The sequence below is a fragment of the Niallia sp. Sow4_A1 genome, from assembly GCF_052116745.1.
GTDB classification, from domain to species: domain Bacteria; phylum Bacillota; class Bacilli; order Bacillales; family Cytobacillaceae; genus Niallia; species Niallia hominis.
In genome coordinates this window covers 1-57,671 of record NZ_JBQKKM010000005.1, presented here as the reverse complement: position 1 = coordinate 57,671, position 57,671 = coordinate 1, and the positions used below count along the sequence as shown (strand labels likewise).

Sequence of the window (57,671 nt, the reverse complement as noted above, 5' to 3'; positions counted from 1 at the left end):
TAATCGAAGATATGAATGGAAAAGCTATTTTGGCAGATGAAGTTGGTCTTGGAAAAACGATTGAAGCAGGATTGATACTAAAAGAATATATGATTCGCGGATTAGTAAAAAAAGTGCTGATTTTAGTTCCTGCCTCTCTTGTCACACAGTGGGCTTATGAATTAAATAGTAAATTCTACATTCCCGCTATGGTTCAGCGCAAAAGCTATGTTTGGGAGCAATGTGACATTGTCGTATCTTCTATTGATACAGCAAAAAGACAGCCACATCGTGATATCATAAACAATCTGGACTATGATTTGGTGATAATTGACGAGGCCCATAAGCTGAAAAATAATAAAACAAAAAACTATGAGTTTGTTCAAAATTTAAAAAAGAAATTTTGTTTACTATTAACAGCTACTCCTATTCAAAATAGAATTAGTGAAATCTTTAATTTAGTATCTTTATTAAAGCCCGGACATCTTGGTAGCGAATCATCCTTCTATGAAAAATATAAAAAAGATGCCCGCTCCATTGATGATGATGAGAATCTAAAAGCTTTGGTCAATAAAGTAATGATCAGAAACAGACGCCATGATACAGGGATTGAATGGACAAAAAGAATTGTTGAAGCTGTCCCAATTGAATTTACAAGAGAAGAAAGAGCATTGTATGAAGGACTAGTAGATTTAAAAACAGAACCCAATCTTTCTAGCAATAGTGAAAATTCCCGCAGTCCTTTTTCGATGATTACATTACAAAGAGAGGCGTGTTCCAGCAGGGAAGCAGTGTATTATACTCTGCAAAACATGGCGAAGAAAGTGGAAAATCCAACACCACAATTCCAACAAAGAATACAAGAACTGGTAAAAAAAGTAGAAGCGATTCAGCAAAATTCAAAGGCAAACAAAGCACTTGAGCTTATTAAGAAGATTAATGATAAAGTAATCATTTTTACTGAATATAGAGCTACGCAACTTTATTTACAATGGTTTTTGAAACAGCACGGTATTACATCCGTTCCATTTCGCGGTGGATTTAAACGAGGCAAAAAGGATTGGATGCGAGATCTCTTCCAAAATCATGCGCAAGTATTAATAGCAACAGAGGCTGGCGGAGAAGGGATTAACCTTCAATTTTGCCACCATATTATTAACTTTGATTTACCATGGAATCCAATGAGACTAGAGCAAAGAATAGGACGAATTCATCGACTTGGTCAAAAAGAAGATGTAAAGATTTATAACTTTGCCGTTAAAGATACTGTGGAAGATCATATTTTAAAATTATTATATGAAAAAATCCATCTTTTCGAAAAAGTAATTGGGGAGCTAGATGATATTTTGACGAAATTGGACTTTGGCAATATGGATGATTATATGGTTGATATTTTCTCCCACTCAAAATCAGAAGGAGAAATGAAAATCAAAATGGATAATTTAACAAGCATGATTGAATTCGCACAAAGTATGAAGGAAGGTGAGCCATATGAAGCAGCAGGAAATTCATCAATTTCTTGAACGATTTTTTGTCGCAAATGATTGTGAGATAGTAGAGAATAAACCTGGTTACCTAACTGTCCAATTAACAATTGAAATGGACAAAGAGTTAATGAATCGACCTTTTTATTGGCATTATCTTGAAAAGACTGGTGGCGTCCCAAACCCCGCCAGTCTAACCCTCATTACTGATCCAAAGCTTGCACCAGAGGATTTGAAGGGCGAACAGATACACTTTGGGTCTCCACGTCTTCATCAACTTTTTGCTTCTGCAAAAAATTTATCAAAGTATATTCGTTTATATGAATATAAAATAGCACAAGGCCAGCAACAAACAGCATTAAAGCCATGGCTTGCTCTTAATGTAAAAATCTCCTATCAATGTGACAGAAAACGGGATGTGTTTCAATCGATTGGTCTGCAGCTAATCAATGGCCAAATAGCAACAGATTTCCAGGCAAAAGTAGAGAAAATGAACCTTTCTGCCAAAATTCCTGATTATGCGTTTACTCTTTCTCCCTTAATCATGCCGAAAAGCGGGATAACAAGAATTGAAAACATGATAAAACAATCTTTATTATTAGAAGATCATACATGGGCAGAAGAAGCGAAGGAAAGGTGGAAAAAGGATTTAGAATTGCTAGAGCATTTTTATGAAGATATGGAAGACATGGAGGAAGAACAAGAAACCTTGGAAACGGAAAAATTAGCTCTACAGGAACAGTACGAACCAAAGATTAATATTTCGATTATTAATGGCGGGCTATTCTATTTAGCTTCAGAAGCTGTCTCCTAAACCATAATCATGAAAAAAGGAGTAGATTTATGCTTTAATAAGCTAAGTCCACTCCTTTTCATAACCTATCTTCTTACATTTCTACGCTTAAAGCTAAACATAATTAAATAAGGTAAAACTCCAAACCACCTCAGCATAAATGGTTCTTTCAGCCCTTTTCTTTCCGCTCTTAACTTTTGCCTTTCTTCTTTAGGCTGATCCATGTACTGGACAAATGTTTGGGTTAAATACTTCACATAATCGTTGGTATTCATTTAATCACCTACTATAGCATTTGTACTAGGATAGCCCTATCGTTTGGTTTTTATTCATTCTATCCATTTCGTCATTTTATTTTGCTCCATATCAAAGTAGCTTACGGCATAAATCGGCTTTATCCCCGCTTGCATATTTAATTGATAATCGATTTTAAAAGTAGTACTCGAATTTTTTTCGATTGTATAAAAAACATTACCATGTAAAAAAGTTTTTGTACCAGCAAGTTCAGGATGTTCTTCTGTAGAAAGTTCATATTCAATTTCTTTTAGGGAAGACAGGAAATAATATTCTTGCATATTGCTATTTCTCACACTTATTTCTATCCCTTTTTTCTTTTCATAAAGACCATATAAAATAAATAAGAAGGAAATAAAAAGAATATACACACAGAGCGATAATGGATAAATAAACCCTTTGTTATTCATTTTCCATTCACATCACTTTCCATGCGGAGATAAGATATTATACTTGCATCTTTTTTCTTATCAAATCGGTTAATTACCTCTATTCTAAAACCATTCTTATTCCTTTTAAACTCTACATCTTTAACACCTTGTAATGCGACCTCATGCCCTGTCGAATCTACCCGCCTTCTTATACTGCTTTCATATTTTTCATAAATAACCACTCTGCTATCCACATAAAGCAGTAATTTGTTGTTGGAAACATCCATATTCTGTGCAATCTTCACTTCTTTTTTTAATTCTAGGATGAACACTTCCCATTCCATATCCTGTAACTCTATCTCGGAAATTTGACGGTTAACGATATGTTTCAAAGGAATGCTTAGTAAAGAAAGAATAATAGAAAAAATAAAAAAGCAAAGAAGCATTTCCAATAAAATATAACCTTTATTATTCAATATCAACCCTTTTTTCATTCGATGAACACATCGCATATTTCTTTCTTCTTCTGAAATATATTATTATATTGGATACAAACTGTATTATCTATTTTCCAAAGGATTGTGTAGACATTCCCCTCTTTTTCAATAGATGTATTTCCTTTTTCTCCTTCTCCTAATTTAACTTCCATTAAATAGTGATAAAATAGGTCATTTACCATCTTCCCTTCTTCCGAATCTTCCAATTGCTTTAACACATGCACATAAATCGGCATCCAAGTCAAAGCAATAAGAAGCCATATTGTATAAGCCAATAAATATTCCGGTAACATAAAACCTTTACAATTTAGTTGCATAAAATCGCCCTTTGCCAATTAAAATCGTTAATTTATATGGCTGCTCTCCAATTCGGAATTCATATGTCCCAAATTTAGAAACGTTCCCTCTCGTATTGATGGTAAAAGAGATCGTGTTTTCATTTACAAAAACAATATCTTCATTGTAATAACGATCCACAATACTACCCACATATTCATCTCCACGGATGCTGTAACGATTTAAATTCGGATATATTTTTACTTGAAGAAGCGATTGATTTGCGATAGCAAATGCCTGGGCATAATAAAGATCTGCCTCTAATTGAGTAATAAACTGGTTCTCATTAAGTGTAGTTTGCTGGGAGGTGACTATGAACACAGATAAGGAGGAGAGAATCACCAATAATGACATTGCAAAAACCATTTCTATTAGTGTAAATCCTCTTTGATTTTCTATCATGGATTTTCCGTACTAGCAGTAGTAACTACGCCATCTGTAATAATTAATTCCTTGCCATTCGTACATTGCTCTTGCTCTTCTGTGATATAATTATCCTCTTTCAGCGCAGAGATACTCGCAGGATATTCTTTATGCTCCATATAATAGGACTGAACCTCTGCTTGTACCATCTTTGTTAATGCTTCACAACCTGTGTCATTTATCTTTGAATTATGCTTTGTAATATTGGGAATTGTCACAATTAATAATATGGAAATAACCACCAAAACTATCATCATTTCTATTAGTGTAAAACCCTTTTCATTATTCATTTTGTTCTCCTTTCAAAATCCATCTAAAAGCTGAAACATTGGCATTAATACAGATAAGTAAATGGAAACAATTAAAATTCCCACAACGGAATACAGTGTAGGTTGAAGGACCTTCATTGTTTTTTGTATATTCTCTTCTATTTGCATAAGGCAATGATTGCCATAGTAATAGAATTCTTGATCCAGCTTTCCATTTTCTTGACCATGCTGAATAATTTGAAACAGTTCCTTATCTAAAAAAGTAAATAACATAAAGGCTTGATCAAGACGATCGCCTTTTTTCAACTGCGAAATAGCAAGTATACCTATTCGAGAATACAGCTTTTGCTCTTTGTTTTCTTCAAAAAATTGCAAACATTCATAAATCGAAAAGCCACTAGATAATAGATAACTTAATTGCAAAGATAAAAGGTAGGAAAAATAATGCCTGACAATTTTTCCTATGAATGGGATTCGCGCTAGTAAATTCATTTGAACTATAATATCCAGTTTGCGGAAATATACATAATAAGAGACGTAACAAGCAATAAGAAGAAGTAATAGAAAAGCGAAGAGAGAGGGAATAACCTTACCGATTATTTGGACAAAGAGTAGAAAGAAATTCTTATTTATATTCATCGTTAGAAAAATGGAATTAAACTTAGGAATGAGGATACTTTGAACAAAGAAAAACAGAATAAAAGTAAATAATAGAAGAAAAAGAGGATAAGATAGAATCTTCCTTAATTTTTTGATTGTATCTTGTTTATTCTGAATCATTTTACTTGCATCCTGAAACGCAGTTGCAAATCCTCCATGCTTTTCAGCAAAATACACAAAACTAATAACTTGGCGATCAAAATTTAACCTTACAAGGTTTTCAAAAAACGTATCTCCTCCTTTTAACGAACCATAACAAGCATTTATATCTTCCAATCGACATTCCGGCATGTAATAACGCGAAGATTGAACCGCTTCTGCCATGGAATAGCCCCTATCAAGCAACTCCCCAATACATTTTAAAAATCTAGCTTGCTCTAAATTAGTCCACGCCTTATTTTTTTTCATCATAAATCCATCGTTCATATTCCCCCTCCTTTATATATCCTAATGCTATCCCTTTACAAATGATGTCCCCTAATGTTTTATACTTATAACTCCAATCATCTGTCCTGTTATTAAGAATGTTAGCAATCATCCTTCCAGTTATCATTTCAAATACAGTAGATCTTTTTAATCGATCATCTAAACGGTAACAGAAAGGTGAACAGCCATCATCACAAAATGGACATACCATTTCTACTAGTCTTTGTGCGGTAACAGCAATTAAGGTTTGTTCAATTTCTGTCTCCTTTATGCCAAATTCGAGCAATCGATGAATCGCACCTTTCGCATCCCTAGTATGCATGGTAGTTAATACCAAATGCCCTGTTAAACTCGCTCTTATTGCAATATGAGCAGTTTCCCTGTCTCGGATTTCTCCAACCATGATAATATCGGGATCATGGCGAAGAATCGCTTTTAGTCCTGTTGAATACGTAATACCAGCCTTCTCATTAACCTGAATCTGCAGTACATTTTCTTGGGGCTTTTCAATCGGATCTTCTAAGCTAATAACATTTCTTTGGTAGAGGTGAGCATTTTCATTTAAGAGGGAATAGAGTGTTGTCGTTTTGCCAGATCCAGTCGGACCTGTGAGGATAATTAACCCATGAGCGTGCTTTAATAAAGAGATTAATTTTCGAGAAACATTTGGAAATAAGGAGATATGGTAGATTGGAAGCATATTTTTGTCGTAAAGAAGGCGAATAACTAAACTTTCGTGAGGGGAAGAAGGCAAGGTTGATAAACGTAAGCCAATATGTTGACCATTGATGTTTGTAGAAATAGAGCCATTTTGCGGTTTTCTTCGTTCTCCAATATCCATGGATGCCGTAAACTTAAAATGAGAGATTAACTTGTCACATTCCTCCGCAGTTATTACTAATCTAGTAAGCAAATGATTAGCAATCCGCAATTGAAGGACCGATTCCTTTTGTCTCGGGGTTATGTGAATATCAGTAGCATTTTGCTCCACTGCATCACGAATAATACGATTGGCTAAAGCTTCAATAGATAACACTTTTCATAAAACACCACCTTTTTATTTATTCGTCTTTATATTTCGACATAAAAAAAGAAATTCCTTCATTTTTTATTATTTTTTTTGCATTTATTCAATTAGTTATTTATTAAAAATGCAGATTATTTCTAGACTAATATTTCCGATTAATTTCCATTGTTCTTTTAAAAAAACTTCTGATTTTGAATAAAAAACACCGACCAAGCCATACTATATATATCAATTATATTGGGCTATAGCCAAGTGGTAAGGCAACGGACTTTGACTCCGTCACTCGTTGGTTCGAATCCAGCTAGCCCAGTAAAGACCCAATTTACATGGGTCTTTTTTTATACATATGAATTCGCTATTATTCATTGTTAATTTTTTTCCGAAAATGAGAGAAATCATAGAAAAAAATTCCCTTCTAAGCTTAAATAGCAGATATAAGTTGAGATATTAACTCCTTTTTAAAAAATTGTTCATTATATGAAATCTTGCCGTTTATTTTAAACACAGACGTATATACATTTAGTTAAACAAGAGTCAATAAAAACTACCCCAGTCTGTCTTGATTTATTTTACACATTCATATCATCATGTTGAATCTGTGACTTTTCGATTTGAATAGTTGCATGGTCTATTTTAAACTTATCTTTTATTCGAACAATCGCTTGCTGAAGAATAGCTTGACTGTCTTTTTTATCATCAATTAACATATGGCAGCTTAATGTATCAAGCCCAGAAGTAATGGTCCATATATGCAGATCATGAACATCGATTACTCCTTCTATTTCTTCTAACACCATTTTCACATCTTCTTGGTTTATTGTTTCCGGAGTTCCTTCCATTAATATATGAGTAGAATTTTTTATTACTCCCCAACCGCTTTTTAAAATTAATAAAGCAACTACTACAGATATTATAGGATCTGAAACATACCAATCAAAGAATAACATGAGTATTCCAGCAATAATTGCACCAACGGAACCTAATGCATCACCCAGTATATGTAAGTAAGCACTTCGTAAATTTACATTGTTATGCACATCCCCTTTCTGCATTAATCCCACCGCGCTAACGATATTTGCTAACAATCCAATTGCTGCAATGGTCATCATTGTTCCACTAGCAACCGTCGGAGGCTCGGCGAACCGTTTTATAGCTTCCCAAATGATAAAAAAAGCGATAACAAACAATGTGGCGCCATTAAATAGGGCCGCTAAAATTTCAAAACGATAGTATCCATACGTTTTACTAGGCGATGTTTTACGGGACGCAAACCGGATTGCAAGAAAACTTAAGAAAAGAGAACCAGCATCACTTAACATATGACCTGCATCCGATAATAAAGCAAGACTATTTGTAAGAAGTCCTCCAAAAAACTCTAATAGCATAATTCCACAGGTAATTAATAAAGCCAAAATTAACCCTTTTTTATTACCCTCTCTTGTTGATTCGAAGCCATGGTGATGATGGTGATGTCCATGCTGACTATGATTATGCTCATGAAAATTCCCCATATTTTTTCCTCCTTCTATTTTTTAAAGAAAATTACTTACCTTTCGGATTTATCAAACCAACAGAAAATACTCTTTTCCCTATATTTTGTGGTAAAAAACTAATTTTATGACCAACTGATAAAGGAACCTCTCGTCTATTAAAACGCCAGCTGAAGTTATATCCAAAAGTTCCAGCCTCCACTACTAAAACAGCTTTTGAATATTCTAGATGAAGAGAAGGCTGCATTACACAAGAAGATAAAGCAGTGCAAAATGAAGAATAGATGATGTTGATTAGCTTCTGTTTTAATTAGAGCAGCTTGCCCTCCATCAATAATGGAAACAGCTATTATCTCCTTTTATATGAATATATGCTCATATATTAATTTTATATCTCCTATTAATAAATGTCAATTTTACATTTGAATAATACAATATGTGAACGGAAAAAACATAAAAAAAACATTATAAAGATGGCCAAGCTTCAAATGGTGAATATGTACAATTTATGAACAAAACCTTGTGAAGTTGTGAACATTTTATAAACTTATCGTTTTAACCATGTTTATGGTAGATTGCTATATTATAATAAAGAAAATTAGTTCCCAGGAGGAAACAATTGTTATGGAAAATACACTAAAAGTTACAAATGTATTGTCTGACCCAACTCGTTTCTATATTTATCAATACATTACTAAACGTCATCAAGATGTAACCGTTCAAGAAATAGCAGACGAATTTTCTATCCATCCAAACGTAGCCCGCTTACATTTATCTAAATTAGAAGATGTAAGAATGCTCTATTCTGAAACAAAAAAAACAGGAAAGGGTGGCCGTCCAAGTAGACTATATCGTTTATCAGATGAGGTCATACAATTTAGCTTTCCATTTAGAAATTATCAATTATTAAGCAGTATTTTATTAAGATCCCTTGAAAGCCTCGGTGCAGAAGGAAGTAAAGCACTATATGAAACAGGAAAAACATTTGGCAAAGAGATGATGGAACAAGAAATTGCCCGTTATACAAATAATACCGCAGCATTATCCAATGGGGATAAACTACGGCTTTTACAAAATGCCAGCTTAATGACAGGGCAACTGCCAGCATTAGAATGGAATGATGATGAAACTTCCTTATATTTTGAAATATACAATTGTCCATTTAAAGAAGTTGCAATGGAGCATAAAGATAAAGTATGTACAATGCATCAATCTTTCTTTACTGGTATGTTTGAAGCATTATTTAAGGATGTTCAGTTAATCGAAAAACAGAATATTATTTCAGGCTGCGATCAATGTGCCTATAAAACACAAGTTCAATAGGAAAGAAAAGAGAGTTTCCTGTAATTATCTGCAGAAATACAACTTTTATTCAGGTTATCCATTTCTATATAATTGTTACTTATCCTTTTAACGAGTCTACTTATTTAAAAATGAACTATTTATTTTATCTTGCATTAGGATTCCATATTTAATATATGACAGCATGTGGAATACACAAATGTCAATCTATTTGCCACGTAAAGTGTAGATAAAAAAACTCCTTATTGTTCAAATTGCGAGCAATTAAGGAGTTTTTATATGTTTCTATTTAGCTTGGTTTACTTGTTTTTTTCTTCTAGCAATATAAAGGAACAATATGCTAGCAAAAATCAATATAAATCCGATTAACAGATAATTATAAGAATGTGTGCCTGTTTCAGGGAGTTGGTGGGTTCCGTTACTTTCTTTTCCACTTCCATTTCCTATATTAGATACATTCTGACTATTTTTGTTATTTTCTTGATTTACCGTGTTGGTATTATCATTATCTATTCCTTTTCCAGGATTTTCTGAGTCTTGTTCATCCTCTGTTCCGTCATCTGGATTTTCTGGGTCTTGTTCATCATCAATTACTTCACTTTGTCCGGAGATAGTAACATTCAGATCGACATACGTTCCAAATTGATCTGCCGCCGAAACTCTTACAACTATTTGACCGTTTCCTTTTGCAGTTATGACTCCCTTTTCGTTTACAGATGCAAATTCGTCACCACTTATTAAGTCATAATTTAAATTCTTGTTGGTTGCAAAGGTAGGATATACTTCTGCCTCAATTTGTGCTGTTCCTTTATCTTCTGTAATTGCGATAGATTTTGTTATTTTAATGCTCGTTACCGGAATAAATACCTCTGGGTCAATATCTCCAATTTGGGCTTCTTCACTAATAATCAAAGTACCTTTACCAGTTATTTTGCCGTTTATTTTCAATGTACCATTAATAGTTAAGGAAGCATCTTTAGCAATCTCTAAAGTTCCATTAATGGTTAAATTACCGTCAATTGTACGATCACCAATTACTGATACTTTTTTACCTTCTGGGATAACAGAAGCATCTGTTGTTGGAATATCCACTTCTCCGTCCCAAATAAGTTCTGGTGTTTGCTTCAGATTATTAAACTTCACTATATCCTCTCTTTGAGAATTTAACGAAACAGTTACGTTCGCTTCTTCATTAAAGGAATTCCAACCATAAGCATTTACACCATTACCTAGACTAACATCCTTTATGCTTGATCCAACCATTGAATTAAACGCATAATCCCCAATATATTCTACACTATTTGGGATAGCCACTTTATCCATGCTATTTAAACCAGAAAATGCATTGCCCCCAATATATTTTAAATTATCTGGGAGATTTAGTTCTTTTAATGATTCTAAATCTGCAAATGCACTAGATTCTATCATTTCTACGGAATTAGGTATTTCTAGCTTCTCCGCTTTCTTATTTCCATAAAATGTGTATGCAGGTATTTTCTTTGTTCCGTTTGCTATATTAATTGATTCATATTTATTTCCAGAAAAAGAAACTGCCTTTAAATGAGTTAACCCATCTGGTATAGTAAGCTCTTTTTCTGTCCATTCACTTGCTAACAATGGATCCCATCCTAAATAGTTTAATCCATATTCTTCAACTAATTGTAGGTTTTCAGGAATATTCATTGTGTCTAATCCGTTAATTTGATCAAACGCTCTTTCACCAATTTTTGTAATTGTATCAGGCAACGTAATTTTCTTAAGATCCTGATTTCCTTGGAAAACATAATCATAAACACTTGTCACTGTATAAGTAATATTATCCCCTTCATTTGTAACTGTTTCAGGAATAACAAGTTCTTGTAGTTTCTTATTATTTTCAAATTGAGTTACTTCAACTGTTGTTGCACTAGTTGGTCTATAAATCAATGAACCTACCATAAATTGTCCACTGACATAGTCAGTAAAGCTTACCCCACCAGACTTTAATGGATTGGTGAATCCACTTCGTCTTAATTCGAAAGCAACTTGATCATTCGCAACATTTACTGCAGCTTCTCTTGAAATTCCTGTAAAGGCATCCTTACCAATTGTCTTGACGTTTTTACCAATTTTCACTTCATTCGCTTTCGTACTTTGAGCAAAAGCGTATGTTCCAATTTCTTTCACAGAGTTTGGAATGACAATTTTTTCAAGACTAGATATGTCAGCAAATGCAAATTTCTCCACTTTAGTTACAGTTTCAGGGATATCTATAGTAGTTAATCCACTTGATTGAAAAGATCCGTACCCAATTGATGTAACTGATGTAGGAAATTCAATTTCTTTAAGTGAAGATGCTTTAAAAAACATAAACTTAGGAACTGCTTTCATCTTCTCTGGTAATTTGACTGTTTCTAAACTTGCACTATCTGTAAATGCAGCTTCTCCGATATATTTTAGTGTGTCAGGTAAGATAAGTTTTTTCATTGAACTAACAAAACCAAAACTTTGTTCTCCAATACTTTCTAACCCTTCTGGTAAAGTCAATTCTTCAAATGCATCTATAAAGAGAAATGCAAAAGAACCTATTGATTTGATGTTCTTAGGTATATTAATTTTTGTAATACTTGCTCCATTAAAGGCATTGTCATCAATTCTCTCCACACTGTCTGGCATTTTTACATTAGATAGTGCAGATGCATAGAAAAATGCACTTTCCCCAATAACTTTTAATCCCTCGGAAAATTCTATCGAAGTTATGGAATTATTAAAATAAAATGCTTTAGCTCCAATAGAGGTTACTTTATATTTTTTTCCGTTATTTTCTACTTCAGATGGTATATAGACATTTCCTTTGATAGTATCATAGCTAGAGAATAGTTTATCTGGCTCACCTATTAATTGTACTTCGTCATTACTAGTCACTTTATAATAAAAGTTTTCATATTGGAAAGTGTCATTTAAATCTTTACTGATAATAGAATGGTCTGCATCTATTGACATATCGCTATATCCTATTGCATCATCTTCGTCTGGTTGTTCAGGATTTTCTTCATCAGGATCCTCTGTTTCACCTTCCCCTGGCACGTCCGTATCAACGTAAACCTTGATAGAGGAAGTTAGTCCTGTAACGGCAGTTGCAGTAATGGTTACTTCACCTTTAGCTATTCCAGTTACAACACCATCAGCATCAACAGTTGCTATTTTGTCATCAGAGCTTGTCCAAGTTAACGATTTATCAGCTAAATTTTCTGGTTTAACTGTTGCATTCACTTTTTTCGATTCGCCTATTGTCAAATCTAAGTACTTGTCTAATACAATTGCTTGTGGGCCGATATCCACATAATTTGTACTAATGTTATAAGCATAATCGAACCCAAAGATACTTAATCTACCTGGATTTAATGACTGGTTCGCAAGTTCTTCTCCAAGATTTGTTATATCTGCACGAACTGTGCTCGTTTCTCCTTTTTTCTCCACATAGTCTATTCCAAGTTCAAATAAAAGTACATGTCCAGCGACGTCCCCAACAAGTATCTGTTGAATATAGTTATCGTCTTTTACATCAAATGTTAGGTATACTTTGCTATCCTCTTTAACAATGTCGACATTTTCTACTGTTGGTGCTTCTGTATCTACAGTAAAAGGAAGATCGAGCGTTTTTTCTGTATCAGTTCCTGCAATTTTACCACTTACTTCATAAATCAACTCCGTACCACTTGGTACTTGCTGTCCTTTTTCATCCTTTCCATTCCAACCTTGCATATTCAGAATCGGTATATATGCACCTTGAGTGGAACTAAAGAAGGTTTTACGGGCATCACCATATACATAGGACCAAACATCCTTATCATTTGCATCTTTGATTTTAAAGGATAAATTTTCTGCATTTCTTAATAAGCTTGTTATAGAAGTAAATATTCTTGAGTTATCCCCATTTAATGAAGGAGAAAAAGCAATTTTTTCTTTATCATATTTACCTGTGATAGCATTTCTTCCTAAATAATATCCGCTTCCTGCAGCGTTCGAATTAATCATTATCGTTGATGTTTGTGTAGTAGGCTGGATTTTATCATATACTGTGTTATCAAAAATGGAAGGATCTGTCCAATTACCATAGTATCCTAAGAATGGAAGAGAAAGTGTTGCATGATCGCCTTTTTCATCATATAAGCTTGTGTAACCTTCGCGCTTTTTCTGTAAAAGTGATCGTCCCACGTTGAACTACCGCAATCTTATCTTTAACATCTAACTCACTATAATCCTTTTCTTCCCCAATTCCTGGTACCATTACATAAGCATATTCCTTGTTATCAAGTGTCTCCAATACATCATAGGTGTCTCCATCTGTGTTAGAAGCATTTTTATAAGGAATATTTTCATCCCCTACTTTAAAATACGGAGAATTATAAACTGTATTTTCCACACTTGCTACAGATAAACCTGCTGCAAAAGTTGATGGTGAAGACACAACCGCATTATCTGGATTTGACGCTAATGGCATGTTAGTTCCATATGTATTATTAACTACAGCATTATCATCATTACCAGCAGCCATCAATAAATTAACGCCTGATTCCGATACCCTTGTATACGCTTCTTTTACTGCTTCTTCCCCTATTTTTGTGAAGCCAGCACCTGATCCTAAGCTCATATTAATGGAATCTGCACCTAATGAAACAGAGTCATCTAATGCAGCCAAAATATCATCATCATAGGCTGATCCAGTCCCATCTGAAAACACCTTCATAATCATTAATTGAGCTTCTGGAGCAATACCTTTAATTTTATCACTATTTGCTGCAATAGTTCCTGCTACATGCGTTCCATGGTCTATATCACCAATGACATTCGGGTCTTTATCTGCATAATCATATCCAAAAGGAACCTTTTGACTTGCAAACACATCATCTGACGATAAATCTCCAGCATTTAAACTAACGGAAGATATAAGTGACGAAATATCACTTTTTGAATATTTTGAATTTTGTGGGTCTTTTTGAAATGCTTCATGATTTGTATCTAGTCCCGTATCAAGAATAGCTACAATCGTTTTCTCTCCTTCATATCCAAGCGCTTGCGCTTGATCTGCCCCAATCATTACACTACTATTTTTCATTTGTATATCATTATTTGCTTCAGCTGGAAGTTCATATTTCACAGCCTCAAAAATTCTTTTTACACCAGATATTTTCTCTATTTTTTCAATGTTTTCCCGTTTTGTCTCTAACGAAAAACCATTCATAACTACTGTGTATCGATAGTTATCTTTAAAACTAGCATCTACCTTTTCAGAGATCTTTTTCATTACGGAGTCTTGTTCCCCCATAATATTATTTGCAATTTCCTTTCCCTTATTAGAATTAATAAACTCAGATGGTTCTTGTTTACTTTTTGTACTGTAATAGTCTAATACTGGTCCTTCCTCTAATTCTACTATTACACGAACCTTTTCTTGTGGATCATAACCATATTCCTCACTAATATTTTCTTTTTGAGAAATATTTAATTCACCCTCGGCTTTTTCCATAGTTATATAACTAGTATTCTCTTTTGCACTTACATAGTTATTACTAAATGGTGTGATTGTACTAAATAATACAACCAATAGAGTTAGTAGAGTAGTAACTTTTTTGCCACTCTTTAATATACTCATTTCCCCTTCCCCCTAAACTATTTATTTAGAAAATTCAATTACTTTAATATAATATCATGTAGTTAGATATGTTTCAAACTATATTTTAGATAACAATCTAATTTAGTTTGTCTTTTATTATATCGCTGTGATACTATTACATTAAAGTAAGCGTAGTTGTAAGTACCCTTATAAAAAATTGCATAAATAGTAAAGGAGCTACCTAATGGATATATCAATAACATCTAAATATGATGTTTTTACAGAATGTATTTTCTTATTGGAGAGGAGAAATTTACCAGAAGGGGATGAGTTTCCTAAAACAATCTATGATGTTATACAAAAGATATGTGAAAAGTACAATATCCCTTTTGAAGAATTTTCGGATGAAATTTATATTTTAGCAGAAGTAGAAAATTTTATTATGGACAATCTAGAAATCGAAGAAAAAAAACTACTTTTCTATTTTGGCATTGAATCACAATCGGACTATTCACTTGCATGGGCATTATATTATACAATACGTAAACAAATTATTTTTAATGATAATGATTATGAGAATCCCCATGAATTTGATTTAAGAATACAACTTATTGGACTAGTTCTTAATTATAATCTTGAAGGAAAAGAAATTAAAACAGAAAAAGATTTAAATGATTTCTTAAGAGATTATCAGTGTACAATAGAGGATAAATGGTTATGTACTCAAGTATTCTATAATGCTGGTAAATTTCAGAAGGAATTGCTTGAAATATTGGAAGAAGTTTCTGATTTATTTAATCAAAAAGCGAACATTCTGCAATCTTATATTGACGCCTCTGCTATCTTTCTGAAGGAATATTTCTTGAAGAATCCTGAATCTAACATAATGAAACAATATAATTTACAGTTAAACTCAAGAGAATTAATTATCATTCCGAGTGCAATGGGGTTTAATACATTAAAATGGGACCATATGGATACAGATGGTCCGGAATATTTATATGCTGGAATTATGTACCATAAAATTGGCTCACTTATTCAAAAATACAATCACAATGAAGAAACCCTATTAAATCGCCTTAAGCTTTTAAGTGATAAAAGAAGACTAGAAATCTTGAAAGCACTAAAAAACGGTCCCTTGTGCGGACAAGATATTTCTCAATTACTCTCACTTACGCCTGCAACTGTTTCTCATCATATGAATTTCTTAGTAAATGAGGGATTTGTTCGGGTGCAAAAAACCGGTGTGCGAATTGACTATTACTATGTACCAAATGAAATGAATCTCTTCATGAAAAGCCTAAATAATGTTCTGCTATAAGTTTAATTTGGTTCTAATCAAAATTATTAGGCTTTTTTATTAAGATTGATACTATTAAATACTTTAAATTCATAGGAGGTTTTCCCTCCTAATTGTAACACTTTTAAGTTCTTCTATATTTGTAAGGTGAATCCAATAACAAAAAGCCCATCCTACCAATACTTGCTGTTTCAGAATTATTTTTCGCAAAAAAAAGCCACCAAATGGCAGCTGGAATTACTTTAAGAAAGCACCAATAGATTAATGAGAGGATTATTTGCTCTAAATCCCTATATTAACCCATTAAGACTTCTTTCCTCTCTCTTTTCTTCGGTATCACTTACATACTAACTTAAAAGCCGTTAATATACGGATTATGATCCATTTCATGTTCGATTGTTGTTTTTCTCCCATGACCAGACAGTACAATCGTCTCTTCAGGTAAATTTAAAAGCTTCTCGTGAATGCTATTTATTAATGTACGTTGGTTACCACCAATTAAATCAGTTCGTCCAATACTTTCATAGAAAAGAGCATCGCCAACAAATGCCCAATTCTCTTTTTTAAAATAAAATGTGACACTTCCTGGAGAATGCCCTGGTGTCTCCATCACTTGAAAGGTAAAATCTCCAATTGTCATCTTAGGATTCTCATCCAAGAAGTGCTCTGCTGGTCTGGTAACTACAGGATTGGGAAGTCTAAATGCCTCACTCCCATTTAATTTCGGATCAATCAACCACTCTTCTTCTTTGCTATGTACATAAACGGGAATGCTATAATCTGTTCTAACTTCCTCCACTGCACCAATATGATCAAAATGTGCATGGGTTAAAAGAATTGCAATAGGGGATAATTCTAACTCCTGAATCATCTTATTCAATTTTACTCCATTTGCACCTGGATCTATTACTAAACAATCCTTCTTTTCATTCCATACTAAATAACAATTGGTCTGGATTGGCCCTAAAGGAATTTGCTTATACTCCACAAAATCCCCTCCTATTTATTCTCTAATTGATTTACTACCCGTTCCACTTTATCTTCCATTTTTCTAGTGATGTCTCTTCTGTCATCAATTCTGATGTTTGTGCAAACACGCACAAGACCTTTTTCAAATGGAACTTCATGCATTGCCTGAATCACTTCAAATAATGTTGGAAGTTCTCCTTCAATAATCGTGTTCATTGGTGTTAATTGGAAGCGAATTTGGCCTTTTTCCTCATAGTTCATTAAAACTTTTTGAATGTCTGCTACATACGCACTTACACTTGGAGTTTGTGTGCCAACTGGTATAACTGTTACATCAACGATTGCCATAATTTATTATTCTCCTTTCTCTTCTATCAGCCAATGGATTTCATCTATTATTATTCGATTTGAGTTCATTCCTATGATGGCATATTTTTATACCAACTTCAACTATTGAGCAATATTGGACGTAAACAATGGTGTAATATCTCCAGTCTCCATATTCAGCATATTTTCAAAATAATAGCCATAAAGACAGTACTTTCCATCGCTTGAAATTTGAATTGGCTGATCTTCTAAATCTTTATCGGCAAATAACTTTTTACTCAGACCTGTTTCCATATCTACTTCAATAAGTTCAAAACCCTCCTGATACGTTTCTGCATTGCCATTTCTTTCAGGAGTAAAGGTAAGAAAGCTATTTTTATAAATGGTATAGTTCGGAACTAACCAATTTGCAAATTTTGATAATCGAGGAACAGAAATACTCCCTTGCTTCTTAATATTTGCGTCATAAAAAGTATAAACTGCCTCTTCTTCTTCTTCCCCCTTACTTGATATAGTAAGTAGAAATTCATTTTTCTGGTCAATAAAGTAAATATTAGCCAAATCTATTTCGTTTTCTTCTTCCGTTTCCAAATTAAATATTTTCAGCGGGGCATATAATGACGGATTGCTTTGATCCCAGTCAAGATACATTACCTTTTCCTTCGTTAACCATTGTGGAAAAGGAGTAGAGACAGGAAAATCACTTAATACATTTTCCTGAATATCCAATGTGAATACTTTACTTTCCCATTCCTTGGTTAAAGTTGTAATGAGCAATTCATTTTCATTATGAGAATTCCATGAAAAGTCTGTTTCATAGCTTTGTAGCTTTCTAGAAAGTATTTCATTTCCTTTATAATCAATTATATGAATTTCTCCTTCTTCCTCAGAAAGAGCCGTATAAATTAACAGTTGATTTTCATTTAAAAGAACATTAGATAATTCTTCTTCCGACTTATATAGAGGGATATGCTTTCCTGTATAAATATTATAAGCATAAATTTCATATACCCCTTCATAGATAGAAGAATAACAAATCGTATCTTTCTTTATCCAGCCATATACTTGCTCAAATTCTCCTTCAATTGGACTTATAGGAGGAAGCATCGCGTTGTTATCAACATCATTGTCCTTCGCTTCATTTTCACTGGCTGAATCATCATGTCTAGGAGCACAGCTAGACAGAATTAGTGTGAAAAAAGTGAAGAGAAGAACTATTCCTAGCGTGTTTCTCTTACCTAATGAAAACATTTTTCACACCCCTATAATACTATTCAAGTTTTGTTCACTCTATAGAATAGTAACACAAAAAAGCCGACTTTTTTCGGCTTTTTTCAAATCCACTTGTAGATTTTTTATTAAAAGTAATATTTCCAATCAAATATAGGTCATTTGTTACAACTATATAGTTATTTAATATCTCTTAAAAATGGAATACTTCTCTTTTTTCAATTTGCCTAAACTTTTCTATAGAATGATGTGTAGCCCTACATATATAAGGAAGCCAAGAAAAGTCCAGTTGTTTCATGATAAATTTCATTAAATTGAGAGAGAGGGAGTGGATTTATCCCTTTTCCTAACTCAATTGTGAATCCCGGCTTTCTTAATTCTTGAATAAACCAATCTTTATATCCTGCATGACTATCTACATTTTGGATCGCTTTATATCCACTCACTCTCGAAAATTCTTCTGCAATTGCTCTCGATTCTTCTGGTTCCATTCCTTCATATCCCCAATACAATTCTTTTCCCTGTGTATGTAAAGCTACTAATCGATCAAATTTTTCTTTTTCAACTAAATTTGCCATCACCTGAGACTCTGGTTCTGACAAAGGGCTATCTCCAGGATAGTCTCTTGGAGCAGGCGCTTTCGGTTCTTTTCGTTCCTTTTCTATTTCCCAATTAGATGGAAATTGATTATTTAAATCTACACCACGGATATTTGCTTTCCAGCCAGTAAAATCGCTGCTACCTGCATTTATGGAAATGATTTTTTCTTTTTCTTTCTCTAAAGGACCGTTTAAAACCAAATCAACTCCGTCAGGATTAACCATTGGTACAAGTGATAAATCAGTACCCTGATACAGTGGCATTGTTCGAACATTGCGCATAGTAGTTCCGTTTGTTAATGATAATAAAAAGTCATTTAAAAACGTCATTAAAATTCCTGTCGTAATCCATTCATTTGCATGGAAGGAAGCATTTATATGAACCTTTTTCTTTCCCTTTCCTATTCTGATTTCATCGAGATTTTTTCCTAATACACTTTTTCCTATTGTTTCCTTTTTAATGAATGGGAAGGCCTTTATTAAACGATTCATATCTGACTGTAGGGATGTATAGTCATACTTTTTCTTTCCCTGCACAAATCGTCCCACAATACGGTTTGGGATTAAAATCTCCTCTCCGACTTTAAGTTTATTAGGATTTAATTGTTGATTTAATAATAATATGCTATCAACCGAAATATTTCTTGCTCCTGCAATTTTCCACAGAGTATCCCCTTGCTTTATTTGATGGACTTGTGATTCAAATCCAGGAATTTGGATAGTTTCAGAAACTGCTAATTTATTTGGATTTACGCTAGGATTACTATCTAAAATAAGATTTAGGGGAACCATAAATAGTTGACTATAGTACCAAAGTGTATCTCCTGGTCTCAATTTAATCTCCATATGATCACTCCTCTCTCTATTTATATATATGAATCCCTGATAAAAAACATGCTTAGCAGCGATATAGCAATTGCATATTATAATTTTTTTATGAAGGTGCTGTTTTCTTACATAATTTGACCTATAAGCAGCACTAACGGATTTAATCATTTAAAATATATAAAAAAGCTTCATGACTAATATAGTCACAAAGCAGTTTATTGCTAATCTATTAACTAAACATCAATTAGTATCTTCCCTTACATCAAGCATTCCGTTTTCTTTATCATAAAAACGTAGTAGGTCTCCATAAATAATGCTATCAGAATACTGTAATTCTAAATTAGCCTGTTCTATATAGGGTTCACATGCATTACCGTCAGCTACTTCTCCTGTCGCGCGCTCATAACAAACCTCTTTAGTATATACATACTCTTCTGTAATAAAGCTACCATCTCTTAAAACAACAAATTGATTGTTTTTTTCTGAGAATAGATCTGAACCAAATTGGATATCATTTTTCGTTTCAATACCAAGCAAATGTAGAAGAGTAGGCTTGATATCCATTTGCCCCGAAACAGTTGAGAGTGTTTTCCCCTTCATCCCTGGAATATGGATAACAAAAGGAACTCTTTGTAATTGCGTACTGACAAAAGGAGTAACTTCTTCCCCTAATAATTCAGCCATTGCTTTATTATGATTTTCAGAAATTCCATTATGATCTCCATACAAGATGATAATACTATTTTCATAGAGACCTTCCTCTTTTAATCTCTCGATAAAAATTTTCAACGCTTCATCCTGATATCGAACAGTCGGTATAAAGTTATTTAACGTTCTACTTCCAGTTGTTAAAGGTTCAATTAATTTATCCTCTTCTTCCAGTTCAAAAGGAAAATGATTTGTCAACGTGATAAATTTACTGTAGAACGGCTCTGGCATTTCTTTTAAATGAGCAATCGATTGTTCAAAAAAGTCAATATCCTTCAATCCCCAACCAACAGAATTGTCCTCGTTTACCTCGTAATCATTAATTTCATAAAATCGGTCATATCCCAAGCTTTGGTACATAATATCCCGATTCCAGAAACTTTTATTATTTGCATGAAGGGAAGCTGTAAAATAACCATTTTCTTTCAAAATTTCTGGTGATGCTTGAAATTCATTTCCAGAATGGGTAAAGAAAACGGCCCCTCTGCTTAATGGATACAAGGAATTTTCGACAATAAACTCAGAATCTGATGTTTTACCTTGTCCAGTTTGGTGATAAAAATTATCAAAATAAAAGCTTTCTTTAATAAAATCATTTAAAAATGGGGTGATTTCTTCCCCATCCACTTCCCGGTTTACAGTAAAAGCCTGTGTGGATTCTAAGCTTACCATTATTACATTTTTCCCCTTAGCTATTCCAAACATATCCTTATTTGGTTCTGTATAATTCGCCTGATTGTAATTAACCATATCTGTTAACTCACTACCATCCGCAAAAGCTCTTTGCGCAGTAGTCTTTGTTTGAAGAAAAACATCATAAAGTTGGTAATTATACGTCCCAATATTTTTCACTAATAGCTCTCTGTCAAATGTCCTAGTTAGTAATTGCGTTCTCTGAGTTTCAGCTAAGCTTAAATTGAAAAAAGCTAAGCTTATCGTAAATAAATAGAAAATACTTTGCTGCATCCTAGTATATTTAGGAATTTTTAAGAATGCTGGCTTCTTTTTCATAATAAGCGCAAGTAGAATAATATCTACAAAGAAAAGAATATCTGTGAGATGAACCAGCTCTCTAACACTACTTCCTAAATCACTCATATTACTCGTCTGAAATAAGAGTGGCAGGGTTAAAAAATCGGTATATACACGGTAAAAGACAACATTTGCATATAATACAATCGAAAGTGTCAAACTGGAGATGAGCACATATCTTTTTTGATTTTTCTCCGAAAGAAACATGGAAATACCCAAAATAAATAACAGGGAGCTTAATGGATTAATAATTAATATAAATTGTTGAATCGAATTTTCAATTTTGATATCAAAGCTAGTCATATATGCAATATTCGTTTTAATCCACAATAAAACTGTTGCAACCGCTATAAGTGATAGCTTTGACCATTCAAATTTATTCTTAAACAATGATGTATCCTCCTTACTATTGATCAAACAAAATCTCGACATAATCACTTTACACATTTTACAATAATTTTATTATATAAAGACAATCTTTATGAAATTTTAATCTAATTTTCATCTTTGCGTATTAATATAGTATATTACACTTTTTTAGACGTGCAACTAAAAGAAAAGTTTCAAAAACTTTTGCTTTTTTTAAAGTGTCCTTTTTATGAATATTCCATCTATTAATCTAGTAAAAAATCTTCTCCCGATTCAGAAGAAGATTTTGTGAAATATTTGATTTAAAATATGTCTGATACTCTCATCATTTGATTAATTTTTTGCAAGCCACGCAGCACCAATTACTCCCGCTGTATTCCCCAATGTCGCAACATCAATTACAGTTGATTCTGCTACACTTTTAAAAGAGAACTTCAAGAAGTTTTCTTTTACTGGATTTAATAGCACATCACCAGCTTTTGAAACGCCACCACCGATGACAATTTTCTCTGGATTTAAAGTATTAGCAATATTAGCTAGTACCAATCCTAAATGGAAAGCTACGAATTGGACAATTTCATTAGCTAATTCGTCCCCTTTTTTCGCTGCATCAAATACATCCTTTGCCGTAATAGCGCCGTCTTGATCTAACACAGAATGAAGTACACTCAACGTATGTCTTTCAGCCAATCTTTCTTTTGTCAATCGAACTATTCCAGTTGCAGAAGCAATCGTTTCTAAACAGCCTGTTTTTCCACAATTACAAGGAGCTCCGTTTTCTACAATAGCCGTCAAATGACCTATTTCACCAGCAGCCCCCTTCACTCCTTGCACAATATCACCGTTTATAATAACTCCGCCACCAACACCTGTGCCAAGAGTAACACAAACTAAATCTTTGGATCCTTCTCCAGCACCTTTCCACATCTCACCTAGTGCTGCACAATTGGCATCATTGTCAATTGTTACCGGCAAACCTAAATCTGCTTCAAGGCGCGCTTTTAATGGGAAGTTATCTGGCCAACCTAAGTTCACTGTATTGAAAATAACACCTGTTTTATAATCAAATGGTCCAGGTGCGCCCATCCCAGCACCTAAAACATCTTCCTTCGAGTGTCCTAATTCTTGCAATTTAGCATCGATAGATTTAGCAATGTCGGATGTAATATTTTTTCCATCTTCCGAATTATCTGTTGGGATTTCCCAATGATCGATTAAATCTCCCTTTAATGATAAAAAAGCGATTTTTACCGTTGTTCCACCTAAGTCAATTCCTGCTACCCATTTTTCCTGCATCATTAATTCCCCCTATTTTTCTGTTCCGATAATAGCTGTATTTCTTGATTAAGTAATCGCATAGCAGAGTCAAAATCTTGCTCTTTAATTAATTGAGATTGATACAATTCTTTTATTTCAGATTTCATTAATTGTAAATCGCCTACACGATCGCCAACATAAATAATCGTTCCATATTTTTTTAAAAACTGTTGCACATCATAAATGGTTTCCATGGTACCCCTCGATTTCATACATATTCGACTCACTGCAAAGGTTTGCATAAAGTGATAAATTAATCGTTTTCAAATTAAGTATATCGGAAATGAATCGTTTCCTCAACAGCAGATTCATTTCTCCCATTAGAATAGTAATAAGCAAGATAATGACTTTTACGCGAAATATTTTCATACCAAATTAAAGCCTAAACTACTCCATTTATCATATTTCTCTTCTTTTCTCATATATTAAAAAAAGTACCTCTAAGACAGGCTTTTAAAGTAAAATGATTTCCCATTAGATGGAGCGGTGAAAAAAATGAAAAAAGATTTTATTCGATTAAGTCTCTCTCTTATTATCCTTGTTGCTATTTTTTATATTTTTCAGCAAAAGCAAATTGCAAAGGAAAGTATAACTTATTTTCCAATTGATCCTACTGTTACTTTCCCAAAAGCAAATACTACCCTTACATTTCATAAAAAAAGATTCGATGAGTATAGCATTCTCTGGAAAAGCAATTCTTCTATTAACAAGCGAGCGTATTTACGTCAAGATATGAGCTTACTTTATGGAAATGGGAAGCTGATAAGCACGATGGGAGAATGGCGACAAAATACATTAGAACTTTCAGAAGAAAAGACCGTTGTGGAAAGAGAAAGCAACTATTTACAAGCAATTACTTTTCATTATGCTGAAATACATGATGCCAATGAAAGAATTTTCAGTTCTCAAAAAATTTCAGCAGACAATTTATATATCATTAATTCGAAGTTTGAGAGTGCACCACTATCTTTTCATTCTCCAAATAACTTAGTCGAAAAAGATTGGGCAAGAACATTAGATAAACAAGCATTAGATTATATTGAATACTCTTATCGCCAAGTATTAAAGAAATTTCATATTTCAGCTGAACAATATGATACAAAACTTTTACTCACAGAATTAAGTAAATTTAACGATACACCACTCCCAGATTTTTCAAAGGAACAAAGTGCAAAAATTCTTGGACAATTGACTGAAGGTCTTTATAAAAACTATTTCCTGGGAATTATGAAAGAAGACGGAACCATTGCTGATCCCATCGGCAGTTCTATCCCGGTGATATTAATTAATGACAATCATCTTCTTATCTTATTTACAACAAAGGACGGTGAAGCGATTGTTTTAAGACAGCAAATTTCTACTCTTTAATTTTATCCCATAATAAAAGATATTTTGGATTGTTTTCATCCAATTCTAAAGCTTTTTGTAAATATTCTCTTGCTTCTTCTAGATTCTTATCATAAAGACTGACAACTGCTAAATTATAATACGCTTCATGAAACTGTGGATTTAAATGGATTGTTTTTTGCAGATTTTTTTCAGCTGCTGCAAATTCCTTTTTCTTAAGCTGGATATAAGAAAGTAAAAAATAATAGTTCTCATTATTTTTAGTTTCAATTGTTACTAAAACATCTTCTGCATCATCATATTTTTCATCATTTACATAATTGTTGACCATAATAAATGCAGATTTGTCCCGATTTTGTGAAACCCCTGAACTCGATGAATAGGCAATGCCAATACCTATTAGCAATAGAGTAATAAGTAGCGCCCCAAGCTGGACTTTCCAGCTTTTTTTCTTTGGAAAATGGACGATAGCTGTTGCTAGAAAACCACCTACTAATCCACCAATATGTCCCGCATTATCGATTCCTTGTATAGTAAAGCCAAATATAAGATTAATAATGATAATAATAATGACATTCCAACCCATCACTCGAAAAAACAGCTTTGGAAATTGCCAGGCAAAATAAAGAAGTGCACCGAAGCATCCAAAAATCGCGCCACTTGCGCCAGCTGATAAAGATGGACTTATTAAATAACTTGCAAACACCCCACTAAATCCAGCAAAAAGATAAATGATGAAAAATCTACCATTCCCAAAAATTCTTTCTATTAATGGACCAACATAATAGAGAGCAAATGAATTCATGGCTAAGTGCAAAAAACCAATATGTAAAAAAATAGGTGTTATTAAACGCCACCATTCCCCCATAGCGATTAAATAATTTACTTTCGCTCCCCATTGAACCAATGTTTCGCTATTGTTACTTCCTCCGCCCCCTTCCATTAGAAGAAATATTATTACTTGAACGACAATAAATAAATAGGAAATAAACGGTTTGCCAAAGTTAAGTAACTGCCTTTCTTCTTTTTCATTTTGTTTTATTAGCTCAAGGATATTTTCTTTATAGCGCTCCATTTGATCGTCGCGTTCTTCTGATGTACCTGGTATGTCATTTAAGTTTGTTATTTTTCCGCCTGCTATTTCCCACTCGTCTACTGACCGATCAAGAAGAATAGTATTAATTTGCACTTTTTTATCAGGACTATTAAACAAGTGATTTACTAAATGGTCATAAGCATCTACAGGAGGAAAGGCAGTTATATACACGCTCTCTACCTTAAGTGAGCGTTTACGCAATGTGCGTCTTATCCTCTCTGCATTTAATGCTGTTCTTTCCATATCCCTACTTAACCAATTACTCCAATCAAGATCCATTTGGAACAACCGAATAATCGGTGTGTTTCCTCTGTTCTTTTTGCTCTCCAGCCAAATTTCTTGTTGATTTTCTGCTAGATAGATTACTTTATAACGGCATTCCACTATTAAAAAATAGACTATTCTCCAATACTTGTACGGTTCAATCACCATCTGTTTTCTCCCTACTCTCCAAACGCTGAAAGCTATATCTTCTCTATTTCATTTGTCCATTCATTAAATAAGACATTTTCTCTTTTTAGGAAATCACCTTTCCCTTTACAATACTATAAATGGTTGTTTTTTTCCTTTTTTTATCGCTTGAACGTCACAAAAATATTAATTCTTTCATTATGTAGAAATATGTAAATAACTTTAATAGAAGCAAATGCTTCACCATATCTTTTTCATATAAGATTGGTTGCTAAGGGGAGCCATTCTAAAAATTATACCCAATCAAGAATAAAAGGAAACAGATGAACTAAATACCCTGTGAATTATGTTTTCACAAGGTATTTAGAGAGATTATTGATAGATTGTATCTTTAGAACGACCAAAAACGGAATTCATCATCGTTCTTTTTACACTAGGAATATTCATCAATATCCTTACTGCATACTTCCGAATAAATGGATTTCTCAAAATAGTATTTATGACACGATACCGTTTCTGAAATAAATAATATCCACCTAAAGCAATTAGTAAAATGGAGAATACTCGTGACATTTTTCCATCCCTCCTAATGATTAGTTTGGTGAATATATTATTTTTTATCCGCATAGAGTAGTGAAAATATTCTCGTTTTTTATCGCTTGTAAAATAAAATGATCAATGATTATAAATGAAAAAAAGATAGCTCAATGCCGCAAGAAAACCTGATAGAACATTCACCATATCATTGTTAAAAAGGGGGAAGCCTTTCTTCTTTACTACAGTCTGATGACATACCATTCTTGTTTCCACCATTTGACCACAAATTGGACATTGATACTCAACCTGTATAAATGCCCCTAAAAGGGTATCCAATACATTCCCTAGAAAACCAAAAAGAAAAACGAGAAAAAATCCCCACAGCTGAAGAGGAAATAATAATGTAGCTATAATAGCAATTAAAAATGAACCTGCTAATCCTGCCAATGTCCCTAATATGCTAACAGCTCCTGATGTTCCTGTTTCCGTCTCCTTAAAGGTTCGAATAGATAATGGTCTTCTTTTACTTAATGATCCAATTTCGGAAGCCCAAGTGTCTGAATTAGCAGCTGCAAGCAAAATAGCGAAAACCGTAATCCAAACAGACTCTTCTGTAATAAAATAAATAATACCTACAATAGCAGCAAATCCTCCATTTGCCATTACTTGTAGCCAATCTCTCCTAGAACCTTTTTGTGTTTTTTTCTCCATTGATTTTTTTGTTTTACTTTTGTACGTAGAAAGCATGCTAGAAGACACAAAAAAAGCTCCTAAAATAATTAGTCCCTTATAGCCAAAACCTAAAGCAATTCCACTGCCGACAAAAAAAGCTGCAATTGCACCGCTTTTTGTTAAAGACCTCCGTTTGTATGCGTAATAGGAGACAAATAAAATTACTAAAGAATACATTATACTACTCATTTGTACATAATATCCCTTCATTCGTGATTATTTTCTGTACAGCTAAATCATGTTTCTGAAGTGGTATTCTTTCTTTTACCTGCATAGAAAATGCTAAGGAAATGGTTTCACCTTTATAGCTTTCTAAAAATCGGTCGTAATATCCTCCTCCAAAACCTATTCTGTATCCATTCCTCGAAAAGGCTAATCCTGGAACAAGGAGTAAATCGATTTCTTCTGGATTTGTTCGTTCTGTTTTTTCCATTATAGGTTCAAATAAATTGCTGTAAACCGATTCAAGCTGATTGAAACTCTCTAATTTACGAAAAAGCATTTGTCTAGTTTCAGGAATACACTTCGGCACACTTACCTCCTTTCCTAATTGCCAACACATACGAATGATTTGATATGTATCAACCTCTGGAAATTTGGAAATGGTAATTCCTATATGAGAAGCAGAAGAAAAGGAAGTATTGTTATATAGTTGAAGAGCTATCTGATAAGACATATGCTCATAATGGGGTTTACTGATTGCTTGTAGTTGTTTGATCATATTTGTTCGGAACTGTTTCTTTTCCAGCATATTATGTATACACCATCCTTACCATTTGTTTTTTAATATGAAAAAACAGAAGGGAGATATCCCTTCTGCTTATTTTGTTTCACGGTGAACGGTAGTACGTTTTTCTCTTGAGCAATATTTTTTTAGCTCAAGACGATCTGGATTATTTCGTTTATTTTTTTTAGAAATGTAGTTACGATCACCACATTCAGTGCAAGCTAACGTAATGTTTACACGCATGTTTATTTCCCTCCAAACTATAGGTTGCTAGTTCGTGCATACGACTTTTATATGATAACATCTTTTGTTAGGAAATGCTAGTACTTGTTTTCATTAGAATGTGATTCAGCTCTAAAACCTCTTTTTTTTCAGTACCAGTAATAGACCAAGCTCGGCTGATTCCAGTTGATTGAGGCATAATCTCCATGCTTAAGGAAAAAATGCTTACACTTGATCCTTTTGCCAATGGCTGATATTTAAGTATCCCCTTTTGATTATTCGTCCAAATATGCTCAGTGTGTACATTCCAAATAGGTTGTACCGTTCTCTGTTCAATACGGTTTGTATTATATTCTCCGTTTACCAAATAGAGCTGGTCATCAATAGAATGATAGATGACATTTTCCGTCGGAGAAACGAAAGAAAGATGCTCTTGGTATGCTTTTGGAAAATAATTTAACACTAAAATCTTTAATGTCTTCGCTTGTTGAGAATGATTTCTCACATAAATCTCGTTATATTGAATTTTAGAATGCTTGTGTATTTGCTTTACATGTACAGATATCGAATGTTCTGGTATCAATTTCTCATAGCCATTTTGAATCCAGTAAGTTTTTCCTTCAATCCAAATTCCAGGGGTAGTAGTTATTTTTTTCATAAGTAGCTTTCTTTGAGCACTTTGATAATCTTTTTGTAAATTAGCCTCAATCTTCACTCTACTTTCACCTACTCTACTATTTTTAATTAGATATGGATTCGTTTACCTTTGTATTTACTAGTAGTTCATCGAAAACTCTTTTTGTTTCTTCCCCAATTCGATTCCAGCTAAATAGTTGGCTTACTAATTTTTGACCATTTTTGCCAATCGTTTTGCCTTCTGTTGGATTTTCCAATAAATACTCGATATTTTCAACTAAGTTATCTGCATTATTTGGTTCCATAAATAAACCTGTTTCTCCATTCTTTATAATACCTTTTAAGCCACCAGTATGGGAAACAATCGTGGGAACTGCAAATATAAGGGACTCTAATGCTACAATTCCAAATGGTTCATACGAACTCGGAATCACAACGATATTAGCGTGAGCATAAAATGCATTTTTTTGTTCTCCGTGCAAATATCCTATTAATTGAACACATTCCGATAATCCATTTCTCTCGATAAATCTTTGATATTCTTCGTACATTGGCCCTACTCCAGCAATAACAAAATATAAATCTGATCGCTTTTTATGCAATTTTCTCGCTGCTTCCAATAAAGTACCAAAGCCCTTTTCTTTTACCATTCTGCCCATCGCAAAAATAATTTTTTTATTTTTGTCTAAATGAAGGGATTCGACAGATGGAAAGGAAGCATTTTCAATTTGCATAGATTCTATTCCATTTGGAATAATGTTAATTTTTGATTGCTCTACTTCAAAAATGGACATTACCTCATCCTGCATATATTCACTGCAAACAATTAAAGAATCCGCTGCATGAATTAGTTGTCTTTCTTTCCCATGAATAAATTTTTGCATTTCCGTATAAATGCCACCATTTCTTCCATGTTCTGTCGCATGAATGGTTGCTATTAATGGAATATTTAATTGGTCCTTTAACGAAATTGCAGCAGCCCCTACAAGCCAATCATGTGCCTGAATTAGATCAAATGTCGTTTTCTTTCCTAACTCTATCGCTTTATCCCACATGGCAAGATTTAGTCCGCCGATCCAATGGATAAAATTTTGCTCTATACTATAAATTGGTTTAACACGATAAACGAATAAACCATTTTTTTCTTCTACATCTTCTGCCTTTTTCTGCATATCTTGGGCTGTAATAAGATGTACTTCATATCCATTTTTTATTAAACTGTTCGTTAAACCAACCACATGAGTACCAAGACCGCCGACTATATTCGGGGGATATTCCCATGATAAAATAAGTGCCTTCTTCTTATTTGATGGAATTATTTCATTTATTTTCGGGTTATTCATTTGTATGGTAGTATTTAATATTGGATGCACCTTTTCTCTCAAAGACATCCATTCCTTATCAATCGGTCCTTTCATAAATATACTTAATTGATTTGCTGCTTCCAGATAGGATGAAGCTTCTTCAGCCGTCCAATTATCTTGGTAGAGCAAAGCGCTTAACAATAGCCATTCTTTTTCCAACTGTTTCTGAACACTTTTCGCTTCATTTGATAACAGAACTTGTCTCCATTGATGTAGTTCTTTTTCTACAAAAGCCAAAGAAGCATATATATCACTTTGATTCTTGATTTGGCTTTCTCTATGTTGATCCAAAAAAGAAGAACAAAGATGTACATGATCCATCCCTTGACTAAATTGATTCAAATATGTTTCAGGAGTAATATGAACCATATAGCCTTCATCACATAAATAACGAATACTTTTATTTAATTCCTCTCCTATTTTTACATAGCTCTCTAAATCAATAGGTAGTGATAATATTGACTCATTCGTGTAATGATTATACGATTCAAGTACCTCCATAATCGCTTTATCCCAAATTTGCTTTTGGGGATTTTTTTCTTGAAAAATCTGATATAAACTTTCTTCAACAGGAAAAAAAACAACATGATGGGGAGATTCAACAGCTAATCCTACATCGCTTGGCAATGGATCACTATGATTTATAGTTACACTGTTTAGATAACTATATGTCAATTTCTCTTTTTGCAAATATAAATCTAATCCAGGCGAGAAATATCCTTCAGGAAACCAAAAGCCTTTTGGACGGTACTCTATATAGTCATCAATAATCGATAAACCCATTTCCATTTGCAATTGAACACCTGTACTAGTTGAAGCGTTCGAAACTTGTGAAAAGGAAGCAGGGCTTGCAAGGAGTTCTATTCTATTATCTTGAATGAGTGATTTCATTATCTTTAATAAATTTTTATCTTTTTGTTGCCAATATGTTAGTAATTCAACGTTGCAGTTCTCTTTTTCTAAAAATTCTGTCATTTCTTCCCGAAATGACTGCAAATCTAATATTTCCATATATATTGGTGGTACAACAAGCTGAATGATATATGGAGAATTATTTTTTTCAGTAAGGAAAAGAAAGTTAATATATTGAATTGTGTGTTCATAAAATTCCCTTTTTTTATTCTTATCTTCCGAAAAATAATTCATAAAAGGAATGTTATTTATAACAATCAATTGAAAATACGAACCATTCATTTCTTTTTCACATCCTCTTGCTCTTCTAATTCATAATAGCTATAGGTACTTACATGCTCAATCCAATTCGGTATAGGATTGTCCCCTTTTTCCCAATTTTGTATCTCTTTTTCCATAGTACCAACTTGATCTTGTGAGATTCTCGGAGTATGTAATGGATTAGACTGTAATATCGGTAAAAAGGATTGGTAAACATCCAAGACTCCTATTTCAAAACAAAGGCTTCTGTTTGGAGACAAGTCTTGTAATATTATCGATTCCTGTCCATTCTCGACCGGAAGAAGGCGATAGCTATGTGCATTTCTTCCATTATAAATAATACTTGTTATATCATTAATCTTCACTGCCAAAGAGCAGGTTTCTGGGTCAATATCATAATAAGTAGAGATTAGCTGCCATTTCCCTTCAGGTATTCGCCAAAATACTAATGCAGTATTTTCACTTGTTAACCAAGCTTCCATGCCATTTTTCTTGGTTAATAAATCAACGCTTGTCCAAAAATGTTCTGAGACAAAGGGAATCTTTGGCTCTGTTTTTGTGGTTATTTGTTTCTCTTCTTCTTGTTCATTCTTCTCTTTTTCTTTCACGTACTTTTTCCATTGGTATTGAACTTTACCTACAGTTGAATTTAGTTCCATGGCAATTTTACGGAAAGAAAGCCCTTTACGTCTTAAACTTACAATTTGTTCAATCAATAGAAATAGCACCTCTTTCTAGATTTTTGATTTCCCTCTTTCTGACAATCTTGGGTGTATGTATCGCAAATTACTAGTATATGTCTACAAGATACTTTTTAGTTCCTATTTATACTATTATGTTACCACTGAATGGGGGATGCCACAATGAACAGATTTTGTCGGATTGCGCTTAAACTTATGTACGTTCATCTTGAAGGTGCAAAAAAATTTTTCTACCTTGTATCTGCTTCCTCTAGTAACCGAAATTCGACATATGCCTGCTTAAATGCAAGTAGTATTACGACATATTCCTAAATGTTTCGCAAAAAAATCGAGTATTGTCTCCCGGTTGAGAAAAATGGCTGATGAATATTTTTTGTTATCTTATAGCAATTTTCATTCATTCCTTCCATAAGTTACTTTGATTAAATAGGAATTATTGATTGATAATGATAAAATATCTTAGACTGGACTGTTTTACTGCAAAGATAAAGATGATTTCTTTTTTCCTATTGAACAACAATCTTTTAGAAAACAGCTTTTTTTAAATAGTCTAATACTATTAATTTGTGACATGAGGTGAATTATGTTAATTGTAACGCTAGTATTATTAGGGATTTCTTTATTGCTTCTTCTACTATCTTTTTTTCTTCGTGATCCTATAAAAGACTTACGCGAGGAAATAGATCAGCTATCGATTCAGCAAGTACAGGAACTATATAAAATGAAAAAGAAATTAAAAGTGTTAGAAGAGGAATTAATGATTGGTGAGGAAGATTTTTCTTTTAAATCTCCTTCTTCTGTAAAAGAAATAAAGCCAATCCAAAATGAAAATACTCCATCTATTCATGCCATCATTAAAAACCAAGTTTGGACACTTGCAGCAAGTGGAGTTCCAATTGATCAGATTGCCAATCAATCATCCCTATCCATTTCTCAAGTTCAACATATTATTAACGAACGGGAAGGACAATAATGAAATGAAGAAACAAAGTTTACGTTCATTCGCTATAGGAATGCTCCTTTCAGCTAGTGTGATCGGTAGTTATTATTTCTATATGGAAAAAAACACTCACCAAGATGAAAACTTCCTAAACACAAATGATGCGACTACATACCTTAAAAAACAGGGTTTTATCGTTTTAAGTAATGTAGAATATGAGGAACTGAACAAAAGCATAGAGGAAAATAAACAAGAACAAGCAAAGTCTGATACAGAGGCAAATAATAAACAAGAGGAAGCTGAAAAAGAAGCACAAGAGACATATTCCTATACGCTAAAAGTTAAAAGCGGTATGAGTATTTCCACAATTGCTGAATTATTATATAAAAATAAGATCGTTAAAGATCAAGAAGAATTCGAAACATACTTAATCGATAACGATTACCACACAAAAATTCAAGTTGGCAGCTTTCGTTTAACGAGTGAGATGAGTCATAAGAAAATCGCTGTGACTCTTACTAAGTAAATAGCGCTTCTTTAGGATGGTATAAAAGCATTCTTGTCAGGACGAAAAAAACCAAACAATCAGACAATAGTTTCTAAGATTGTTTGGTTTTTTATATTAGTTTTTTAAATGACGTTTATAGTAAAAATTTGTTGTTTATGCCTGTTGCCTTATTTTTTTACCAATCGTATTGTCTGCCTTTAACTAAATAAAAAATATTTTCAGCTATATTAGTAGTGTGGTCGGCTGCTCTTTCTAAATAGCGACAAACAAATGTTAGTTGAGAAATTTGATGTAAATATTCAGGTTTATTTTTACTGATTTCAAACAGCTCCATAAACGCTTGTTTGTTTAAACTATCTACCTCATCATCCATCTCAGCAATTTTCCGAGCTAACCTTGTGTCCTCTTCATTATATGCATTTAAAGATAACCGTAACATTTCATTCGTGATTTCCAGCATTTTTTTGACATGTACCATCGGTTTTACTAAATCCTGATTACCTATTCTAATAGTAGCCTTTGCTATATTCACTGCAAAATCTGCAATTCTTTCGATATCTGTCGCAATCTTTATTCCAACAATAATTCTTCTTAAATCAATAGCAACAGGTGCCTGTTTTGCAATAAGAAGAATTGCAAAATCATTTATTTCTTCATACAACCTATCTGCCTTTGCATCATCATCAATTATTTCTAGAGCCATCTCGATGTTTTGTGTCTCAAGTGCAGCTAGTGATCTTTGGAGAGCTTGAATAGAAAATTCTCCAAGCTCTGTCAATTTTCCTTGTAGTTCCTTAAGCCCTGCTTCAAACTTCTCTCTAACTGGCATGATAAGAGTCTCCTTTTTCGGGTGTTGAACTGAATTTATTATCCAAATCTTCCTGTAATATAATCTTCGGTTCTTTTATCCTTTGGATTTGAGAATATTTTATCTGTAACATCAAACTCAACAACTTCTCCATTTAAGAAGAAAGCTGTTTTATCAGAGATACGAGCAGCTTGCTGCATATTATGTGTAACAATAATGATGCTATAATTTTCCTTTAGTTCTTGAACTAGCTCTTCTACTTTTAATGTCGAAATTGGATCAAGTGCAGAGGTTGGCTCATCCATAAGAATAACATCTGGTTCTATAGCTAGACATCTAGCAATACATAGACGCTGCTGCTGTCCGCCAGATAGTCCATATGCATTCTGATTTAATCTATCTTTTACTTCATCCCAAATTGCTGCACCTCTTAGACTTTTTTCCACAATTTCATTTAATATTTTCTTATCACGAATGCCATGAATTTTAGGACCGTATGCCACATTTTCATAAATTGACTTTGGAAATGGATTCGGTTTTTGAAAGACCATTCCCACTTTTGTTCTTAATTCTTCCACTCCATAGTCTTTGTCAAAAATATTTCTACCACGGTAATTAATTTCACCTGATGTTTTTACACCTGGCACTAATTCAATCATACGATTTAATGTTTTTATATATGTCGATTTCCCACATCCAGATGGCCCAATAATAGAAGTTACTTCATTTTCAATAATATCTAAATCTATATTTTTCAGCGCATGGTTATCCCCGTACCATAAATTAAGCTGATTTGTTTTATAAACAGAATTTTTTACCTTACCATCTAAATCATTACTTTCTACTGCTTTCTTCACTTTATCTACAAAGACTGTAGTCATTTGAAGTTCCCCCTATACGTTTAATAACGCTTTTGAAATTTATTTCTAATCAATACTGCAATAGAGTTCATTAAGATTAATAGCACTAAAAGAACAATTATTCCTGCTGCTGCAAGACTCTGAAATTCTTCTTGTGGTCTTCCCGTCCAGTTATAAATTTGCATTGGTAATACTGTAAACATATCAAAAACTGTTCTCGGCAAGAATGCAAGGAATAAAGGAAGACCCAATACAACTAATGGTGCTGTTTCTCCTATTGCACGTGAAAGTGCCAATATCCCACCTGTTAAAATGCCAGGGATAGCTGCCGGCATTACCACTCTAACGATTGTCTGCCATTTTGTTGCACCCATACCGAGAGATGCTTCTCTTAATTCACTAGGTACAGATCGGATTGCCTCTTGAGCAGCTACAATAATAATTGGCAGAACCAATAAGCTCATTGTTAAACCTGCAGCAAGCACACTTGTTCCAAGTGACATGGCACGAACAAATAAGGTTAGTCCTAATAAACCAAAGACAATTGATGGTACACCAGCAAGGTTTGATATATTGATTTGGATAAAATTCGTAAACTTATTTTTATTCGCATATTCTTCTAAATATATTGCAGTCCCCACTCCAATCAAAAGGGAGACAGGTGCAACTACTGCCATAAGCCACACAGTTCCTATTAAAGCAGTATAAACCCCTGCATTTTCAGGTTTACGGGATGGCAAGCTTGTTAAAAATTGAAAATCCAAATAGCCAATTCCTTGAGTCAATACTCGATAAAAAAGGATAGCGAGAATAACTAAACCAAATAAAGTCGCGCTAAAAAATAATCCTCTCATTATGACATTTTTCATTAATCTCGGTTTCATTTTTTTTATAACATTTGAATGATTTATCAACTTCATCTTAATATTCCTCCCTAAAACGACGAGAAATGTATTGGGCAAGCAGGTTCATTAAGAAGGTAAACAGAAATAGTGTAAATCCAACTGCATAAATACTGTAATAGATTGTTGTCCCATATCCTGCATCTCCTTGGCTAACTTGAACAATATAGGCTGTCATAGTTTGAATTGATTCTGTTACATTGAAGCTAAGATTAGGTGTACTTCCACCAGCAACTGCTACAATCATTGTTTCTCCAATTGCTCTTGATAACGCTAAAACAATAGAAGAAACGATACCAGAAACGGCAGCTGGCAAGACAACCTTAATTGCTACTTCAAATTTTGTAGAACCCATCGCTAAAGCCCCTTCACGCATTGATCGTGGAACTGCACTCATGGCATCTTCTGATAAAGAAGCAATCATAGGTGTAATCATAATGCCGATCACAATTCCTGGACTTAATGCATTGAACATTTCTAAAGAAGGAATAATTGATCTAAGCAATGGTGTTATAAAGGTTAAAGCGAAAAACCCATAAACAATCGTAGGAATACCTGCTAGCACTTCTAAGATTGGCTTAATTATTCTTCTTGTTCTATCACTCGCGTACTCACTTAAAAAAATGGCCGATGCCAGCCCTATAGGCACAGCAACAATACCTGCAATAATGGTTACTTTTAATGTCCCAGAGACAAGTGGCATAATTCCAAATGTTCCTGGTTCGGAAAATGGATACCATGATTTACTTGTTAAAAATTCTTTCATATTCACTCTTTCAAAAAAAGTGAATGTTTCAATGAGTAATGTAAATAAAATACCAAGCGTTGTTAAAATCGATAATATAGCAGTAATTAATAATACTTTAGGCATTATTTTCTCTAGCATTTTACTTAAATTATTTTTTTGTTTTTTTTCTGCAATTAATTCCTGAATAGATGGTGTATTTCTGTTTACTTCTTGTTTCATCATGTTTTTCAAGCCCCCCTTAAATCCAAACACCAAGATGGAAAGCCAAGTACAAAGCTTTCCATCAAAACTTATTACTTCAGTCCTTTAATTAACTCTAAATCTTTTTCATATTCTTCATCTGGTAATTTTACATAGCCTACATCTTCTGAAAGCACTGCTGCATTTTCAATCATAAATTCAACGAAATCAGCTACTTCTTCTTTTTCTACAGATTCATTTTTCACATAAGTGAATAATGGTCTTGATAATGGAGAGTATTCTCCGCTTTCAACTGTTTCATTTGTTGGTTCAACTGGACCGTTACCACCGTCAATCGGTACTACTTTTAAGTTATCTTTGTTTTCTGCATAATAAGCATATCCAAAGTATCCAATTGCGTTTTTATCCCCTGTTACACCTTGTACTAAAATATTATCGTCTTCTGATAATGTCGCTGCTTTAACTATTGGTTGTTCTTCTAGAATTACTTCATCAAAGTAATCGAATGTTCCAGAATCTGTTCCTGGTGAATAGAATTTGATTTCTTCCTCTGGCCATCCTTCACGTATATCAGACCATTTTTTCGTTGTGCCATCTTCTAGCCAAATTTTCTTTAATTCATCTACTGTTAAATGGTCTACCCACGTATTGTCTTTATTCACTACAACGGAGAGTCCATCATATGCTAATCGTAATTCAGTATAATCAATTCCTTTTGCTTCTAATTCTGTTTTCTCTTCCTCTTTAATTGGGCGAGATGCATTACTAAAATCAGTCTCACCTGCGATAAACGCTTTAAAGCCTCCACCTGTACCAGATGATGCAACAGAAACTTTTACATTTGGTTGCTCTGCTTGATATTCTTCAACGATTGCTTCCATAATTGGATAAACAGTTGATGAACCGTCTAATTTAATTTGTCCTGTTAATTGTTCACCAGCATCATTATCATTTGATGAATTAGCATCATTATTTCCGCCACATGCTGCTAATGCTAACATTGTTCCAATCATTGCTGTTAATCCTACTGTTTTAAGGCTCTTCATTTTTCTCTTTACCCCCTAAGGATGGTTGTTTTGTCTTACAAGTTAACTATAAGTCTTTAGTATTAATTTGGTTTTAACTGTTTGTAAATCAATGTAAACGCTATGTAAATTTAGGGGGTTCCTTATATTTTTTAGAAATTGCTTAACAATTGGGTCTACCATTATTAAAAGGCTTTTTCTTTAACAAAATGCAAAAAAGGGCAAAACTAATGGAAAATAGTTTGCCCTTTTTCTATTATTCTTTTTCTTCTTTTTCCTCGTCTTTTTGTCTTTCTTTTTTCAAATCGAAATATGCATCCAATACACGTTCACCGATTTTTTTATTTGCCCCATTATCAACACTTCCTTGGTATGCCCATGGAACCATTACTGCCATCGCAACTTCTGGATTATCAGAAGGAGCATAGCTAATTAAGCTTAAATTCATGACTTGAGGAGGTATTTCCCCATAATCACTTCTTGATGGTCCATCATAAAACGCCTCCGCAGTACCTGTTTTTGCTGCAGGAGAATAATCTTTTCCACCTAAGTTAGAATAAGCGGTACCCTTTGGAGTTTGAGCTACCATCTCAAATCCTTGCTGAACTCGTTCAATCCATTCTGGTTTAACATCTACTGTATTTAATACCTTTGGTTTTACGGTTTCTACAACTGGTCCTAGTGTGCTATCATCTGCTACAGGTTCACGAATTTCTTTTACAATATGTGGTTCCATCCTTTTCCCGCCATTCGCGATTGTGGAAACATATTGCGCGAGCTGCATATTTGAATACGTATCATATTGCCCAATCGATAAATCTAGTAGGAAACCTGGCAATGTATCTTGTCCTTTAAACCCAACTTGTTCGTTTGGCAAATCAATTCCGGTGCGAATTCCTAATCCGTACTGCGCAAACTCGTTTCTAACTAATGAAAAGTCGCTCAGCTGTACAGATAACGGTTGACCATATACATAATTTGCACCAGCCATCTTCATTACTGTACGGAACATATAAACGTTAGAAGAGCGTTGCAATGCAGTCAGGTCATTAATTGGTCCCATTGTTGTCCAAGATTTCTTAATTGTGTTTCCGATTTTTACAGGTGTATCATTCCACACTGTTCCAGGAGAAATTGCTCCCGTTTTATACCCAGTTAATACAGTTGCACCTTTTACAACAGATCCTACGTTGTACGTGGTTGTAATATTACCAAGTGCATCATCTTGAACTTCCAATTTTCCTGTTTTTTCATTTTTTTCTAGTCGTTTTCCGGCCATGGACAGAACATCTCCTGTATTTGGATCCATTAAAACCACATAAGCCCTATCAAGCAATTTTGTTCCAGAAAATGTCTTGGCTGTTTTTAATTCTTCCTCGATTATTTTTTCTACTTCTAATTGAAGTTCCATATCAATGGAGAGAACTAGATCATTTCCTCGTTTTCCTTCTGATATGACCTCGGTACTTACGATATTGCCATTTTTATCTGTTTTATTGCGAATTTTCTCTTTTTGTCCTTTAAGAACATCTTCGTATTGGAGTTCTAAGTAACTTGTTCCTACTCGATCATTTCGGCTGTATCCTCGTGAAAGATAATAATCTAATTTCTCTGCCGGTAATCCTTTCTCTGCGGAACTAACACTCCCTAAAACAGATTTTAACGTATCACCGAATGCATACGATCTTTCCCAGTCAGTTGTTGTATCTACACCAGGTAAGGATTCTAAATTCTCGCTTACTACTGCAAACTCTTTGTCACTGACGTCTTTATTTTTCACCATTTGCGGTGTTAGTTTGTAGCCACTAATAAATTCGCGATAGATTGCTAAAACCTCTAAATCATGATTAGAAAGTGTTTTTAAATCCTCCTCCGTAATTCGATCCAGCTGCAATTGATATACTTCTGTATTATATTCGTCTTGATCTGGATACTTCTCTGCTAAAGCTTTTTTTTCTGTATCAGACACCTTCTTACTTGCCTTCTCTTCATTTTTTATGATCCAGTAATCCTTTTTTTCACGTTCTGTTACCTTTTTTGTATCTTTAATAATATACTGGGAAAGCAACTCAGCTGTTTCGAGCATTACTTCTTGCTTTGCACCTGAATTCGTATATGTAATCGCTTTTTGTGCAACATTATCCACAATTACTTTTCCAGTAGTATCATACATTTTCCCACGGGGCACAGAGGTATTTACTGTAACATCTTCTGTTTTCTCTAGCTCTCTTTTATAATCCTCTCCGTAAACAATCTGCACAAAACCTAGTCGCAGAATTAAGGCGGAGAATAATAAAAACACTAAAAAGAAAATAATATTAAGACGTACAGGTATCGTTTTTTTCTTTTTCTTTTTTCCCACCGTATAATCACACTTTCCTTGAATATTCTTTTTCTATTGTAATAGAAAACAGGAGATTATTCTATTAATAACTAATTGGAATAATATGCTAGAATCGACTAAGTTGTGCTATTTGCATTTTTCCTACTATCTTATTTATTAATATGAGAGAAAAAACGCCTATGTATCCACGTTTCTTTCATCCAAAAAACACCAAAAGGGGCTGGGACAAAACTAAATAACTAACTTTTAAAGACGAACAATCTCTAATTTAGCTCTTAAATAAAGCTACTTTCTCATGGATCTAAGTTTTTAAAACTAGTCAAGTGTAAAAACTAAGTCGTTCCATTGCGCTACGGACGCTCGCTTTCCGCGGGGAGGAAGCTGAGCCTCCTCGCATGCGCTGCGGGGTCTCAGCCTTTCCTCTATTTCCCGCAGGAGTCGAGCGTCCTCCGCTCCATTACACTTCGTTTTTTAAACCTTTTTCCAAAATAATAAACGCGAATATTTATGCGGATTAACCGCATAAATATTCGCGTTTATTATTGGTTGAAATGCTTATGTCCCAGCCTCTTTTATCGTAAGTCTATTAATCTAGTCTTTTTCTTTCTTTAATTCAAAGTATTTATCCATTACACGTTTTCCGATTGTTAAGTTCGGCGAAGGACCATTATTTGTTGTATAAACCCATGGAACCATTACTGCCATTGCTACTTCTGGATTATCGGACGGGGCATATGTTATTAAACTTACATTCATAACTTGTGGTGGTTCTTCTTGCTTATTTAATGGATCATAATAAAAAGCTTCTGCGGTCCCAGTCTTTCCAGCTGGACTATAAGAAGCACCTGCAAAGACACTTCCTGTCCCTCCTGGCTGCATTACCATTCGGAAGCCTTTTTGAATTTGCTCCATCCAACCAGGTTCCAAATCTAACTTATTTAATACCTTGGGTTGAATTTCCTGAACAATCGGTCCTAATTGCCCCTCTTCGATGGATGTCTCTCTTATTTCTTTCACTAAGTGTGGCTGAATACGATAACCACCATTTGCGATTGTTGAAATGTATTGTGCTAATTGCATATTTGTATAGGTATCATATTGTCCAATGGATAAGAACATTAAATTTGCTGGCTGATTTGGATCAATTGCTCCTTTAAAACCAGCCATTTCATTTGGCAAATCAATTCCTGTTCGCACACCTAATCCAAATTCAGAAAAAGAATTTCTTATCTTTGGGTATGCATCCAAATCAATGTTTAATGGCTGCATATAAGCATATTTTCCCTTTCCTATCATAATAGCCGTTTTAGCCATAAAAACATTGGATGATTGCTTTAAAGCAATTAAGTCATTAATATTCCCCATTGTCTTCCAGGATTTAAAAGGGTTAGAACCCTTAATTTGCATCGTTGAATCATTAATATATGTCGTACCAGGACTTAGAACCCCTTCTTTATAGCCTGTGATTACCATAGCACCTTTTACGACTGAACCCACGTTATAGGAAGTTGTAATATTCCCTAACGCAAAATCATTAACAATTTGTTTTCCTGAATCATCATCTGTTCCTAATTGTTTACCAGCCATTGTTAATATTTCCCCTGTATGAGGGTCCATTAATACAACAAATGCTCGATCTAAATACTTGGTACCAGCATAACCGTATTTCGTTTTTTTTAATTCTTCCTCAATGATTTTCTCAACTTCTAGCTGCAAATCCATATCGATGGTTAATACTAAATCATTTCCTGCAGATCCATTCGATAAAATTTCCGAGCCTACAATGTCATCTGTTTTATCTTTAATATATTTAACCTTTTTCTTTTGCCCTTTTAAAACATCTTCATATTGCTTTTCTAGATAGCTTAGTCCAACTCGATCGTTCATGCTGTATCCTTTAGCTAAATAGCTGTCTTTTTCTTCAGCTGGGACTCCTCTTTGAGACGTGCTCACATTTCCCAAGACAGTTTTTAAAGTGGAGCCAAATTCATACTCTCTATCCCAATCTCGAAGGGTGTCTACTCCAGGTAATCTTTCTAAGTTTTCACTAATAATGGCAATTTCTTTATCGGTAACCCCTTCATTTTTTACAATATGGGGAGTATAAAAATAACCGCTTTGAAACTCTCGATATATCGCTAATGTTTCCATATCTAAATCGGTTAGTTTGTTTAAATCTGTTTCAGATATGCGACTACGCAATAGCTCATCATACGCTTTTTGATATTCCTTTTTGTCGTCTTTATACTTTGACGCAAGCTGTTTCTTATCTTCTTCTGATATCTTTGTCTTTGCTTCATCTGGATTGATTAAAATCCAATAATCTTTCTTGTCTCTTTCTGAAATCTTTTTAAGATCTTTATCGTTGTCCATTTTAATAATTTTTGCTAATTCTTCAGCCGTATCCCGCATTTCTTCTGCTGTATACTTCTTCCAATTAGTATATGTAATGGCATTCTTGCCTACATTGCTTACAATACTTTTACCTGTTCTGTCATACATTTCTCCCCTTGGAACAGAAGTGCTAATTACGACATCCTCTTTCTTTTCTACTTCATTTTTATAATCGTCTCCATACACAATCTGTACAAATCCTAATCTTAAAATAAGTGCTGAAAATAATAAAAATACCATAAAGAATATAAGGTTTACTCTTAAAGGTATTGGATTTCTCTTTTTTTTCTTTTTTTCTCCCACTTTTAAAACCCCACCATTTCCTCCAAAACTTTCCTATTTTCTATTTTAAAGGAAGATTACAGAAATTTCTATATGATTACAGGATTTTTAAAGGAATTCTCTCTTTCTCATTCACCTTTTCACACGAAGAAGAAGATCTGTTAACTCTATAACAAATCTTCTTTTACATAGTTAAGCTGTCTTCCATCTGATTCTTCTAGCAAAAAAATAAATCACCGAGTGTCCACTTCCTAGGATAAACAACAAGACAGGGATTACTTTATTTGGATTGAACATGCTTACACCAATTATAAAAATGAGAACGGATAAAAGCCTTCCTAGATTGAGAAACAATTCTCTTACGACTATATATTCAATTCTCATTTCTCCTGCCTTCCATCCTTTTCCGATTACGTCAAAAGTTAAACTAGTGTAAGGAACAAGGATTAATGGATAAGCGATAGCTATAGTACTCGCATAAATCAATAATTTCGTGTAAGAAAAATCAAAAACGATAATAAACATCGAAAGGAATAGCATAATCCCTCCAACTAAAATGGACTTATTCCGATTCTCATTTTTGATTGTCCTCGAAACAATATAATAGGCAACAAATGAAATTCCCGAATTGATTAACCCAAATTTACCCAAAGCCAACTCACTGTCTGTCGCTATATAAACATAGACAGTTATCATAAACGCAAAGACGCCTTCTCGTAAGCCTTGAAAAAAATGAGCATTCGTTATAAGTTTCCAGTTATAATTATTTTTTCGCTCTTCCAAAATTCTTTTAAAATAATATTTGCCTTCTGCCGGCCTTCTTTTGAGAAAAAAACTAGAAATAACCGCTAGAAGAAAGAGTGCAAGAGACATTCCAAAAACAATCATATAACCTGTTGACTTTGTTAGCTGTGAGATAATATATCCCGCAATCATCGGTCCAATCATCCCAGCAACAGAATTTAATAGTCCTAAGAAGCCATTAAAGAAATCTCTAGTTTCAGGTTCGGTAACTTCAAATGTCAAAACATTGTACGCTAGCCAATAGAATCCGTTGCCAATACCAAGTATTGCCCCTAACACTAGGAGAAATGTAGATGCTTTGTCTCCAATTAATAGTACTGTCAAATAGAAAATGGTAAGGAAGGCAACACCAATTCGAAATACAATGACACGATCAATTTTCTTTGCCCATCTGCCAGCAAGTGTAAAGGTAAGTAATTGCAGCAAGATAATAGCAAGGTTATACAATCCTAAATCTCTAAATTCTCCTGACTGCTTCCATAAGAATACGTTAACGAAAGTATTAGAAAGTGCTACACTTAATGCGTACAATCCACCGGTGAGCAACAATATTTTTAAATCTTTTGTAAGCTCTACATCACCTAAAATTTTTCCTATTTTCATCATAGAAACTCCCCTTTGTTCTAGAGTAGTTTCTAACAAAATGAATATCGTTATGCATTATATATAAAAACTAACAATTATGAAAATAAGCTATAATTACTATCTTTTCCATAATAAGACAAAAAAACCTGTGAGCATAATGCCCACAGGTTTTGCTAACCTATTATTATTTAGCAGCTGAATAACGTTTAGCTACTTCATCCCAGTTAATTACATTAAAGAATGCACTAATGTATTCAGGACGACGGTTTTGGTAATTTAAGTAGTATGCATGCTCCCAAACGTCTAATCCTAAAACAGGTGTCTTACCTTCCATTAAAGGATTGTCTTGGTTTGGTGTGCTTGTTACCTCTAACTCACCGTTGTTCACAACTAGCCAAGCCCAACCTGAACCAAAACGAGTTGTAGCAGCTTTTGAGAATTCTTCTTTGAAGTTTTCAAAGCTACCAAATTTGCTGTCAATAGCAGCAGCTAAATCACCAGTTGGTTGACCGCCACCGTTTGGAGAAATTACTTCCCAGAATAAGGAATGGTTTGCGTGACCGCCACCATTGTTACGAACTGCAGTACGAGCAGCTTCTGGCACTGCATCAAGATTAGATACAAGTTCTTCCACTGTTTTAGAAAGTAATTCGTCATTTCCTTCTAGTGCGTTGTTTAAATTTGTTACATAAGTATTATGATGTTTCGTATGATGAATGTTCATCGTTTCTTTATCAATGTGAGGTTCTAATGCATCATAAGCGTAAGGTAATTGTGGTAATGAATAAGCCATGTCTAATTCCTCCTAATATTATATGTATTATTTTCTTCCTTATATTGTTTTGTCCTATTTCGACAATTTATATAAGAGAAGCTCTTTAACAATACATTATCAAATAAAGAACTTACTTTCAATCTATTTGCTTGAAAAGATTCCCTCTTTAAAATACCCATCTAAAATTACTTTTAAACAGGCAAATGCCTAGTTGTTTATAGGACGGATTGTTCTTGTCTCCTTATTCTTAAATTTGATGAAACCACTTTCACTTTATTAGTTAGAAAATAACAATCATAACTTTATATTTCTACTTAAAAATAAAGTTTTTAATTTCCACCATCCTCTAGTGATTAACATCACTCCAGTATTTATACTAATTTGTTTATTACCGCTTCTATTAGAACTCAACTTGAAATAAGTTCGATAAATTGTCATTTTTGTGTTTCTTCCTTACGAATCAACGTTCTAGAGTAGAATAGAATCCATACCATTCACGCAATATCCATTTTTATCCAAATTAAGATTGACAAATATTTCACAATGTTTTTTAATCAAGAAAAGAGGAACTTTTTAAGGAGTGCTTTCTTATGAATGAAGTACAACTATCATTATATAGTTTATTGATACAACATTTCTTTGAGACTGACAAAATAGAACATATAAAAAAGGGAACTTTATTATTTCAAGAAAAAGACCCTGTTCAAAAAATTTATATTTTATTAAATGGAACAATTTCTCTTGGGAGAGTCCATGAGAAAGGGAAAGAATTCGTCATTAAGATACTCCATGATGAGGAATTGCTGTTAGAATACCAATTATTTAAACATTCCCCAAAGTATTATTTTTTTGCCAAAAGTCTTACAGATTGTGATGTTCTTGCGATTAACCGCAGTGAATTTGAAGATTTAGCTTTAAAAGATCCAATGCTCCTTATTTCTGTTACTAGTTGGTTAAGCACGGGATATTTAAAAGCACATATGAAATGCCAAGATCTTATAATGAATGGAAAAAAGGGCGGCCTTTACAGCATCTTAATCAGGCTATGTCATTCATTTGGAATAAAAAATAAAGAAGGAATCTTGATTGATATTCCCATTACCCATCAAGAATTAGCGAACTTAACCTTCGGGACAAGAGAAGTTATTCAACGTATATTAAAAGATTTAAGAGAAAGAGAAGTCATTGACTACAGCAACCAGAAAATTACTGTAAAAAATCTTGCCTATTTAAAAAGAGCAGTCGATTGTCAAAACTGTCCTGTTGATATTTGCGGACTTAATTAATAATAGAAGAAAAGGTAAAAGCTTACCCTTACCTTTTCTTCCATTAATTTATATTTTCAAAAAGAAATACACAATCATTATCCCCTGAATAATACCTTTCGTAACTATACTGCTGAGAAAGCCTATTAGTGAGCCTACTCCTATTTTAAGCGCATTTTTCCAATCGGTCCTACTAACGATAAGCTCTGCTAGTACGGCTCCTAGAAATGGACCTAGTAGGATGCCAATTACAGGAATGACAAAAGGTCCAACAAGCAATCCTATTGTACTTCCCCAAATCCCAGCCTTTGTACCGCCAAACTTCTTTACACCGATCCAGTTAGATACAGAATCAGCAAAGAATAATAAGACAACAAACATCCCTTGGATAATCCAAAAAAGGACACTAAGTTCTTCAAACGAAAAGAAGACACCATATAATAGATACCCTGCTAAAATAAATAGTACACTTGGGATGATTGGATAAATCAATCCAGCAAAAGCAATAATGAATAAAATACTGATAATAATCCAATAAATAATATCCATTACATCCCCCTTTCCTTCTAATTAGTATAGGTATATCCTTTTAAAACTTTTACCATACTTTTTTATGCAAATCAAATGCTGAGACTTGTATCTATTAGCATGAAAAAGATACAATAGGAATGAAACTTTTGAAGGATGTGTCAGAATGAATATTTTTAAGCAGTTTTATCGAAGCCTCTATTCTCCAAAAGATATAGCAAGCTTCCGTTTTCAAGGCATAGGAAAAACCATTATTTATTTGTTGCTTTTGACTATTATTGCAGCTATACCTAATTTGTATTATTTAAGTAAGGGAATCAATGAAGCAATACATACGTTTAGTATAACAATGGAAGAAGAAGTACCTTCTTTTACAATAAGCGATAATACTTTAAATACCAAAAATCAAAATGAACCAACTATCATTGAAAAGCCTGATTTAACAATCATTCTAGATGCTTCTGGAACCTATGACCATACAAAAATTAGTACTTATGGAAATACTGTAGCGCTTTTAAAAAATGAATTTGTAATCGTAACAGCAGGGCAGGCGCAGAGTTTTGAATATTCCTCATTTGGAAATATCACCCTTACAAAGGAAGAGCTAATTGATTTTATTCAAACAATGGATTCTTTAGCATATGTTTTTATCATCATTTTAGTTGTAATCTATATCTTATTTATGCTAATTTATAAAGTTCTTCAAACAATCGTACTTGCTATGTTTGGAAACTTTTTCTCGAAAATTTTCGGCAGAGCATTAACATATGCACAATGCTGGAAAATCACCGTATATAGTACAACCATTCCCGTTATTTTCTTTACTATTATGGACTGTTTACAAACCATTGTTCCAAGTGGCTATCTATTAAATTGGTTCATTAGTTTATTCCTTGTTTGTTTAGCAATTAAAGAGGTCAAGCCGGAAAAACCACTACAACCATAAAGCAGTAAAAAAGCAAAAACCTTACACATTGGTTTTTGCTTTTTTACTTCTTAAGAGATTTACTTTTCTTCCATCTTTATATTTTCCTCTAGTTTTGCCACTAACATCGATAGTCTAGAACTTATCTCAGCATTAACCTTGATACTATCCTGCTGTATTTCACCTATTTTTTTCATCTCATCTGAGCTTGCGAGTGTTTGTTGACTAATGGAAGTAACATGTAGCGTGCTATACTCCATCTTAGGAAAAAATGCCTGTAGCTCATTTAATAAATGGTGATTATCTTTTAGCCCTTCACTTACTAAAGAAATTCCCTTCAATAGTTGATTAAAAGAGACAGTCGCTTTTTGCACTAAGTCATCACTTTTCGTAAAATTGTTTTGTATATCTTTTAAATCACTTGATGACTTTTGAATGATTTGATCCATATCAAGTGTAAACTTTCTTATATCCTCTGCTGATTTAGAAGACAAAACAGCTAATTTCTTCACTTCATTTGCTACCACAGCAAATCCCTTTCCCTGGATACCAGCTCGAGCTGCTTCAAGTGTAGCATTTAAAGCTAATAGCTTGGTTTGTTCTGCAAGTTCTTTAATATCTTCGACAACCTTTTTTATTGATAAAGCATGGTTATTAAGTAAATCATTATTACGATAAATTACGGTTACTTTATCTTGTAGCATATGTTGACTTGCAAATAAATTATTTATATTCTCTTCGCCTAGTATGGCAGAATCATTCATTTCGTCTGTATGTTCCTTAATTTTTTGACTACTTTGGTCGATTTGATCGCTTAAGCCTTTCATTTCTTGGAAAACGGTTATATTATGCTCTGAACTAATTGCCGTTTGCTCAGCGCCATTTTTCACCGTAACAATCATTTCCGAAAGCGCCTCTCCACTTTCTATCATTTGCATTGCCTCTGTTTGTAAAATATCATTTGTTTTGGATAAATGATCACTAGTTGCATTCATTTCCGATAGTACAAGCTTTAATCTTTGTATTAATAAATTATAGCTGTTAATTAACGAGTTGATTTCAGGAATCCCAGTTTTAATGGTAGAAACCTCTTCTAAATGACCATTCCTTGCTATTCGCATAATTTCTCGTAACGTTAGTAATGGGCTTACCATTGTTTTGACAAAATATCGAATAACGACAGCAATAATCAGTATACTTAATACCGAAAAAAGCAACAAACTATTTTTTAATTGATTGACATTATGTAAATATTCAGATTGGGGAATTACTAACAAATAAATCCCTCTTAGTTCTTGAATTTGTTGAAAGGCAACGGTATACGTTTCTCCATTCCATTTTGTATCCAATACGCCTGATTCTAATTCCTCTAGTTTCTGAATAAAAGAATCATCCAACTTAAATCGGGAGTTTTGACTCACTTTAAATGGTTTTACTTCCTTTTCCGATAGCAAAAAGAAAGAAGCGTTTAACCCTTCTTTGGCAAAGCTAGCATCTTGATCTCTTATTATTTGTTCCATTTTCGTTTGAAACTTCTCTTCCTGACCTACGTACATTAGCATTGTATTTTGAGCCATAACGTAAATAGTGCTTGTTTCTTTCTCTAGTCTCTCCTTCATCATTTTAACTGTCATTTTTGTAGAGCTATTAATGGAGATAAACGTTAACATCAAAATCGTAATAATAAATAATGGCAAAACAAACAGAAATAACCGATTTTGTATAGAAAGCCTTTCCTTTATCCTTTGCTTCTTTATGACTTTTGTCATTTGCTCGCCCCCTATGACTATTTTCACAGAAATTTATTAAGGGCATGTAAAGATAAAGTAATTTAATTTTTAAATTCAGGACTTTTTTCCCTATCCCCCTTTGCCTGAATACTTTTTTCGTTCTAATTCATAGTGGACAAGCATATAGTTTGTCTATAAATTAGTTTAGGGGGATGTAGGATGAAAAGGTTTTTTATTACCTTTGTAATTTTCGTGACAATATATGTTATTTATATCGATTTAAATGAAGGTACGCTTTCCTCTACTCAAAAACAAGAACCCTCAATAGAAGTCCAGGCATCCCCAGAAGAAGCGCCATTATTTTTTGAACAACAAGTCCAATCTGGTGATACCGTTCTTTCTATTGTAGAAGAATATTCTACTGGCGCCTTATCGGTTAGCTTGGAGACTGTTGTAAATGACTTTCAAAAACTAAATGGTGGTTTAAAACCTGAAGATATTCAAATCGGAAAATCATATTCTTTTCCGATATATAAATAATAAACTTTAGCTTCCGCAGAAATGATAATGGTGGAAGTTTTTATTGTTTTTCTCACCTAATGAAACTTTTTCCCCGTCAAATTAGGGATTCCCATTAAAAATGCAAAGTGATTTTTAGCAAGATTCTTGTCAATATGAATGTTTCATTGATACAATAGGTAAGGTTACAAAGAAATAAATAAAAAGCTAAATTATTTTGGCTTGTCCAATATAAAAGGAGCGAATCACCATTGAGTGAAATTATTCATCGTACAAAAACCCGACCAATTAAAGTCGGTAACTTAACCATTGGGGGAAGTAATGAATTATTTATTCAAAGCATGACCACTACCAAAACCCATGATGTTGAAGCAACAGTTGCCCAAATTAAACGCTTAGAAGAAGCTGGCTGTCAGGTTGTTCGTGTTGCATGTCCAGATGAACGTGCTGCAAATGCCATTAGCGAGATTAAAAAACAAATAAACATACCATTAGTAGTAGATATCCATTTCGATTACCGTTTAGCATTAAAAGCAATTGAAGGTGGAGCAGATAAAATCCGAATCAACCCAGGGAATATTGGGAAAAGAGAAAAAGTTGAAGCGGTTGTAAAAGCTGCAAAAGCAAAAGGGATTCCGATACGTATTGGTGTTAACGCTGGTTCTTTAGAGAAAAAGATTCTAGAGAAATACGGTTATCCAACTGCAGATGGAATGGTCGAGAGTGCCTTGCACCATATCAAAATATTAGAAGACCTTGATTTTCATGATATCATTGTATCCATGAAAGCTTCTGATGTTAACTTAGCAATTGAAGCATATGAAAAAGCAGCAAAAGCATTTGACTATCCTTTACATCTAGGCATCACTGAATCCGGTACGTTATTTGCGGGAACAGTAAAAAGCGCTGCTGGTCTAGGTGCTATTTTAAGTAAAGGCATCGGAAATACTTTACGTATATCCTTAAGTGCAGATCCCGTTGAGGAGATAAAAGTTGCTCGAGAATTGTTGAAGTCATTTGGTCTTTCTTCCAATGCTGCAACATTAATTTCCTGTCCCACTTGTGGCAGAATTGAAATCGACTTGATTAGTATTGCCAACGAAGTGGAAGACTACATCTCTACGATTAAAGCACCAATTAAGGTTGCAGTTCTAGGCTGTGCAGTTAATGGACCAGGAGAAGCAAGAGAAGCGGACATTGGTATTGCTGGTGCCCGTGGCGAAGGCCTACTATTCCGTAAAGGAAAAATTGTCCGCAAGGTACCAGAGGACATAATGGTAGAGGAACTTAAGAAAGAAATCGATGCAATAGCTGAAGAGTATTTTGCGAAAAAAGCAGCTGAAGAAGCTGAAAATAAAGATACAATTAATATTCAATAAAAAAGGAAGGAAAATCTAACCTCGTGATAGAGGTTAGATTTTTTTAATTCCCCATTTTTAAGTTAAAAGAACGGGGCAATAAAAATTCCAATGATAATGGAGATGGCACCAAGAGAGATAGCCCAAGTTCCAAGTGCTGATGCTCCCTTTTTTCTTGCGATGAATCCTAATACTATCCCAACAATCCCTAATATAATAGGCATTACAAATAAGGACAGGATTGATATGACTAAAGCTGTAATACCAATTCCTTTTCCACCTACTATATTCCTGTCTCGCTCAACATCGGAGGTCACTGGACGTGTATCATTAAAAGTCATTGGAGGTGTTATCTCTGCTGATGTTTCTTCCAAATAATCAACAGGTGATCCAGTTCGCTCTCTATCTTGAAAATCGTGACTGTATCCTTCATTGCTGTTTTGATCTGCCATGATGATCCCTCGCTTTCTTTAATAGGAGCATTTATTATCATCACCAAATTCTGTGTCCCTATGTCTGTAAATGATTTACATAACTTTTTAGTTCTTCCCTTTTCCTTGTCGAGTTTATTTGTTAAGCTAGATAAGAACAACTTTGAATAAAGGAGCATAAAATGAAAAAAATGCGTTTTGGAATCGATATTGATGGGACAGTAACTAGCCCTGCTACGTTTGTTCCCTTTTTAAATGAAAGCTTTCAATTGAATATTACATTAGAGGATGTTGTTCAATATGAATTTTATCCTTTAGTCAATGTTACTAACGAAGAATTTGACAAGTGGTTTTTGGAAAATGAGGCAAGAATTTACTCGTCCTCTCCCCTAGCTGAAGGCGCAAGTGTAGTATTACAAAAATGGGCAAAGCAACATGAACTCATATTTATTAGCGCAAGAGGAGAAGGCATGCTTGAACTAACAAAACAATGGTTTGAAAATAATGGGATTAGCTTTGATCATATTGAATTAATTGGTTCTCATCATAAAATTGCGGCTGCCAAAAGAAATATGGTGGATATTTTCTTTGAAGATAAGCATGATAATGCCGTAATGCTTCATGAAGAATTAGGAATCCCAGTTATACTCTTTGATACACCTTATAATAGGAAACCAATTCCTGAAGGGGTTAAACGGGTAACTACGTGGAATGAAGCGTATGAGTGGGTGGAAGAATGGGTTAAAACTCAAGTGAATCAATAAACTCCTTTACCCCTACATAACATTTATAAAGACTTTTTATGAATTATTGTTAAAAAAATTAAAGTTAATATATCCTGCTTCCTTTTACAAAAACAACCTATTAAGAAAAAACGAAGCGATATCAGAATAGATATGCTTCGTTTTTTTAATTTTGACATTCAGGACATTTTCCATAAATTTCAAACTTATGACCAGAAACATCGTAGCCTTTTAAACTTTCAGTAAGTTCTTCCATTGGACATGTAATAATTTCTTTCGTTTTCCCACAATCCAAGCAAATGAAATGATGGTGGTGGTGATGGTGAGAACAAGTAAAGCGAAAATGTTTTTCTCCATTTAATTCTGTCATTTCAAAAATGTCCAATTCTTCGAATAATGATAAGTTTCGGTATATCGTGTCAAAACTCAAACCTGGATAATCATCCTTTAATGACTCTAATACATCTTTAGCGGTTAAATATTTATTTTCATTAGAAAATAATGCTAAGATATCTTCTCTCTTGTCTGTATGTTTATATCCTTTTTCCTTTAGGATATCAAGTGCAGTTTGCACATTCATTTTCTCCACCTCATTTCTCCCTATCCATTTTTATCAAATAAAACGAACATTCTATAGTAATCATTACGATTTATATAACATTTAATAGTATCAAAATCAGTATACAAGAACGAATGATTGTTGTAAAGATATCACTTTCTGTATACTAAATGAGAGAAATCAAAAAAAATTAGCACATTTTTGTCTTTCCCTTCATATGTTAGAATGGGGAGTGATGACATGAAAATTTTTGAAAACATAATCAATCATAAAATTAACAACATAACCTCTACTGAACTAATGAAATACAGTAAACAGTTCAAAATTAAAATCACAAACGAAGAAGCCGTAAAGCTTGCTAATCATCTTAATGGCCGAAAAATCAATATTTTCAAGCCTAATGAACGTGCACAATTAATCAGAGAGGTCGCTAAATTAACAAGTCCTGCTACAGCAAAGGAACTAAACGAGTTATTTAACTTATTTGCAGAGCAGTAATCTACCATACTTAAGCTTCACAAAGAAATAAAAAACGCTCCGGAAGAGCGTTTTTTTTAACTTTGTAAAATTTCTTCCAATAGATTTGCATTAAATGCCTTATTTTTAATCATTTCGATTTCATGCTTATAAGGTGCTTTCTTATTCGTTTTATCTATCCCAACATATGGTGTTTCCAATATTTTCGGAACATTTTCTAGCTCGGGATGATGAACTATTTTCACCAATGCATCAAAACCGATTTGCCCATAACCGATATTTTCATGTCTATCTTTTCGAGCTCCAAGAATATTTTTACTATCATTTATATGCAATACCTTTAATTTATCAATTCCCACGATACGATCGAATTCTTCTAATACTCCATCAAAATCTTCTACAATATTGTATCCAGCATCATGTGTATGACATGTATCAAAGCATACCGATAATTTATCATTATGGGTAACACCTTCCATAATCATTGCTAATTCTTCAAAGGTACGACCACATTCAGATCCTTTTCCAGCCATTGTTTCTAGCGCTATTTGCAAGTTTTCGTTCCCAGTAAGCACTTCATTTAAGCCCTCGATAATCTTTTTTATACCAACTTCAGCACCTGCTCCTACATGTGCGCCTGGATGTAAAACAATTTGTTTGGCTCCTAGTGCTTCTGTTCTTTCTATTTCACTACGTAAGAAGTTAACGCCCAATTCAAAAGTAGCTGGGTTCGTAGTATTGGCAATATTAATAATATATGGTGCATGCACGATAATATCTTCTATGCCATTTTGCTCCATATGAAGCTGGCCAGCTGCTATATTTAAGTCTTCTATTTTCTTTCTTCTTGTATTTTGGGGTGCACCAGTATAAATCATAAAAGTATTAGCACCATAGGAGACTGCTTCTTCACTAGCTCCAAGTAACATCTTTTTCCCGCTCATTGATACATGTGAACCAATTTTCAACAATTCAAACACTCCTCTATTCCCCTATTTTTTTCTACTCTTAATTCTCTTTTCTCTCTTTTTAATTGTTTCTACTTGTTGTTGCATTTTTTTCTTATAGCCAGGTTTCACCTTTTTCGGCTTTTTAACAAGAGACTTAGCCTTTACATCAATTTCATCCACTTGCTTCTTGCGGTTTTTGCGGCGATTACGATCATCTAATTCTACCCATTCGCCTTTTTTAAGATCCATATGCTTAAATTCTACGCCTAGTTTTTCCAATTGATTTAACTTATCTTCGTCTGATGTCTCATATATTGTTAAGGCAATACCGGAATAACCTGCTCTTGCAGTTCTTCCAACACGATGCACATAAAAATCTAAATCTGTTGGTAACTCATAATTAATAACATGACTGATCCCTTTAATATCAATTCCTCTTGCTGCTAAATCAGTAGCTATAATGTATTGGAATTCTAGATCTAGGATTTGTTTCATTACTTTTTTACGCTCACGAGGTGTCAAACCACCATGTATTCTTGCAACTTTAAGACCTTTGTTTGATAAGCCATTTGCAACTTCATCACACATTTGCTTTGTATTTGTAAATACAATCGCAAGATAAGGATTAAAGCTTACTAACGCTTCATATACTGTTGTAATTTTATCACGATGTCTGGAAGGAATTAGCACATGTTCTATGTTTGCGGCCGTTAATTGCTTTGGTTCGATATGAACATATGTTGGATTTTCTAAATATTTCTTTAAAAATGGCTTTAATTTCTCAGGGATTGTCGCAGAGAATACAAACATGCTTAAATCCTTTGGCATTTTTGACGCAATTTGATCAACATCTTCAATAAAGCCCATATCTAGCATAAGATCTGCTTCATCAACGATTAGAATTTTTGCAGTATGCACAAATAATGCTTGTTCTTTAACAAGATCATTAATTCTTCCAGGCGTACCTACAACAATTTGTGGCTGTGTTTTAAGCTTTTCAATCGAACGCTGTTTATCCGTACCTCCAATAAATAGGCGAGTTGTTATTGGTTGTTCGGAATGCTTAATTATTTTCAAAATTTCTTGATTAATTTGATTCGCTAATTCTCTAGTAGGTGCTGTAATAACAGCTTGTACTGCTTGTTTTTCAGCAACTATTCTTTGAACAATCGGTAAAACGTATGAATGCGTTTTACCTGTTCCAGTTTGCGATTGCCCAATTGCACTTTCCCCTTTTAAAACAAGAGGAATTACTTTCTGTTGAATTTCTGTCGGTTCGTAAAAACCTAATTCGTCAATTGCATCTATAATAAATGGTTTAAACTCGTATTGTTTAAATTGATTATTACTCATATAAAAAACTCCTTAATAGCCAGATAAATGAGTGTGCGCAGATTTGGCATTTATCTATAGCTCTTTTGTCCATCATTTTATTATAATAAAAATTTACCTAAAAGGCTATAATGTGTGCCCTTTTTATTTTTTCCAATACCATAAATCAAATATATTTTTTATCCCTAATCCTAGCATTTTACATTACATATGACACTATCCATTATTTCTTCGTAAAACCTAAACATCTTGTAAGTCTTTGCATATTCTATAAAGTAGTATAAGTGAAAGGAGGCGTTTTATATGATGCCACCAAGACCACGTGGCCCATTCCAAGGACCACCAATGGGCGGAAGAATGCCAGGAATGAGAGGACCAACTAGCTTCCCTGGAGGAGCAATGGGCCGAGCTGGAGTACCTAGCAGAGGAAGTGGCGGCGGTTTACTATCCAAACTTTTTGGAGGCGGTAATAATGCTGCAGGAGCTGCTACGAATGCAGGAGCTAGAAGTGCTGCATCTGGAGGAGGCGGGTTGCTAAAAACATTGACTAATCCTTCTTCTATTAATGGATTTTTAGCAAATTCTCAAAAATTCCTTAATACAGCAAGCCAAATTGGGCCTATGGTGAACCAATATGGACCAATGGTTAAAAATATCCCAGCTATTTGGAAAATGTACAGAGGATTAACGAGCTCCAGCAAAGAACCAGAGGAAGTAAACGTTGCAGATCCAGCAACAGAGAAAAGAAAAAGCGAAGATACAAAGAAAACAGTTAAAAAGCGACAAACTAAAAAAGTCGATGATGTTATCGATGATTTTGAAACGGAATCAGTATCCGAAAAACCTACAGGTGCTCCAAAACCAAAATTATATATATAAATCCCCAGACCTAACAGGCAATACCCACAAAACGGTTCATTCCAAATTGGCTATTGCTTTATTTGGTCTTTTTTTATCGTCTTTTATGAATCTTCCTTTTTCCAGACAGTTATACTTGGTACTGTCAATATTTTTGTGTAAATGACTTTTCAACTTCTCAAGGTAGATGATCACCTTCGTATTCAAATAGATTTGTTCGAAGTGTTGATTTGGGTGTCTAGGAAAGG

General features: G+C 33.7%; 57 protein-coding genes and 1 tRNA gene (1 of these 58 running past the window's edge). 16 read left to right on the top strand and 42 right to left on the bottom strand.

Annotation, left to right across the window (positions count from 1 at the left end):
- A protein-coding gene (locus ACTQ5K_RS04400; protein WP_031535303.1) for a DEAD/DEAH box helicase crosses the window boundary here: on the top strand, positions 1 to 1,502 show its 3' portion. It extends 211 nt beyond the left edge of the window; 1,502 of the gene's 1,713 nt are visible here — the last part of the coding sequence; the start codon falls outside the window, past its left edge; its stop codon occupies positions 1,500 to 1,502.
- On the top strand, positions 1,471 to 2,277 hold the full coding sequence (locus tag ACTQ5K_RS04395) for a YqhG family protein (RefSeq protein ID WP_031535306.1): 807 nt from the start codon (positions 1,471 to 1,473) through the stop codon (positions 2,275 to 2,277). Before ACTQ5K_RS04400 ends, ACTQ5K_RS04395 begins: the two co-directional genes overlap by 32 nt.
- A gap of 65 nt (positions 2,278 to 2,342) precedes the next feature.
- On the opposite strand, the gene ACTQ5K_RS04390 is transcribed toward ACTQ5K_RS04395, so the two are convergent.
- Genes ACTQ5K_RS04390 through comGA form a run of 8 tightly spaced genes read right to left on the bottom strand, consistent with a single transcriptional unit; the run spans position 2,343 to position 6,568 of the window.
- Positions 2,343 to 2,531 carry a YqzE family protein gene (locus ACTQ5K_RS04390; RefSeq protein WP_031535307.1) on the bottom strand — a complete coding sequence of 63 codons (189 nt, stop codon included), beginning with the start codon at positions 2,529 to 2,531 and terminating at the stop codon, positions 2,343 to 2,345.
- Positions 2,532 to 2,585: 54 nt separating this feature from the next.
- Positions 2,586 to 2,960, bottom strand: coding sequence for a competence type IV pilus minor pilin ComGG (comGG, locus tag ACTQ5K_RS04385; protein WP_031535309.1), 375 nt, complete (start codon positions 2,958 to 2,960; stop codon positions 2,586 to 2,588).
- Positions 2,957 to 3,397 carry a competence type IV pilus minor pilin ComGF gene (comGF, locus tag ACTQ5K_RS04380; RefSeq protein ID WP_031535311.1) on the bottom strand — a complete coding sequence of 147 codons (441 nt, stop codon included), beginning with the start codon at positions 3,395 to 3,397 and terminating at the stop codon, positions 2,957 to 2,959. Before comGF ends, comGG begins: the two co-directional genes overlap by 4 nt.
- Before the next feature lie 14 nt (positions 3,398 to 3,411).
- Complete coding sequence (locus ACTQ5K_RS04375; RefSeq protein ID WP_031535312.1) at positions 3,412 to 3,735, bottom strand: hypothetical protein; 324 nt, start codon at positions 3,733 to 3,735, stop codon at positions 3,412 to 3,414.
- Entirely contained in the window at positions 3,719 to 4,156 is a 438-nt protein-coding gene (gene comGD, locus ACTQ5K_RS04370; protein ID WP_031535315.1) for a competence type IV pilus minor pilin ComGD, read from the bottom strand. The genes ACTQ5K_RS04375 and comGD overlap by 17 nt, the downstream gene beginning before the upstream one ends.
- The gene (comGC, locus tag ACTQ5K_RS04365; RefSeq protein WP_031535316.1) at positions 4,153 to 4,467 is read right to left on the bottom strand and encodes a competence type IV pilus major pilin ComGC; all 315 of its coding nucleotides are present in this window, start codon (positions 4,465 to 4,467) and stop codon (positions 4,153 to 4,155) included. The genes comGD and comGC overlap by 4 nt, the downstream gene beginning before the upstream one ends.
- A gap of 12 nt (positions 4,468 to 4,479) precedes the next feature.
- Entirely contained in the window at positions 4,480 to 5,532 is a 1,053-nt protein-coding gene (comGB, locus tag ACTQ5K_RS04360; protein WP_251629807.1) for a competence type IV pilus assembly protein ComGB, read from the bottom strand.
- Entirely contained in the window at positions 5,501 to 6,568 is a 1,068-nt protein-coding gene (gene comGA, locus ACTQ5K_RS04355) for a competence type IV pilus ATPase ComGA (protein ID WP_031535321.1), read from the bottom strand. The genes comGB and comGA overlap by 32 nt, the downstream gene beginning before the upstream one ends.
- 229 nt (positions 6,569 to 6,797) lie before the next feature.
- On the opposite strand from comGA, the gene ACTQ5K_RS04350 reads away from it, so the two are divergent.
- Positions 6,798 to 6,869: transfer RNA gene (locus tag ACTQ5K_RS04350), tRNA-Gln, on the top strand.
- Positions 6,870 to 7,128: 259 nt separating this feature from the next.
- On the opposite strand, the gene ACTQ5K_RS04345 is transcribed toward ACTQ5K_RS04350, so the two are convergent.
- Positions 7,129 to 8,070 carry a cation diffusion facilitator family transporter gene (locus tag ACTQ5K_RS04345; RefSeq protein ID WP_441993756.1) on the bottom strand — a complete coding sequence of 314 codons (942 nt, stop codon included), beginning with the start codon at positions 8,068 to 8,070 and terminating at the stop codon, positions 7,129 to 7,131.
- 603 nt (positions 8,071 to 8,673) lie between these two features.
- Between ACTQ5K_RS04345 and ACTQ5K_RS04340 the strand changes: the two genes are divergently transcribed.
- The gene (locus ACTQ5K_RS04340) at positions 8,674 to 9,372 is read left to right on the top strand and encodes a helix-turn-helix transcriptional regulator (protein ID WP_251627552.1); all 699 of its coding nucleotides are present in this window, start codon (positions 8,674 to 8,676) and stop codon (positions 9,370 to 9,372) included.
- Between the two features lie 264 nt (positions 9,373 to 9,636).
- Here the strand turns inward: ACTQ5K_RS04340 and ACTQ5K_RS04335 are convergent, their stop codons facing one another.
- Both ACTQ5K_RS04335 and ACTQ5K_RS04330 read right to left on the bottom strand, forming a co-directional pair.
- Positions 9,637 to 13,548 carry a leucine-rich repeat protein gene (locus tag ACTQ5K_RS04335; protein ID WP_441993755.1) on the bottom strand — a complete coding sequence of 1,304 codons (3,912 nt, stop codon included), beginning with the start codon at positions 13,546 to 13,548 and terminating at the stop codon, positions 9,637 to 9,639.
- On the bottom strand, positions 13,496 to 14,986 hold the full coding sequence (locus tag ACTQ5K_RS04330) for a S8 family serine peptidase (RefSeq protein ID WP_251627549.1): 1,491 nt from the start codon (positions 14,984 to 14,986) through the stop codon (positions 13,496 to 13,498). The genes ACTQ5K_RS04335 and ACTQ5K_RS04330 overlap by 53 nt, the downstream gene beginning before the upstream one ends.
- A 205-nt stretch (positions 14,987 to 15,191) precedes the next feature.
- Between ACTQ5K_RS04330 and ACTQ5K_RS04325 the strand changes: the two genes are divergently transcribed.
- Positions 15,192 to 16,268: an ArsR/SmtB family transcription factor gene (locus ACTQ5K_RS04325; RefSeq protein WP_031535332.1), complete on the top strand. Its 1,077-nt coding sequence runs from the start codon at positions 15,192 to 15,194 to the stop codon at positions 16,266 to 16,268.
- Positions 16,269 to 16,599: 331 nt separating this feature from the next.
- Here the strand turns inward: ACTQ5K_RS04325 and ACTQ5K_RS04320 are convergent, their stop codons facing one another.
- The 7 genes from ACTQ5K_RS04320 to ACTQ5K_RS04290 form a co-directional block, all read right to left on the bottom strand.
- Complete coding sequence (locus ACTQ5K_RS04320) at positions 16,600 to 17,235, bottom strand: MBL fold metallo-hydrolase (RefSeq protein ID WP_031535334.1); 636 nt, start codon at positions 17,233 to 17,235, stop codon at positions 16,600 to 16,602.
- Positions 17,236 to 17,246: 11 nt separating this feature from the next.
- Positions 17,247 to 17,564: an MTH1187 family thiamine-binding protein gene (locus ACTQ5K_RS04315; protein ID WP_251627547.1), complete on the bottom strand. Its 318-nt coding sequence runs from the start codon at positions 17,562 to 17,564 to the stop codon at positions 17,247 to 17,249.
- 102 nt (positions 17,565 to 17,666) lie between these two features.
- The gene (locus tag ACTQ5K_RS04310) at positions 17,667 to 18,794 is read right to left on the bottom strand and encodes a hypothetical protein (RefSeq protein ID WP_251627545.1); all 1,128 of its coding nucleotides are present in this window, start codon (positions 18,792 to 18,794) and stop codon (positions 17,667 to 17,669) included.
- Positions 18,795 to 19,030: 236 nt separating this feature from the next.
- Positions 19,031 to 20,218, bottom strand: coding sequence for a M14 family metallopeptidase (locus ACTQ5K_RS04305; protein WP_031535341.1), 1,188 nt, complete (start codon positions 20,216 to 20,218; stop codon positions 19,031 to 19,033).
- A 222-nt stretch (positions 20,219 to 20,440) separates the two neighbouring features.
- A complete protein-coding gene (locus ACTQ5K_RS04300; protein ID WP_048717685.1) occupies positions 20,441 to 22,330 on the bottom strand; it encodes an LTA synthase family protein in 1,890 nt (629 codons plus the stop codon).
- A gap of 312 nt (positions 22,331 to 22,642) precedes the next feature.
- On the bottom strand, positions 22,643 to 23,605 hold the full coding sequence (locus tag ACTQ5K_RS04295) for an ROK family glucokinase (protein WP_031535344.1): 963 nt from the start codon (positions 23,603 to 23,605) through the stop codon (positions 22,643 to 22,645).
- 2 nt (positions 23,606 to 23,607) lie between these two features.
- Positions 23,608 to 23,820: a YqgQ family protein gene (locus tag ACTQ5K_RS04290; protein ID WP_031535346.1), complete on the bottom strand. Its 213-nt coding sequence runs from the start codon at positions 23,818 to 23,820 to the stop codon at positions 23,608 to 23,610.
- A 301-nt stretch (positions 23,821 to 24,121) separates the two neighbouring features.
- Between ACTQ5K_RS04290 and ACTQ5K_RS04285 the strand changes: the two genes are divergently transcribed.
- Complete coding sequence (locus ACTQ5K_RS04285; RefSeq protein ID WP_031535348.1) at positions 24,122 to 24,994, top strand: hypothetical protein; 873 nt, start codon at positions 24,122 to 24,124, stop codon at positions 24,992 to 24,994.
- On the opposite strand, the gene ACTQ5K_RS04280 is transcribed toward ACTQ5K_RS04285, so the two are convergent.
- From ACTQ5K_RS04280 to ACTQ5K_RS04245, 8 genes are all read right to left on the bottom strand, one after another.
- Positions 24,984 to 26,501, bottom strand: a complete 1,518-nt coding sequence (locus ACTQ5K_RS04280) for a rhomboid family protein (RefSeq protein WP_031535350.1) — start codon at positions 26,499 to 26,501, stop codon at positions 24,984 to 24,986. The genes ACTQ5K_RS04285 and ACTQ5K_RS04280 overlap by 11 nt on opposite strands.
- 351 nt (positions 26,502 to 26,852) lie before the next feature.
- A complete protein-coding gene (locus ACTQ5K_RS04275) occupies positions 26,853 to 27,053 on the bottom strand; it encodes a hypothetical protein (protein WP_031535352.1) in 201 nt (66 codons plus the stop codon).
- Positions 27,054 to 27,155: 102 nt separating this feature from the next.
- Positions 27,156 to 27,938 (bottom strand): DUF92 domain-containing protein, encoded by a 783-nt coding sequence (locus tag ACTQ5K_RS04270; protein WP_031535354.1) that lies wholly within the window; start codon positions 27,936 to 27,938, stop codon positions 27,156 to 27,158.
- On the bottom strand, positions 27,931 to 28,500 hold the full coding sequence (locus ACTQ5K_RS04265) for a 5-formyltetrahydrofolate cyclo-ligase (protein ID WP_031535356.1): 570 nt from the start codon (positions 28,498 to 28,500) through the stop codon (positions 27,931 to 27,933). Before ACTQ5K_RS04265 ends, ACTQ5K_RS04270 begins: the two co-directional genes overlap by 8 nt.
- A 69-nt stretch (positions 28,501 to 28,569) precedes the next feature.
- On the bottom strand, positions 28,570 to 28,719 hold the full coding sequence (rpmG, locus tag ACTQ5K_RS04260; RefSeq protein ID WP_016204868.1) for a 50S ribosomal protein L33: 150 nt from the start codon (positions 28,717 to 28,719) through the stop codon (positions 28,570 to 28,572).
- A 67-nt stretch (positions 28,720 to 28,786) separates the two neighbouring features.
- Positions 28,787 to 29,413 carry a hypothetical protein gene (locus tag ACTQ5K_RS04255; RefSeq protein WP_048717683.1) on the bottom strand — a complete coding sequence of 209 codons (627 nt, stop codon included), beginning with the start codon at positions 29,411 to 29,413 and terminating at the stop codon, positions 28,787 to 28,789.
- Between the two features lie 25 nt (positions 29,414 to 29,438).
- A complete protein-coding gene (locus tag ACTQ5K_RS04250) occupies positions 29,439 to 31,892 on the bottom strand; it encodes a glycosyltransferase (RefSeq protein ID WP_349204356.1) in 2,454 nt (817 codons plus the stop codon).
- Entirely contained in the window at positions 31,889 to 32,587 is a 699-nt protein-coding gene (locus tag ACTQ5K_RS04245) for a DUF4912 domain-containing protein (RefSeq protein WP_031535362.1), read from the bottom strand. The genes ACTQ5K_RS04250 and ACTQ5K_RS04245 overlap by 4 nt, the downstream gene beginning before the upstream one ends.
- 147 nt (positions 32,588 to 32,734) lie before the next feature.
- On the opposite strand from ACTQ5K_RS04245, the gene ACTQ5K_RS04240 reads away from it, so the two are divergent.
- The 3 genes from ACTQ5K_RS04240 to ACTQ5K_RS04230 all read left to right on the top strand — a co-directional run bounded on the left by ACTQ5K_RS04240 (position 32,735) and on the right by ACTQ5K_RS04230 (position 34,038).
- Entirely contained in the window at positions 32,735 to 32,884 is a 150-nt protein-coding gene (locus ACTQ5K_RS04240; RefSeq protein WP_155986733.1) for a hypothetical protein, read from the top strand.
- A 271-nt stretch (positions 32,885 to 33,155) separates the two neighbouring features.
- Positions 33,156 to 33,545 (top strand): hypothetical protein, encoded by a 390-nt coding sequence (locus ACTQ5K_RS04235; RefSeq protein WP_031535364.1) that lies wholly within the window; start codon positions 33,156 to 33,158, stop codon positions 33,543 to 33,545.
- 4 nt (positions 33,546 to 33,549) lie between these two features.
- Positions 33,550 to 34,038, top strand: a complete 489-nt coding sequence (locus ACTQ5K_RS04230) for an endolytic transglycosylase MltG (protein ID WP_031535366.1) — start codon at positions 33,550 to 33,552, stop codon at positions 34,036 to 34,038.
- 157 nt (positions 34,039 to 34,195) lie between these two features.
- Here the strand turns inward: ACTQ5K_RS04230 and phoU are convergent, their stop codons facing one another.
- From phoU to ACTQ5K_RS04185, 9 genes are all read right to left on the bottom strand, one after another.
- Entirely contained in the window at positions 34,196 to 34,849 is a 654-nt protein-coding gene (gene phoU, locus ACTQ5K_RS04225; protein ID WP_031535368.1) for a phosphate signaling complex protein PhoU, read from the bottom strand.
- Positions 34,850 to 34,887: 38 nt separating this feature from the next.
- Positions 34,888 to 35,709: a phosphate ABC transporter ATP-binding protein PstB gene (gene pstB, locus ACTQ5K_RS04220; RefSeq protein ID WP_251627530.1), complete on the bottom strand. Its 822-nt coding sequence runs from the start codon at positions 35,707 to 35,709 to the stop codon at positions 34,888 to 34,890.
- A 20-nt stretch (positions 35,710 to 35,729) separates the two neighbouring features.
- Entirely contained in the window at positions 35,730 to 36,608 is an 879-nt protein-coding gene (pstA, locus tag ACTQ5K_RS04215; protein ID WP_031535372.1) for a phosphate ABC transporter permease PstA, read from the bottom strand.
- 1 nt (position 36,609) lies between these two features.
- On the bottom strand, positions 36,610 to 37,560 hold the full coding sequence (pstC, locus tag ACTQ5K_RS04210; protein ID WP_031535374.1) for a phosphate ABC transporter permease subunit PstC: 951 nt from the start codon (positions 37,558 to 37,560) through the stop codon (positions 36,610 to 36,612).
- 71 nt (positions 37,561 to 37,631) lie between these two features.
- A complete protein-coding gene (locus tag ACTQ5K_RS04205; RefSeq protein WP_031535376.1) occupies positions 37,632 to 38,585 on the bottom strand; it encodes a PstS family phosphate ABC transporter substrate-binding protein in 954 nt (317 codons plus the stop codon).
- A gap of 235 nt (positions 38,586 to 38,820) precedes the next feature.
- Positions 38,821 to 40,926 (bottom strand): peptidoglycan D,D-transpeptidase FtsI family protein, encoded by a 2,106-nt coding sequence (locus tag ACTQ5K_RS04200; protein ID WP_441130525.1) that lies wholly within the window; start codon positions 40,924 to 40,926, stop codon positions 38,821 to 38,823.
- Between the two features lie 573 nt (positions 40,927 to 41,499).
- Positions 41,500 to 43,605, bottom strand: coding sequence for a peptidoglycan D,D-transpeptidase FtsI family protein (locus tag ACTQ5K_RS04195; RefSeq protein WP_441993754.1), 2,106 nt, complete (start codon positions 43,603 to 43,605; stop codon positions 41,500 to 41,502).
- 171 nt (positions 43,606 to 43,776) lie between these two features.
- Positions 43,777 to 44,994, bottom strand: coding sequence for an MFS transporter (locus ACTQ5K_RS04190; protein ID WP_031535383.1), 1,218 nt, complete (start codon positions 44,992 to 44,994; stop codon positions 43,777 to 43,779).
- 163 nt (positions 44,995 to 45,157) lie between these two features.
- Positions 45,158 to 45,766 (bottom strand): superoxide dismutase, encoded by a 609-nt coding sequence (locus tag ACTQ5K_RS04185; protein ID WP_251627522.1) that lies wholly within the window; start codon positions 45,764 to 45,766, stop codon positions 45,158 to 45,160.
- 572 nt (positions 45,767 to 46,338) lie between these two features.
- Between ACTQ5K_RS04185 and ACTQ5K_RS04180 the strand changes: the two genes are divergently transcribed.
- On the top strand, positions 46,339 to 47,034 hold the full coding sequence (locus tag ACTQ5K_RS04180) for a Crp/Fnr family transcriptional regulator (RefSeq protein WP_251627520.1): 696 nt from the start codon (positions 46,339 to 46,341) through the stop codon (positions 47,032 to 47,034).
- A gap of 48 nt (positions 47,035 to 47,082) precedes the next feature.
- Here ACTQ5K_RS04180 and ACTQ5K_RS04175 read toward each other — a convergent pair whose 3' ends face one another.
- Positions 47,083 to 47,562 carry a DUF456 domain-containing protein gene (locus ACTQ5K_RS04175; protein WP_251627518.1) on the bottom strand — a complete coding sequence of 160 codons (480 nt, stop codon included), beginning with the start codon at positions 47,560 to 47,562 and terminating at the stop codon, positions 47,083 to 47,085.
- A gap of 145 nt (positions 47,563 to 47,707) precedes the next feature.
- On the opposite strand from ACTQ5K_RS04175, the gene ACTQ5K_RS04170 reads away from it, so the two are divergent.
- Complete coding sequence (locus tag ACTQ5K_RS04170; protein WP_251627516.1) at positions 47,708 to 48,487, top strand: DUF1189 domain-containing protein; 780 nt, start codon at positions 47,708 to 47,710, stop codon at positions 48,485 to 48,487.
- Positions 48,488 to 48,546: 59 nt separating this feature from the next.
- Here the strand turns inward: ACTQ5K_RS04170 and ACTQ5K_RS04165 are convergent, their stop codons facing one another.
- Complete coding sequence (locus tag ACTQ5K_RS04165; RefSeq protein WP_251627514.1) at positions 48,547 to 50,235, bottom strand: methyl-accepting chemotaxis protein; 1,689 nt, start codon at positions 50,233 to 50,235, stop codon at positions 48,547 to 48,549.
- Between the two features lie 180 nt (positions 50,236 to 50,415).
- Between ACTQ5K_RS04165 and ACTQ5K_RS04160 the strand changes: the two genes are divergently transcribed.
- Complete coding sequence (locus ACTQ5K_RS04160; protein WP_031535394.1) at positions 50,416 to 50,736, top strand: LysM peptidoglycan-binding domain-containing protein; 321 nt, start codon at positions 50,416 to 50,418, stop codon at positions 50,734 to 50,736.
- A 239-nt stretch (positions 50,737 to 50,975) separates the two neighbouring features.
- The gene (ispG, locus tag ACTQ5K_RS04155) at positions 50,976 to 52,094 is read left to right on the top strand and encodes a flavodoxin-dependent (E)-4-hydroxy-3-methylbut-2-enyl-diphosphate synthase (protein ID WP_192840925.1); all 1,119 of its coding nucleotides are present in this window, start codon (positions 50,976 to 50,978) and stop codon (positions 52,092 to 52,094) included.
- Between the two features lie 62 nt (positions 52,095 to 52,156).
- Here ispG and ACTQ5K_RS04150 read toward each other — a convergent pair whose 3' ends face one another.
- The gene (locus tag ACTQ5K_RS04150; protein WP_251627512.1) at positions 52,157 to 52,525 is read right to left on the bottom strand and encodes a DUF4190 domain-containing protein; all 369 of its coding nucleotides are present in this window, start codon (positions 52,523 to 52,525) and stop codon (positions 52,157 to 52,159) included.
- Between the two features lie 161 nt (positions 52,526 to 52,686).
- Here ACTQ5K_RS04150 and ACTQ5K_RS04145 point away from each other — a divergent pair, with 161 nt between their 5' ends.
- Complete coding sequence (locus ACTQ5K_RS04145) at positions 52,687 to 53,268, top strand: 5' nucleotidase, NT5C type (protein ID WP_251627510.1); 582 nt, start codon at positions 52,687 to 52,689, stop codon at positions 53,266 to 53,268.
- A gap of 145 nt (positions 53,269 to 53,413) precedes the next feature.
- Here ACTQ5K_RS04145 and ACTQ5K_RS04140 read toward each other — a convergent pair whose 3' ends face one another.
- Positions 53,414 to 53,827: a Fur family transcriptional regulator gene (locus ACTQ5K_RS04140; RefSeq protein WP_441130516.1), complete on the bottom strand. Its 414-nt coding sequence runs from the start codon at positions 53,825 to 53,827 to the stop codon at positions 53,414 to 53,416.
- A gap of 219 nt (positions 53,828 to 54,046) precedes the next feature.
- Between ACTQ5K_RS04140 and ACTQ5K_RS04135 the strand changes: the two genes are divergently transcribed.
- Entirely contained in the window at positions 54,047 to 54,304 is a 258-nt protein-coding gene (locus tag ACTQ5K_RS04135) for a DUF2624 family protein (RefSeq protein WP_031535405.1), read from the top strand.
- Between the two features lie 56 nt (positions 54,305 to 54,360).
- Here the strand turns inward: ACTQ5K_RS04135 and ACTQ5K_RS04130 are convergent, their stop codons facing one another.
- Complete coding sequence (locus ACTQ5K_RS04130; protein ID WP_031535407.1) at positions 54,361 to 55,254, bottom strand: deoxyribonuclease IV; 894 nt, start codon at positions 55,252 to 55,254, stop codon at positions 54,361 to 54,363.
- Positions 55,255 to 55,275: 21 nt separating this feature from the next.
- Entirely contained in the window at positions 55,276 to 56,586 is a 1,311-nt protein-coding gene (locus ACTQ5K_RS04125; protein WP_441993753.1) for a DEAD/DEAH box helicase, read from the bottom strand.
- A gap of 282 nt (positions 56,587 to 56,868) precedes the next feature.
- Here ACTQ5K_RS04125 and ACTQ5K_RS04120 point away from each other — a divergent pair, with 282 nt between their 5' ends.
- A complete protein-coding gene (locus ACTQ5K_RS04120) occupies positions 56,869 to 57,444 on the top strand; it encodes a YqfQ family protein (protein WP_251627508.1) in 576 nt (191 codons plus the stop codon).
- A gap of 36 nt (positions 57,445 to 57,480) precedes the next feature.
- Here ACTQ5K_RS04120 and ACTQ5K_RS04115 read toward each other — a convergent pair.
- A partial coding sequence (locus tag ACTQ5K_RS04115; protein ID WP_441993752.1) for a hypothetical protein occupies positions 57,481 to 57,671 on the bottom strand: 191 nt, incomplete at its 5' end.

Excerpts from the sequence above, each read along its gene's own strand:
- comGB (WP_251629807.1), bottom strand. The coding sequence starts at position 5,532 with ATGAACGATGGATTTATGATGAAAAAAAATAAGGCGTGGACTAATTTA.
- ACTQ5K_RS04285 (WP_031535348.1), top strand. The coding sequence starts at position 24,122 with ATGAAAAAAGATTTTATTCGATTAAGTCTCTCTCTTATTATCCTTGTT.
- comGC (WP_031535316.1), bottom strand. The coding sequence starts at position 4,467 with ATGAATAATGAAAAGGGTTTTACACTAATAGAAATGATGATAGTTTTG.
- ACTQ5K_RS04275 (WP_031535352.1), bottom strand. The coding sequence starts at position 27,053 with ATGTCACGAGTATTCTCCATTTTACTAATTGCTTTAGGTGGATATTAT.
- ACTQ5K_RS04330 (WP_251627549.1), bottom strand. The coding sequence starts at position 14,986 with ATGAGTATATTAAAGAGTGGCAAAAAAGTTACTACTCTACTAACTCTA.
- ACTQ5K_RS04270 (WP_031535354.1), bottom strand. The coding sequence starts at position 27,938 with ATGAGTAGTATAATGTATTCTTTAGTAATTTTATTTGTCTCCTATTAC.
- rpmG (WP_016204868.1), bottom strand. The coding sequence starts at position 28,719 with ATGCGTGTAAACATTACGTTAGCTTGCACTGAATGTGGTGATCGTAAC.
- ACTQ5K_RS04165 (WP_251627514.1), bottom strand. The coding sequence starts at position 50,235 with ATGACAAAAGTCATAAAGAAGCAAAGGATAAAGGAAAGGCTTTCTATA.
- ACTQ5K_RS04240 (WP_155986733.1), top strand. The coding sequence starts at position 32,735 with ATGAACAGATTTTGTCGGATTGCGCTTAAACTTATGTACGTTCATCTT.
- ACTQ5K_RS04175 (WP_251627518.1), bottom strand. The coding sequence starts at position 47,562 with ATGGATATTATTTATTGGATTATTATCAGTATTTTATTCATTATTGCT.
- ACTQ5K_RS04315 (WP_251627547.1), bottom strand. The coding sequence starts at position 17,564 with ATGGCAATCGTTGATGTAACAGTTATACCAGTTGGCACACAAACTCCA.
- ACTQ5K_RS04150 (WP_251627512.1), bottom strand. The coding sequence starts at position 52,525 with ATGGCAGATCAAAACAGCAATGAAGGATACAGTCACGATTTTCAAGAT.
- ACTQ5K_RS04395 (WP_031535306.1), top strand. The coding sequence starts at position 1,471 with ATGAAGCAGCAGGAAATTCATCAATTTCTTGAACGATTTTTTGTCGCA.
- ACTQ5K_RS04120 (WP_251627508.1), top strand. The coding sequence starts at position 56,869 with ATGATGCCACCAAGACCACGTGGCCCATTCCAAGGACCACCAATGGGC.
- ACTQ5K_RS04280 (WP_031535350.1), bottom strand. The coding sequence starts at position 26,501 with ATGGTGATTGAACCGTACAAGTATTGGAGAATAGTCTATTTTTTAATA.
- ACTQ5K_RS04230 (WP_031535366.1), top strand. The coding sequence starts at position 33,550 with ATGAAGAAACAAAGTTTACGTTCATTCGCTATAGGAATGCTCCTTTCA.
- ACTQ5K_RS04180 (WP_251627520.1), top strand. The coding sequence starts at position 46,339 with ATGAATGAAGTACAACTATCATTATATAGTTTATTGATACAACATTTC.
- comGD (WP_031535315.1), bottom strand. The coding sequence starts at position 4,156 with ATGATAGAAAATCAAAGAGGATTTACACTAATAGAAATGGTTTTTGCA.
- comGG (WP_031535309.1), bottom strand. The coding sequence starts at position 2,960 with ATGAATAACAAAGGGTTTATTTATCCATTATCGCTCTGTGTGTATATT.
- ACTQ5K_RS04190 (WP_031535383.1), bottom strand. The coding sequence starts at position 44,994 with ATGATGAAAATAGGAAAAATTTTAGGTGATGTAGAGCTTACAAAAGAT.
- ACTQ5K_RS04310 (WP_251627545.1), bottom strand. The coding sequence starts at position 18,794 with ATGTTTTCATTAGGTAAGAGAAACACGCTAGGAATAGTTCTTCTCTTC.
- ACTQ5K_RS04265 (WP_031535356.1), bottom strand. The coding sequence starts at position 28,500 with ATGCTGGAAAAGAAACAGTTCCGAACAAATATGATCAAACAACTACAA.
- ACTQ5K_RS04125 (WP_441993753.1), bottom strand. The coding sequence starts at position 56,586 with ATGAGTAATAATCAATTTAAACAATACGAGTTTAAACCATTTATTATA.
- ACTQ5K_RS04390 (WP_031535307.1), bottom strand. The coding sequence starts at position 2,531 with ATGAATACCAACGATTATGTGAAGTATTTAACCCAAACATTTGTCCAG.
- ACTQ5K_RS04140 (WP_441130516.1), bottom strand. The coding sequence starts at position 53,827 with ATGAATGTGCAAACTGCACTTGATATCCTAAAGGAAAAAGGATATAAA.
- ACTQ5K_RS04235 (WP_031535364.1), top strand. The coding sequence starts at position 33,156 with ATGTTAATTGTAACGCTAGTATTATTAGGGATTTCTTTATTGCTTCTT.
- ACTQ5K_RS04250 (WP_349204356.1), bottom strand. The coding sequence starts at position 31,892 with ATGAATGGTTCGTATTTTCAATTGATTGTTATAAATAACATTCCTTTT.
- ACTQ5K_RS04325 (WP_031535332.1), top strand. The coding sequence starts at position 15,192 with ATGGATATATCAATAACATCTAAATATGATGTTTTTACAGAATGTATT.
- ACTQ5K_RS04135 (WP_031535405.1), top strand. The coding sequence starts at position 54,047 with ATGAAAATTTTTGAAAACATAATCAATCATAAAATTAACAACATAACC.
- ACTQ5K_RS04290 (WP_031535346.1), bottom strand. The coding sequence starts at position 23,820 with ATGGAAACCATTTATGATGTGCAACAGTTTTTAAAAAAATATGGAACG.
- phoU (WP_031535368.1), bottom strand. The coding sequence starts at position 34,849 with ATGCCAGTTAGAGAGAAGTTTGAAGCAGGGCTTAAGGAACTACAAGGA.
- pstC (WP_031535374.1), bottom strand. The coding sequence starts at position 37,560 with ATGATGAAACAAGAAGTAAACAGAAATACACCATCTATTCAGGAATTA.
- ACTQ5K_RS04305 (WP_031535341.1), bottom strand. The coding sequence starts at position 20,218 with ATGGAGATTAAATTGAGACCAGGAGATACACTTTGGTACTATAGTCAA.
- ACTQ5K_RS04160 (WP_031535394.1), top strand. The coding sequence starts at position 50,416 with ATGAAAAGGTTTTTTATTACCTTTGTAATTTTCGTGACAATATATGTT.
- pstA (WP_031535372.1), bottom strand. The coding sequence starts at position 36,608 with ATGAAGTTGATAAATCATTCAAATGTTATAAAAAAAATGAAACCGAGA.
- pstB (WP_251627530.1), bottom strand. The coding sequence starts at position 35,709 with ATGACTACAGTCTTTGTAGATAAAGTGAAGAAAGCAGTAGAAAGTAAT.
- ACTQ5K_RS04145 (WP_251627510.1), top strand. The coding sequence starts at position 52,687 with ATGAAAAAAATGCGTTTTGGAATCGATATTGATGGGACAGTAACTAGC.
- ACTQ5K_RS04375 (WP_031535312.1), bottom strand. The coding sequence starts at position 3,735 with ATGCAACTAAATTGTAAAGGTTTTATGTTACCGGAATATTTATTGGCT.
- ACTQ5K_RS04345 (WP_441993756.1), bottom strand. The coding sequence starts at position 8,070 with ATGGGGAATTTTCATGAGCATAATCATAGTCAGCATGGACATCACCAT.
- ACTQ5K_RS04205 (WP_031535376.1), bottom strand. The coding sequence starts at position 38,585 with ATGAAGAGCCTTAAAACAGTAGGATTAACAGCAATGATTGGAACAATG.
- ACTQ5K_RS04295 (WP_031535344.1), bottom strand. The coding sequence starts at position 23,605 with ATGCAGGAAAAATGGGTAGCAGGAATTGACTTAGGTGGAACAACGGTA.
- ACTQ5K_RS04185 (WP_251627522.1), bottom strand. The coding sequence starts at position 45,766 with ATGGCTTATTCATTACCACAATTACCTTACGCTTATGATGCATTAGAA.
- ACTQ5K_RS04170 (WP_251627516.1), top strand. The coding sequence starts at position 47,708 with ATGAATATTTTTAAGCAGTTTTATCGAAGCCTCTATTCTCCAAAAGAT.
- ACTQ5K_RS04340 (WP_251627552.1), top strand. The coding sequence starts at position 8,674 with ATGGAAAATACACTAAAAGTTACAAATGTATTGTCTGACCCAACTCGT.